General features: G+C 36.5%; 55 protein-coding genes (1 of these 55 running past the window's edge). 33 read left to right on the plus strand and 22 right to left on the minus strand.

Going from position 1 to position 57,671, the window contains the following annotated elements; genetic code table 11:
- Window positions 1-475: hypothetical protein (locus tag CTN01_RS22830; RefSeq protein WP_211317086.1), on the plus strand; the 475-nt coding region annotated here is incomplete at its 5' end.
- Window positions 476-1,103: 628 nt separating this feature from the next.
- Here the strand turns inward: CTN01_RS22830 and CTN01_RS20530 are convergent.
- From CTN01_RS20530 to fliB, 9 genes are all read right to left on the minus strand, one after another.
- Entirely contained in the window at window positions 1,104-1,535 is a 432-nt protein-coding gene (locus CTN01_RS20530) for a hypothetical protein (protein WP_045147290.1), read from the minus strand.
- Window positions 1,525-1,926 (minus strand): hypothetical protein, encoded by a 402-nt coding sequence (locus tag CTN01_RS20535; RefSeq protein WP_045147288.1) that lies wholly within the window; start codon window positions 1,924-1,926, stop codon window positions 1,525-1,527. Before CTN01_RS20535 ends, CTN01_RS20530 begins: the two co-directional genes overlap by 11 nt.
- A 253-nt stretch (window positions 1,927-2,179) precedes the next feature.
- Window positions 2,180-2,395 carry a hypothetical protein gene (locus tag CTN01_RS22700; RefSeq protein ID WP_146150436.1) on the minus strand — a complete coding sequence of 72 codons (216 nt, stop codon included), beginning with the start codon at window positions 2,393-2,395 and terminating at the stop codon, window positions 2,180-2,182.
- Between the two features lie 228 nt (window positions 2,396-2,623).
- A complete protein-coding gene (locus CTN01_RS20540; protein ID WP_045147285.1) occupies window positions 2,624-3,193 on the minus strand; it encodes an outer membrane beta-barrel protein in 570 nt (189 codons plus the stop codon).
- Window positions 3,194-3,496: 303 nt separating this feature from the next.
- Window positions 3,497-4,825 (minus strand): MATE family efflux transporter, encoded by a 1,329-nt coding sequence (locus tag CTN01_RS20545; RefSeq protein WP_045147283.1) that lies wholly within the window; start codon window positions 4,823-4,825, stop codon window positions 3,497-3,499.
- 112 nt (window positions 4,826-4,937) lie between these two features.
- Entirely contained in the window at window positions 4,938-5,579 is a 642-nt protein-coding gene (locus tag CTN01_RS20550) for a hypothetical protein (RefSeq protein ID WP_244155944.1), read from the minus strand.
- A 190-nt stretch (window positions 5,580-5,769) separates the two neighbouring features.
- Window positions 5,770-6,435 carry a protein-methionine-sulfoxide reductase heme-binding subunit MsrQ gene (gene msrQ, locus CTN01_RS20555; protein WP_045147281.1) on the minus strand — a complete coding sequence of 222 codons (666 nt, stop codon included), beginning with the start codon at window positions 6,433-6,435 and terminating at the stop codon, window positions 5,770-5,772.
- Between the two features lie 2 nt (window positions 6,436-6,437).
- Window positions 6,438-7,451: a protein-methionine-sulfoxide reductase catalytic subunit MsrP gene (gene msrP / locus CTN01_RS20560; protein ID WP_045147279.1), complete on the minus strand. Its 1,014-nt coding sequence runs from the start codon at window positions 7,449-7,451 to the stop codon at window positions 6,438-6,440.
- 104 nt (window positions 7,452-7,555) lie between these two features.
- The gene (fliB, locus tag CTN01_RS20565; RefSeq protein ID WP_244155961.1) at window positions 7,556-8,419 is read right to left on the minus strand and encodes a flagellin lysine-N-methylase; all 864 of its coding nucleotides are present in this window, start codon (window positions 8,417-8,419) and stop codon (window positions 7,556-7,558) included.
- A 525-nt stretch (window positions 8,420-8,944) separates the two neighbouring features.
- Here fliB and CTN01_RS20570 point away from each other — a divergent pair.
- From CTN01_RS20570 to CTN01_RS20580, 3 genes are all read left to right on the plus strand, one after another.
- Window positions 8,945-9,421: a hypothetical protein gene (locus tag CTN01_RS20570; RefSeq protein ID WP_045147277.1), complete on the plus strand. Its 477-nt coding sequence runs from the start codon at window positions 8,945-8,947 to the stop codon at window positions 9,419-9,421.
- A 92-nt stretch (window positions 9,422-9,513) separates the two neighbouring features.
- Window positions 9,514-10,647 (plus strand): acyl-CoA desaturase, encoded by a 1,134-nt coding sequence (locus CTN01_RS20575; protein WP_045147275.1) that lies wholly within the window; start codon window positions 9,514-9,516, stop codon window positions 10,645-10,647.
- Window positions 10,648-10,973: 326 nt separating this feature from the next.
- On the plus strand, window positions 10,974-11,876 hold the full coding sequence (locus tag CTN01_RS20580; RefSeq protein WP_045147273.1) for a L,D-transpeptidase family protein: 903 nt from the start codon (window positions 10,974-10,976) through the stop codon (window positions 11,874-11,876).
- Window positions 11,877-12,327: 451 nt separating this feature from the next.
- Here CTN01_RS20580 and CTN01_RS20585 read toward each other — a convergent pair whose 3' ends face one another.
- The 5 genes from CTN01_RS20585 to CTN01_RS20605 form a co-directional block, all read right to left on the minus strand.
- Window positions 12,328-12,588 (minus strand): Lpp/OprI family alanine-zipper lipoprotein, encoded by a 261-nt coding sequence (locus CTN01_RS20585; protein WP_005365039.1) that lies wholly within the window; start codon window positions 12,586-12,588, stop codon window positions 12,328-12,330.
- 449 nt (window positions 12,589-13,037) lie between these two features.
- Window positions 13,038-13,634 (minus strand): SCO family protein, encoded by a 597-nt coding sequence (locus tag CTN01_RS20590; protein ID WP_045147272.1) that lies wholly within the window; start codon window positions 13,632-13,634, stop codon window positions 13,038-13,040.
- A gap of 171 nt (window positions 13,635-13,805) precedes the next feature.
- Window positions 13,806-14,726, minus strand: coding sequence for a polyprenyl-phosphate transporter (locus CTN01_RS20595; RefSeq protein ID WP_045147271.1), 921 nt, complete (start codon window positions 14,724-14,726; stop codon window positions 13,806-13,808).
- Between the two features lie 159 nt (window positions 14,727-14,885).
- Window positions 14,886-15,551 carry a hypothetical protein gene (locus tag CTN01_RS20600; RefSeq protein WP_045147269.1) on the minus strand — a complete coding sequence of 222 codons (666 nt, stop codon included), beginning with the start codon at window positions 15,549-15,551 and terminating at the stop codon, window positions 14,886-14,888.
- A 487-nt stretch (window positions 15,552-16,038) separates the two neighbouring features.
- A complete protein-coding gene (locus tag CTN01_RS20605) occupies window positions 16,039-16,992 on the minus strand; it encodes a chemotaxis protein CheV (protein WP_045147266.1) in 954 nt (317 codons plus the stop codon).
- A gap of 631 nt (window positions 16,993-17,623) precedes the next feature.
- Between CTN01_RS20605 and CTN01_RS20610 the strand changes: the two genes are divergently transcribed.
- Complete coding sequence (locus tag CTN01_RS20610; protein ID WP_045147264.1) at window positions 17,624-18,052, plus strand: hypothetical protein; 429 nt, start codon at window positions 17,624-17,626, stop codon at window positions 18,050-18,052.
- A 205-nt stretch (window positions 18,053-18,257) separates the two neighbouring features.
- On the opposite strand, the gene nagA is transcribed toward CTN01_RS20610, so the two are convergent.
- Window positions 18,258-19,391, minus strand: a complete 1,134-nt coding sequence (gene nagA, locus CTN01_RS20615) for an N-acetylglucosamine-6-phosphate deacetylase (protein WP_045147262.1) — start codon at window positions 19,389-19,391, stop codon at window positions 18,258-18,260.
- A 379-nt stretch (window positions 19,392-19,770) separates the two neighbouring features.
- Between nagA and CTN01_RS20620 the strand changes: the two genes are divergently transcribed.
- Window positions 19,771-21,120, plus strand: a complete 1,350-nt coding sequence (locus CTN01_RS20620; protein ID WP_045147261.1) for an MDR family MFS transporter — start codon at window positions 19,771-19,773, stop codon at window positions 21,118-21,120.
- 165 nt (window positions 21,121-21,285) lie between these two features.
- Complete coding sequence (locus CTN01_RS20625; protein ID WP_045147258.1) at window positions 21,286-22,044, plus strand: hypothetical protein; 759 nt, start codon at window positions 21,286-21,288, stop codon at window positions 22,042-22,044.
- A gap of 123 nt (window positions 22,045-22,167) precedes the next feature.
- Here CTN01_RS20625 and CTN01_RS20630 read toward each other — a convergent pair whose 3' ends face one another.
- On the minus strand, window positions 22,168-22,713 hold the full coding sequence (locus CTN01_RS20630; protein WP_045147257.1) for an isochorismatase family protein: 546 nt from the start codon (window positions 22,711-22,713) through the stop codon (window positions 22,168-22,170).
- Between the two features lie 133 nt (window positions 22,714-22,846).
- Between CTN01_RS20630 and CTN01_RS20635 the strand changes: the two genes are divergently transcribed.
- From CTN01_RS20635 to CTN01_RS20650, 4 genes are all read left to right on the plus strand, one after another.
- Window positions 22,847-23,533 (plus strand): VC0807 family protein, encoded by a 687-nt coding sequence (locus tag CTN01_RS20635; RefSeq protein ID WP_045082152.1) that lies wholly within the window; start codon window positions 22,847-22,849, stop codon window positions 23,531-23,533.
- Between the two features lie 161 nt (window positions 23,534-23,694).
- Window positions 23,695-24,186: a hypothetical protein gene (locus tag CTN01_RS20640; protein WP_005365067.1), complete on the plus strand. Its 492-nt coding sequence runs from the start codon at window positions 23,695-23,697 to the stop codon at window positions 24,184-24,186.
- 297 nt (window positions 24,187-24,483) lie between these two features.
- Window positions 24,484-25,398, plus strand: a complete 915-nt coding sequence (locus CTN01_RS20645; RefSeq protein ID WP_045082150.1) for a cation diffusion facilitator family transporter — start codon at window positions 24,484-24,486, stop codon at window positions 25,396-25,398.
- Window positions 25,399-26,168: 770 nt separating this feature from the next.
- Window positions 26,169-27,761, plus strand: coding sequence for an EAL domain-containing protein (locus CTN01_RS20650; RefSeq protein WP_045147255.1), 1,593 nt, complete (start codon window positions 26,169-26,171; stop codon window positions 27,759-27,761).
- Between the two features lie 79 nt (window positions 27,762-27,840).
- On the opposite strand, the gene nagZ is transcribed toward CTN01_RS20650, so the two are convergent.
- Entirely contained in the window at window positions 27,841-28,845 is a 1,005-nt protein-coding gene (nagZ, locus tag CTN01_RS20655) for a beta-N-acetylhexosaminidase (RefSeq protein WP_045147253.1), read from the minus strand.
- Window positions 28,846-29,132: 287 nt separating this feature from the next.
- Between nagZ and CTN01_RS20660 the strand changes: the two genes are divergently transcribed.
- Entirely contained in the window at window positions 29,133-29,630 is a 498-nt protein-coding gene (locus tag CTN01_RS20660) for a DUF1097 domain-containing protein (RefSeq protein ID WP_005365077.1), read from the plus strand.
- A gap of 127 nt (window positions 29,631-29,757) precedes the next feature.
- On the opposite strand, the gene CTN01_RS20665 is transcribed toward CTN01_RS20660, so the two are convergent.
- Both CTN01_RS20665 and CTN01_RS20670 read right to left on the minus strand, forming a co-directional pair.
- Window positions 29,758-30,696: a siroheme synthase gene (locus CTN01_RS20665; protein WP_045147251.1), complete on the minus strand. Its 939-nt coding sequence runs from the start codon at window positions 30,694-30,696 to the stop codon at window positions 29,758-29,760.
- 151 nt (window positions 30,697-30,847) lie between these two features.
- Complete coding sequence (locus CTN01_RS20670) at window positions 30,848-31,981, minus strand: S1 family peptidase (protein WP_045147250.1); 1,134 nt, start codon at window positions 31,979-31,981, stop codon at window positions 30,848-30,850.
- 194 nt (window positions 31,982-32,175) lie between these two features.
- Here CTN01_RS20670 and CTN01_RS20675 point away from each other — a divergent pair, with 194 nt between their 5' ends.
- Window positions 32,176-33,012: a DUF5718 family protein gene (locus CTN01_RS20675; protein ID WP_045147248.1), complete on the plus strand. Its 837-nt coding sequence runs from the start codon at window positions 32,176-32,178 to the stop codon at window positions 33,010-33,012.
- A 44-nt stretch (window positions 33,013-33,056) separates the two neighbouring features.
- The gene (locus tag CTN01_RS20680; protein WP_045147247.1) at window positions 33,057-33,917 is read left to right on the plus strand and encodes a sulfurtransferase; all 861 of its coding nucleotides are present in this window, start codon (window positions 33,057-33,059) and stop codon (window positions 33,915-33,917) included.
- A 108-nt stretch (window positions 33,918-34,025) separates the two neighbouring features.
- On the opposite strand, the gene CTN01_RS20685 is transcribed toward CTN01_RS20680, so the two are convergent.
- On the minus strand, window positions 34,026-34,853 hold the full coding sequence (locus CTN01_RS20685; protein ID WP_045147245.1) for a phosphate ABC transporter substrate-binding protein: 828 nt from the start codon (window positions 34,851-34,853) through the stop codon (window positions 34,026-34,028).
- Between the two features lie 304 nt (window positions 34,854-35,157).
- Here CTN01_RS20685 and CTN01_RS20690 point away from each other — a divergent pair, with 304 nt between their 5' ends.
- Together CTN01_RS20690 and viaA are read left to right on the plus strand one after the other, a co-directional pair.
- Window positions 35,158-36,816 carry an ATPase RavA domain-containing protein gene (locus tag CTN01_RS20690; protein WP_045147243.1) on the plus strand — a complete coding sequence of 553 codons (1,659 nt, stop codon included), beginning with the start codon at window positions 35,158-35,160 and terminating at the stop codon, window positions 36,814-36,816.
- 73 nt (window positions 36,817-36,889) lie between these two features.
- Window positions 36,890-38,347: an ATPase RavA stimulator ViaA gene (gene viaA, locus CTN01_RS20695; protein WP_045147241.1), complete on the plus strand. Its 1,458-nt coding sequence runs from the start codon at window positions 36,890-36,892 to the stop codon at window positions 38,345-38,347.
- A 79-nt stretch (window positions 38,348-38,426) separates the two neighbouring features.
- Here viaA and CTN01_RS20700 read toward each other — a convergent pair whose 3' ends face one another.
- On the minus strand, window positions 38,427-39,653 hold the full coding sequence (locus CTN01_RS20700; protein WP_045147239.1) for a transporter substrate-binding domain-containing protein: 1,227 nt from the start codon (window positions 39,651-39,653) through the stop codon (window positions 38,427-38,429).
- A gap of 204 nt (window positions 39,654-39,857) precedes the next feature.
- Between CTN01_RS20700 and CTN01_RS20705 the strand changes: the two genes are divergently transcribed.
- From CTN01_RS20705 to CTN01_RS20785, 17 genes are all read left to right on the plus strand, one after another.
- Window positions 39,858-41,246: an NfeD family protein gene (locus tag CTN01_RS20705; protein WP_045147237.1), complete on the plus strand. Its 1,389-nt coding sequence runs from the start codon at window positions 39,858-39,860 to the stop codon at window positions 41,244-41,246.
- Between the two features lie 37 nt (window positions 41,247-41,283).
- Window positions 41,284-42,084, plus strand: a complete 801-nt coding sequence (locus CTN01_RS20710) for a slipin family protein (protein WP_045082139.1) — start codon at window positions 41,284-41,286, stop codon at window positions 42,082-42,084.
- Window positions 42,085-42,238: 154 nt separating this feature from the next.
- Window positions 42,239-43,261, plus strand: a complete 1,023-nt coding sequence (gene rlmF, locus CTN01_RS20715; protein ID WP_045147235.1) for a 23S rRNA (adenine(1618)-N(6))-methyltransferase RlmF — start codon at window positions 42,239-42,241, stop codon at window positions 43,259-43,261.
- Between the two features lie 531 nt (window positions 43,262-43,792).
- Entirely contained in the window at window positions 43,793-44,740 is a 948-nt protein-coding gene (locus CTN01_RS20720; protein WP_045184247.1) for a YbgA family protein, read from the plus strand.
- Window positions 44,741-44,763: 23 nt separating this feature from the next.
- Entirely contained in the window at window positions 44,764-44,979 is a 216-nt protein-coding gene (locus CTN01_RS20725) for a TIGR02450 family Trp-rich protein (protein ID WP_005365110.1), read from the plus strand.
- 129 nt (window positions 44,980-45,108) lie between these two features.
- Window positions 45,109-46,062 carry a YbgA family protein gene (locus tag CTN01_RS20730; protein WP_045147233.1) on the plus strand — a complete coding sequence of 318 codons (954 nt, stop codon included), beginning with the start codon at window positions 45,109-45,111 and terminating at the stop codon, window positions 46,060-46,062.
- A gap of 129 nt (window positions 46,063-46,191) precedes the next feature.
- Complete coding sequence (locus CTN01_RS20735; protein WP_107188303.1) at window positions 46,192-47,460, plus strand: O-acetylhomoserine aminocarboxypropyltransferase/cysteine synthase family protein; 1,269 nt, start codon at window positions 46,192-46,194, stop codon at window positions 47,458-47,460.
- A 235-nt stretch (window positions 47,461-47,695) separates the two neighbouring features.
- Complete coding sequence (locus tag CTN01_RS20740) at window positions 47,696-48,487, plus strand: MerR family transcriptional regulator (RefSeq protein WP_045147230.1); 792 nt, start codon at window positions 47,696-47,698, stop codon at window positions 48,485-48,487.
- 57 nt (window positions 48,488-48,544) lie between these two features.
- Window positions 48,545-50,014, plus strand: coding sequence for a deoxyribodipyrimidine photo-lyase (gene phrB / locus CTN01_RS20745; protein WP_045147227.1), 1,470 nt, complete (start codon window positions 48,545-48,547; stop codon window positions 50,012-50,014).
- A gap of 20 nt (window positions 50,015-50,034) precedes the next feature.
- Window positions 50,035-50,472 carry a nuclear transport factor 2 family protein gene (locus tag CTN01_RS20750; RefSeq protein ID WP_005365123.1) on the plus strand — a complete coding sequence of 146 codons (438 nt, stop codon included), beginning with the start codon at window positions 50,035-50,037 and terminating at the stop codon, window positions 50,470-50,472.
- The gene (locus CTN01_RS20755; protein WP_045147226.1) at window positions 50,469-51,197 is read left to right on the plus strand and encodes an SDR family NAD(P)-dependent oxidoreductase; all 729 of its coding nucleotides are present in this window, start codon (window positions 50,469-50,471) and stop codon (window positions 51,195-51,197) included. The genes CTN01_RS20750 and CTN01_RS20755 overlap by 4 nt, the downstream gene beginning before the upstream one ends.
- Window positions 51,197-52,540, plus strand: coding sequence for an NAD(P)/FAD-dependent oxidoreductase (locus tag CTN01_RS20760; protein WP_045147224.1), 1,344 nt, complete (start codon window positions 51,197-51,199; stop codon window positions 52,538-52,540). The genes CTN01_RS20755 and CTN01_RS20760 overlap by 1 nt, the downstream gene beginning before the upstream one ends.
- A 1-nt stretch (window position 52,541) precedes the next feature.
- Window positions 52,542-53,396, plus strand: coding sequence for a DUF1365 domain-containing protein (locus CTN01_RS20765; RefSeq protein WP_045147222.1), 855 nt, complete (start codon window positions 52,542-52,544; stop codon window positions 53,394-53,396).
- On the plus strand, window positions 53,389-54,630 hold the full coding sequence (locus tag CTN01_RS20770; RefSeq protein WP_045147220.1) for an SAM-dependent methyltransferase: 1,242 nt from the start codon (window positions 53,389-53,391) through the stop codon (window positions 54,628-54,630). The genes CTN01_RS20765 and CTN01_RS20770 overlap by 8 nt, the downstream gene beginning before the upstream one ends.
- A 5-nt stretch (window positions 54,631-54,635) precedes the next feature.
- Window positions 54,636-55,190 (plus strand): DUF2878 domain-containing protein, encoded by a 555-nt coding sequence (locus CTN01_RS20775; RefSeq protein WP_244155943.1) that lies wholly within the window; start codon window positions 54,636-54,638, stop codon window positions 55,188-55,190.
- Entirely contained in the window at window positions 55,191-55,751 is a 561-nt protein-coding gene (locus CTN01_RS20780; RefSeq protein WP_045147215.1) for a chalcone isomerase family protein, read from the plus strand. It abuts the gene before it with no gap.
- Window positions 55,752-55,812: 61 nt separating this feature from the next.
- Window positions 55,813-56,337, plus strand: a complete 525-nt coding sequence (locus CTN01_RS20785) for a DUF3833 domain-containing protein (RefSeq protein ID WP_045147214.1) — start codon at window positions 55,813-55,815, stop codon at window positions 56,335-56,337.
- A gap of 315 nt (window positions 56,338-56,652) precedes the next feature.
- On the opposite strand, the gene CTN01_RS20790 is transcribed toward CTN01_RS20785, so the two are convergent.
- A protein-coding gene (locus CTN01_RS20790; RefSeq protein ID WP_045129999.1) for a DUF2813 domain-containing protein crosses the window boundary here: on the minus strand, window positions 56,653-57,671 show its 3' portion. 640 nt of this gene lie beyond the right edge of the window; the window shows 1,019 of its 1,659 coding nt (coding positions 641-1,659); its start codon lies beyond the right edge, outside the window — the gene reads right to left on this strand; it ends in the stop codon at window positions 56,653-56,655.

Consider the following 57,671-nt stretch of genomic DNA (forward strand, 5'->3'; position numbering starts at 1 on the left):
GAGATATAGTTTGAAAACAATAACTTTTTTTATTTTTTCTGTTTGTGTTTTTTTCTACTCAAATTATGTGACCTTAGACCATTATGGTAAAGATGGTGTGTTTATATCTAAACTTCATGTCCACTCACAATCAAAAGGTTTATGGAATTCATTAATCAAATTGACTTTTGATCATGGTAATTACACGTCAGATGTTTACTTAGAGGGAAGCGGTATAGATGAAATGGCTATATTCCGTGATAAAGGTAAAATTTTAAACTATGAGAATGGGTATTATACTCTTTACTCTGACGTAGAAATATTGCAACAGGCTAAAGTTATTAACTTAAAAGAAGCAGAGTTATATACAAGACTGCTTTTTTCTTCAAAGCAAAACTTTAGTTATAAAAGTAAAATTATTTATGAAGATAGAAATATTTTTATACTTGAAATAGGTAAAAACAAACATATTCACATGTTTATTAGGCAAGAGTAGATTTTCCTTTAATCAACTTATCTTTAAAACATTACTCATTAGTGTGTATAAATATTGATTTGTAGCCTTATTTCATGTGAAGTAAAAATTAAACGATATCTCATTTTTAATAACTATATATTATTCAGTGTGAGGTGTTTAATAGCAATTACCTTAGCAACGACTAAAAGAAAAAAAGGATAATTTTAGGTTCTGTCACAATCTTTAAGTTATTAAGTTAAGGTTTACTTAATTTCTATTAACAATACCGAACGTTAAACTTTACAGGCTGCTACTTTCCTTTTGAAGTTATTCTTTAAACCATAGGTTATTAACTCACCTATAAACTATGTCATTATGAAATTGATAGATTTAGAGTTTAGCGTGGTGTAGTTGAGGATCACGCAACCATTTATCGTTAGGTTATCAAATTTACCCCGTATTAGAGTAAAAAGCGCGATTTAGAAAGGAGCATATATCTGGTTCGTGACCACTGGATGAAACTTAAATGAATAAGAAATATGGACAATGTTGAAGCGAGAGCTGATAGGTGTAGAAGGTCAGACTACTTTTGAATGATCTTATGCTCTCGCAGAATAATTATATCTGGAGTATTGTCTGTTACACCTATAGTTTTTTTGCTATAGAACTAACCATCGACGTTGTCTTCGGTTCGCTTTTTAGCCGAGTTTTCTGAAGTATACAAAGTTACGCCTATTCCCATAAATATAGCCATAACAGCAAACCCAGAAATGTAGTCTCTAAAAATGTCTAAATTGCTAATATTTAATACATCTAACAGTTTAGGCGAACCTTTAACAGAGAGTATTGAGATAACAAGCATTATATTAATTGTACATCCTATGAAAAGAGTAATAGCAGAAGAAACCTTCCAGTTAGAACCTCTATAAAATGCTAAGCCAATTAAATGAAAGATAAATAAAGGAATACTAAGGATTCCTAACATAATAAACTTATTAATTTCAATGACAGGAAAATCAAAAAAGGCTATAAAACCTAATATAAATACAAAAAATCCAGATACGATAAAGAAAATTATTCCTATCCCATTACGAATCATAGATTAGTCTCTCGTGACCATTAGAAAAAAATTCATTTGCTTTTCGTCTAAATAGAAATAAAGTAACTATTAAAAAGAAGACCAAGCTTGGAATCATTAGTGCTTTTGCGGGAGCAGTTGATAGCCCAATAATTAGTGATATGATTGACCATCCAACATACATTGTTCTTCCTCTTTTTTTTGCTTTTAGCATTAGAACAGCAGAAAGTAAGGTGATTAAGTGGCCTAGAATCATGAATATATATTGCAAGATCAGAGGCATGCTGCTTAACTCCATCACTTTAATTACTTCTGGGTTATCATAACTTAATGTAGTAGACGTTATAGCTATCAGGTTTATAATAATTAGAAAAAAACTGATAATAGTTATAGACTTTGGACGGCTTTTCATTTCTTCTCCTTTGAGCCAATACAGCGCTTTAGTACAAACTAATCCCTAGGTTTGTTCAAGCCGTATCTTATTAAAAATAAATGTCTTCTTCCGCTAATTAATAGATTCTAAACGTATGGCACGAAAAAAGATTAAACAATAATAAAAGGCAATATTAATTGCCTTTATTTATAATACCTAAATATCAATATATTATTTAACTTTTTTCGTTTTGCAGTGACCATGACGACACATGGTCTTTTTCAAAACCTTATTACCAAATTACTTTTTCTTTTTTTGTTGTTTTACAGTGACCATGATAGCACTTAGTCTTTTTCACAACCTTATTACCCCAACGATTATATTTAACTACTTTTCTTACATGCCCGTGATGTGAAATTTCTACTCTTTTATATGGTCTAGCACTTGAAAGTGGAGCACAACCCATTAAAGAAATTGAAAAAATAGCTAATATTAATGTCTTTTTCATATATATACTAAGTCATATTTTATAAATTTAACTTTGATTATTTTGATTTTTACAACAAATCAAAGCAGGTAAATGAGCCTGTTGCTCTCTTAGTATTACTAGAAATAAATACGAAATATTAGAGCTCATGTTAACGACCCATTTCGTCAAAGAGGCTACGATTTATTTAGAGGAAAAGCCATTAGGTTCCTTTCTAATGGCTTTTGAGAGCTGACTCGTTATATATTTTTAGAAGTGGTAGGATACACTTGTTAAGAAGGTTGCTTCACCATCCATCTTAGCTTCTGAATAATCATCCTTAGCTTTTTGATCTTTCCATGAGTAAGCTAACTGAGTGCCAAGTGTCCAGTTATCAATATTATACTCAAGTCCTGTCTGTAAACCATACAGCATACCGTTAAGGTCATCACCATCTTTATACCACTGGTAACCTGCATGAGCACCACCAGTAAGATTAATATTATTTGTTAATCCATAAACATAATCATATTGTGCCTGTAAAGTATCAACGTCAGTCTTAGCATCATCACTATCATCTCCTTTAGCTTGAATTTCGCCGTGAGTGTAGCCCATTGTTAAACGATGATGATCGTTGATAGTTGCACCACCATGAACGCCATAAACAGCATTGGTTTTAAAATCAGTTGTATATTTTGTGGTTTCGGTTACTTTTGCTTTTCCTCCAAAATTAACACCAGCATCTACACCAGCAAAATAATCAACCTTTGCTTCTGCGTGGGCAGCTGTTACTGCAAATGCTGATACTAGGATTGCTACAGGGGTTAGAATTTTTTTCATTCTTGTTCACTCATAATTATTTAAATTTAATGCGCTCCAAATGCAGAGGTTACTGTAAAGGATTCGGAAAAGTAACGCGTGCCTTTGGAACGAGAGACAGAATAATACGGAATAATTGGAATGCTAAGTGAATAGGGGTGATAAGTAGGGATGAAATATAAAGCTTTAGTATTCATATGGTTGTGTTGTTTTTTTTATTTATTTTTGTTTTTATTTTAGTTTTTTTCCTTGCTACTATGCGGCGGTAATCATCTTGCAATAGAAAGCGGTAGTGATGTTAAATAAAAACTACCGTGCTAACGGTTAAATCTTCCTGATTTTAATAATCATCCAACTGGTTAGAAGTAAACTACAAAAAGGTAATGCGACCCATACACCGTCAACGCCAAAAATGTGCGCGAAGGTAAAGATAAAAATAGAGATCAGGATTAACTTACCACCCGTCAATATAGATGCTTCTTTTGCCATATTAATTGATTGGAAGTAGGTCGCACCAATAAGTAATAACCCTTCGAAAGGTAACCCCCAGAAATAAAGATGCACACCGTTTATAGCAACTGGTTGAAGCAGTTGATTATCACCTGCAAATAAATACACGACATAATCGGGTAAACTATAGAGGGTTGTGACGCCAATAAGTGCGACAGTAAGAATAACGGCAAAAGCAAGGTTTCGTGCTTTGATCACACGATTTTTTAAACCAGCACCTGTATTAAAACTGGTGATCGGTTGTGTGCCTAATGCAATGCCTTCGAAAATTAAATAGAAGAAAGCCTCCGTGTAGCTCACGATGCCGTAGGCTGCGACATGAATCGGTTTACCGACCATTAAGAAAGCTTTGTTGTGCAAAATCAGTACGACAGAAAGGTACATGTACATGAGTAAACTTGATGTTCCGAGTTTTAATATTTGTAAACAGGTATCAAGTTTAAGTTTTAGGCTGTCCCAATGAATTCGTAGTGTCGATTTATCGCTAAAGAAATGTTGTAAACATAATATGCTGGTGGCGGCTTGAGATAGCATTGTGGCAATGGCTGCGCCTGTTAATCCCCAGGGGATCACCACAATAAATAGCCAGTCTAAGAAGATATTCAGCAGGCCACCGAAAATCATGATGTACGTTACACGTTTCGGTTGTCCATCATTACGTAATAGTGATGAAAATGCCATTGAGATGATGGCAAAGAAACCCATACTGAAGTACCAGAAGAGGTAATCTTCAGCCATTGATAGGATTTTTCCCTCAGCGCCAACCCATTGCAGTATATCAGTGCCTAATGTGACTCCTAATCCACAAATAATCATTGCAGCAATTAGGCATAAGCTGAATGCATTACCAACAATTTTTCTCGCTTCGTCTGTTTTATCTTCCCCTAGTTTTATCGAAACTAATGCCGATGCACCCATACCAATAAGAGCACCTATGGCGTAAAGAATGGAGCCAATCGGATAGCCAAGCATTATTGCTGCAAGCCCGTCTTCACCAATAAAGTGACCAACAAACATACCATCGACAGCCACATAAATGCCTGTGACCAACATGGCAGCGATTGTTGGGAGTGTATAACGCCAAAATAAACGAAAAATAGAATCATCACGTAATGATAACGGTTGAGAGGAAGAGACTGACATAAGAACATTCCGTGTATGGTGATAGAAGATATCACACTAAAAACCGATTAAGTTACATCATAGTTATTCGGTTAAATTAAAATTTTGGCGCATTTTTAATCGGAATGGTGAGTTAGTCAATCTTATAAATTGCAGTTAAGAAGATATAACGTAAAACAGGGGATTGGTTATCATGACGAACAAAAGGATGTTTAATAGACATACTGCCATTTATTAAATGAAAGCGTTGTTTTACCGATTCTGTAAAACTGCTCTCACTGTATTGAAGCTTGATTCCTGTTGCAGCATATTCAAGATGATTTTCAGGTAATTTACCAAGCCACCAAGCGGGGAGTTCCTTACTTGCTTTACTGCGATCAAACCAGTGATCTGCAATCACCATTAGGTAGTGTTCACCATTAGTAGAAAAGTTACGTTGTACTTGCTCAATGGTACTAAGTAATGCATCTCTACGGGCTTTATTGGCACTAATGAAGTGATGAGCAATCACCCAGATATAAGACTGTTCGTGCTGTAGGCAATAGATAACTTGCGATGTATGTTGGCTTTTGTCTATGTGGATAATTTTGACGGGTGTATTTTGTTGTGCAAAATCAGTTGCAATACGGCGGCAAAGCGCTTTAGCTAAATGATCTTCTTGCATGCCTCGGCTATGAATCGTTGGGTAGTGTTGCTCACATAACAACATGCAATCATGAGCAAATTCTTCAACGCTCGTTGTTAAAATATCACTAAACAAATGAATGGCCTTCATGAAATAACATATACAACAACTAAAGATGTAAGAATTTTATCGTAGCATAAAACTCTGCAATGTCATGTAATACTTGAAGTTTTAATGATATATATAAAGTAGATAAAAAAAGACCTGTACCAATTGGGATTTAGGTACAGGTTACTAGACAGTGAAAAGCATTCACTAAAATTAATAGGTGTTGTGTGGATTAATTTGATGTCGTCGTTTTCTGACCTCTGTTGACACCAATGTGAGCTAATCCACGTTTAAATTTGTCTCTGCGACTTAATAAAAGAAAGCTTGCAATAAAGATATAGATGACCGGCTCGGTAATGCCAGATTTGACAGACCATAAATAATGAATTGGGCTCAATATTAAAGCAAGGTATACCCAGTTATGAAATTTTTGCCAGCGTGCTCCCAATATACGTTGTAACTTCTGAGTAGAAGTCAAGGTCAATAATAATAAAATTAGCCAGCTAATTGCGCCAATAGCTAAATACGGACGTTGAGTGATTTCTTCACCGACTAAAGCCCAATCAAAACCCAGGTCAAGCGAGACATAAACACTCAAGTGTAGCAATGCCCAAAAAAAGCTATATAAACCCAATACTCTCCGTGTTTTTACCAAAACCCCTTGTTTTAAGAACATAGCAATAGGGCTAATAAGTAATGTTATAAATAGTGTATTCAAGGCCGCTTTTCCGGTGAAATGTTCAATGTCCTTAACTGGATCGGCACCAAAACCACCATTGAATGTTTGCAAAACTAATACAATAAGAAAGAATAAGCTAACGGCATGAATTATTACTTTAAGCCAAGTAATATGTTTAGGTTTTAGCTTTAAAAAACGCTTCTTTCTTTGAGATTTCATTATTAGTAGTTCCTTTTTAGATCCATGCCGTTATACAAACTCGCAACAGCATCCGCATAACCGTTAAACATAGTGGTAGGCTGACGTCGACTACTGAATATATTACCTTCTCCAATAAAGCGTTCACTGGCTTGACTCCAACGAGGATGATCGACTGTTGGGTTTACATTGGCATAAAAGCCATATTCATCAGGCGCTAACATGTTCCATGTTGTTGGTGGCTGTTTGCCCGTTAAAGTAATGCGAACAATCGATTTAATGCTTTTGAAGCCATATTTCCAAGGTACGACTAAACGGAGTGGAGCGCCATTCTGTGGTGGGAGAGTTTTACCATATAATCCAACAGATATTAGTGTAAGAGGGGGTAGCGCTTCATCAAGCCGTAACCCTTCTACGTAAGGATAATCTATGCTGCCACCTAATGAGCGAGACGCTTGTCCAGGCATTTGCTTTGGATCATAGAGGGTCTGAAATGCGACATATTTCGCGCGACTAGTAGGATCGGCACGTTTAATAATATCGCTTAAGCTAAACCCAATCCACGGAACATTCATAGACCATGCTTCAACACAACGTAATCTGTAAATTCGCTCTTCTAATGGAAATAAAGAAAATAAGTCATCATAGTTGAGCGTTAAAGGCTTATTAACAAGGCCGTCAATATTTATTTGCCAAGTATTGGTAACGAACTTTTCAGCCCGAATAGCTGGTGATGATTTATCCGTACCAAACTCATAAAAATTATTATATTGAGTGATCTTATTTTCCGGTGTGAGTGACAGACTCGGATCAGATAACGGTGATTTTACAGTAGAAAGTGGACGACGGTTATCAATGGTTTTCTGATCGTCATTTGAGAACACATCAAATATACCTGCCGTTGCATTTGAGGCTAACGGAAGACTTGTTGCTGCAATACCTAACTTTTTTAAAATATCGCGGCGTTGATGATAAATGGACTCTGGTGTGACATCATTTTCACTTAAATCCCATTTGTTTGTTCTCTTAATTAGCATAACGTTCCTATTATAATAATGTGTATAGGTAAGTAGACCTACCTATATCCAATTATCTTTCACAGACTCGTTAAAATTTTCAAATTAAATGTAAAAAACGATAATTATTGTGTTTTGATTAGCATTAGTGAAAATAGAGACTCATCTGTATTTGCTTGATTTCTTATATTTTTGATGTTTTTGACGAAATCTTTGTTGTGGCTACGAATACGATGATAGGTCTGTACTACAAGGATCACATCGTCATCATTCAGTGGACGCATAGAAGCAAGGGCTGATAAAGCACACCTTATGATAAAAATATCAGTAATTAAATCATTAAAAACATCTTGCATTGACTCTGCTGGGAAGTCATTTAGATAAAACACATAGATAATATAGTTAATCCATACATGACTATTTTTTTCAAAGTAATCACGGTAATGGGTGTTAAAACCATGTTGTAGGATAGTATTTTGTTTATCACTGTCACCGTTGGCTAAGCTTAATGCTTCAATTAATTGTTGATGCAAAGAATTAAAACGGTTGTAAGCTACTTTAAAGCTACGTGTTGACTCTAGGTTTACACGGAAATTAAAAAACTGAATCAGTAAACCTGCATATATATCTGCAGATGTACGTTGTTCTAAGAAGAGTTTTTCAAAATTATTGTTGTTAATCTTTTCACAACATAATAGAAGGCGTTTATGTAACTCCTCCATATTGTTTTTATGAGGCTCAAGTAGTCGTAATGTCATTCCAATATAGAAAAGACGCTGCTCTAAGCTGATATTATTAATAAATAGGATATCAACGACAAATTGCTGCACCTCTGAGTACCAATTTGGACGAGTATAGTTATTAGCTTTAAATGCATCATCTGTGGTGTTTTCTTGATGAAATTGCATTGATGCTGGATTTAGGAGTATTTGTCTTGCTGCCTCAGGGCATGAGAGCGATAAATTATGCTCTTTTTTGTTACCACGAATAGTAGAGGTACGTGGGTATGATTAACATGTCTGCGATAGACGCTTATGCCCATGTTCTTTATGAACTTCGCATAAACCCGTTTCTTCTCTGAAAGGGCATACACCATCGTTATTTAGTTTGATTTTGCATAATAAGGCGAAGTATCACCTTTTGTCCTCATGATTGCATCTGCAGATTTAACCTTTAGCGCACTTTTTTGTGTCATAAATTGATAGGTTTATCTATCAATAGATATATCCCAACTGTGACAGCAGTGATCTTCGCATTTATCAGCAATGCACGAAAAGTTATTGATGTATTCTGGGGTGATTATCGCTCTCATAATGTTTATTGAAATCAAATAAGATAAGTATCGATCATGTTATTGGCAATTCACGTTGATGCAATAACTAATCGCTTATAATGATACTATTTTCACAGATAAAAAAAATAGTTCCAAAGGTTATCATTTTCAACTAACAACTTTTTAATTCGTTACGATGTAAAATGATGTAAATAAATCATTTTGAATAGAGTACTTAAACATGAGTCGCCAATTTAATGCTGATCTTGAACTACAGCATATCTATATTGAAGTGCATGCTGAACGTTATCATCACCTAAAAGCATTTATAGAAGCGTATTACTGTTTTACTAATGGTGCCGTCACTAGGCAAGATAAACCTGATTGGCAAGCAATTTTAGATATAGGTATTCGAACAACAAATGCAGCTAAGATCATGGATCGTAAATTGCTTATTAGAGATATGTTAGTGCCGTTATCTGTAATAATTGGCTATATGAAAGCAATGGTAAGAGATGATGTTTTGACTATTGAAGGCTTGCGTAATCTATTAAATGAGCAATTGCAGTATGTAGTAATGACACGTGAAGAATATGCTTATTTATCAAAGCAAGGGCTACGAGATGCAATGCCGATAAGCTTTTACCAGCGAGAGCATAAACACTATAAGCAGATTTCAGCGCGTTATGATGTGGCAGGTATCACATTAGTCGAGTAGGTCGTATGAAAATGCAGCGTATCTATTGATAGTCGTAAATAGCGCATATATTCTGGCTTACATGTGTACGCTGAATGTAGAGTGATTATAGGATGACAACTCAACAGCAAAAACCCCCTGTACTTTGGTTAAATGTCGCAGTGTTTAGTGTGACGTTACTGGTTGCGATAATTGGTGTTCCGCTTTATGCGTACCAATATGGTTTCGATTGGACACAAATATTAATGTTGGTTGTAGCATTTAGCTTTTGTGGTATGTCCATAACTGCGGGATATCACCGTTTATGGTCACATAAAACTTATCAAGCTAATGCATTGCTCCGCTTCATTTTTGCAATTGGCGGTGCATTTGCTTTGCAAAATAGTATTTTGCATTGGTCTTCAGATCATCGTATTCATCACCGCCATGTTGATAATAATGATAAAGATCCTTATTCGGCGAAAAAAGGTTTCTTTTATAGTCATATTGGCTGGATGTTACGTGATTACCAAGCGAGTCGATACCATGACTACGACAATTGCCGTGATTTACAAAAAGATAGAATAGTAATGTGGCAGCATAAATATTATTTATTGTTGGCGATTGGTACTAATTTCGGTATTCCATTAGCTTTTGGGTTGATTCATGGTGATATTTGGGGGGCATTATTGCTTGTTGGTTTTCTTCGATTAGTACTAAGCCACCATACGACGTTTTTCATCAATTCATTGGCACATATTTGGGGTTCTCAGCCTTATACTGATAGAAATACCGCCCGTGATAACGGATTTTTGGCTTTTTTGACTTTTGGTGAGGGCTATCATAACTATCACCATATTTTTGAAAACGACTATAGAAATGGTATTTGCTGGTGGCAATTTGACCCAACTAAATGGTTGATTAAGGTATGTTCGTGGATAGGTTGGACAAGAAATTTGAAAGTTACGCCAGCTGACCGAATTGAAAAAACCAAAGCAAAAATGCAATTTAAACGAATTCAACAACAGTTGAGTAAGATGCCGAACAATGTTGCAAGGCTAACGCAGCTTCAACAAGAGTATGAAGCTTTGATTGCTAAAATTTCAGATTATTATCAAGCAAAAAAGTATTTACTTGATATGGAGAAGCAAAAGATAGCCGATAGCTATGATAATTTTGAATTTATTCAGCAATATAAATCAATGCAAATCAGACTAGAGCAACAACGGCGTGCATGGAAAGGTTTGATGCAGCAATATACCACGTAGCTTGCCAAGCCCTGTAGTATTGAAACTGTAATTAAAGAGTTGTTAAGTTTACCGTAACCTAACAGCTCTTTTTTTGTATTAACGGTATAGTAGTATAGATATAATTGATTTTACTATTATTCGCATAGTTAAGTTATGTAACTGATTGATTAAAATAATTTGCTTAATCTAAAACATAATGCTCGCTAGTAGAAATTGCTTATATAAAGTACTATGGATTGTAGAGATTTGTTTATAGTTTGTATTAGAAATTAATACTGACTATGCAACAAAATGTTTGGGTTTGTTGCAAATAGACTCAGGAATTTATTAACGGAGACGTCGTTTTGTACCGCGCATTGCTTCTTTCACTTACTTGTTTGGTATCTTCTGCTGTAAATGCAATTGAATATCAATTACCAACCGATGGTAGTAATATCGTTGGCACACCTAACTATTATGAAGTACAAAAAGGGGATAGTCTTTCTGACATTGCCAATAAGTATAACGTTGGTTTTTTAGGCATGATGGCTGCGAATAAAGGTATTGATCCTTTTCTTCCTGCTCCTGGACGTTTGCTTCAGGTGCCAACCAAGGTTGTATTACCAGATGTTGCCCATAAGGGGATAGTGGTCAACCTTGCGGAACTTCGTTTGTATTACTTTCCAAAAGACGATGCATCAAAAGTTTATATCTTCCCTATTGGTATCGGTCGAGTTGGACGTGAAACCCCAAGTATGACAACAAGTATCAATGAAAAAGTGAAGAATCCAACGTGGACACCTCCAGCTTCTATTCGTAAAGAACATGCTGCAAGGGGAGATATTCTTCCTGCAGTTGTACCTGCTGGTCCTGATAATCCATTAGGTGACTATAAAATGCGTTTAGCTTATGGTCATGGAGAATATCTAATTCACGGTACTAACAAAGATTTTGGTATTGGTATGCGCGTTAGTGGTGGCTGTATTCGTATGAACCCATGGGATGTTGAGTGGTTATTCCCACACGTTGCGTTAGGCACACAAGTTCGCATTATTAATCAACCAGTAAAGTATTCAGTTGAACCTAACGGACAGATCGTTGTTGAAGTTCATGCGCCATTATCGAAAGATGAATCACAAATGGGTGAAAAGAAAGTGGTAACAGCGCCAGCAAAACTGATTGATGATTTGAATTACAACAATGATGCTTATCAGGTACTCACCAAGGCATTAGATAATCAAACTGGTATTCCTGTTGTTTTAAATTAATTATATTTGAAATGATATTAAACGAGAGCCTATGCTCTCGTTTTTTTTATCTAAATATTGTGTGTAATAACGTTGGTAATGGATTTGATGGTTTGTATGAATATTTGTATTAATAGCTGGAATAAAGTGCTATAGAAGCTTTAAAAGCCTTATTATTTGATAAAGTATATTTATATAAGTATTCGAATTAAGTGTATTTAAAATTAACTTATCAACCGTAAGCTCGTCTCTATCTACTCAAATTGAAGTTAATAAATGGTAAGGTGAAATTGTCAAAAGGGGATTTTTCTAATTTCAGAATAGGGAATTGAATGCTTGATAGAGGCAATTATCGGTAATTATTAAAAGAGGTGTGATTGATGCTGTGAATGAATCTATTGGTCTTTATTTTGATAAAAAAAGAGATGGCTTATAAAAAGCCATCTCCTTAAAGTATTTAAGCTAAGACAAATTACTTAGTGTAAGAACCAGCAATGTTGTCGATACGCTTGTTAGCACGCATAGCTTCTTGGTAAGCCGCGTCTGATGCTGCACGAGAGTCGTTTACAGCGCTAACGATTTGGTCTTGTTGACCTTGTAGTGCACTTACTTGCTCAGCTAAAGTGTCTACTTTGTTAGTAAGAGTTTGCATTTGGTCTGCGTCAGTGCTTGAACAACCTACTAGAGATGCAGATAGTAGAAGACCAGCTAAGATAGTTACAGTACGTTTCATTTTTTATAAATCTCCATATTGATTTTGCCACTACAACTGAGTGTGAAAGTTTGAGTTGGCAAATTCATTATGGCATAACTTCTTAAAATTGCTCATTAATTTTTTTCGCACAGTTCAAAAAAATCACGTTAATATCGAGTTTTTGGTTAAAAAATAAACAATTATGACATTAAATTTTCATACCGTTTTAGTGACTAACTATGCGTAATCCCGCTTGTAATAAGGGCTGGCGCTATATTTATGACTTCAAATAAACTAATAGGTCAGGTTTATGTAAAAAAATTTTATTAACAAAAAATGGAATACAACAGACGAATAAATGAACGAAAATGCAAATAAAAAATGAGAGTAGCTTCACATGTTTTTTTGATTATCGATTTCGTATATTAGTATTTAAATATCACCTGATAAGTGCTTTGTTGCATATTTTACTGAGAAGTTTATCATTATTATGCATTGGGCACACTTTTAATGATGTCTGGAATTATTGAAATCAGTGGCGCAGGGTTGTGCAGGTGTGGCACTTTTTCGATAAGCTCACCGTTAGGTAATAAGATGTAAAAGTAAGAGTTGTGATCGATCACGTATTCAAGGGCTGAATCATTTAAATCTGTCCGTATGTAAAGTACACCGTATTTCTCAGCGAGTTCTTTTGTTTGTTCTTGTGTTCCTGTCATACCCGAAATAGATGAGTGGAAGTGTTTTGCATAGTTAGCCGTTTTTACTGCAGTATCTCGCTCTGGATCTAAAGTAATAAATATTGGCCAGATTTTTTTGAGTTGCTCTGCAGGAATTTGTTTCAAGGCTGCAGACATAACTGCTAATGATGTTGGACATACATCAGGGCATTGAGTGAAGCCAAAATAAACTAAACGTATTCTTGGATCTTCGGGATTATAGAGGTCAACGGCCTGGTTGCCTGATTCTAGAATATTAAGAGGGTAATGAGGCTCTATAGCGAGTGATGGGTCGCGGCTATCAAGTATATAGCTTGTTGTTAGTCCTGCGATTAATGCGATGGCTAGAATAACCCATTGGTATTTCATTTGTTTATCCTTAAACAAGTTAATCGTACAACTGTGATTATGCTTTTAGCTATCTTATAAGTGTAGGTATGTTTAATACTTTTGTGAGGTAAGTTTATGCCTGTTCTAGATATGCTATTAATAAAAAAGGCAACCAAATGGCTGCCTTCTTCAATGAGCTTTACGGATAAATTATTTTTGCTCAGTTGCTGCAAACTTTTCTAATCCCCAAACAACCAGAATACCTAGAACCATTGCACCAATAGCGTATCCGATCAGTGCGGGTTGCCCAGTAACTTGCTCGAAATTTAATGGTGATAAGTTATGTTCAAGTAATGGTACTTGTTCACCATGTGAATTTACACGCCAGCTCACCACTTCTTTCCAAGGCCAGATCTTGCTTAATGTGCCGATCATTAAACCAGTTAAGAACGTTAGTGCAATATCACGGTAGTTACGAAGAACCCATGATAAGAAGTGTGAAAAAGATAATAGCCCTACAACACAACCTATTGCGAAAAGACCAAGCGTAACAACATCAATAGATTTAGCAGCCGCAAGGATCGGTGCATACATGCCTAGTAGGAGTAATATGAAGCTTCCAGATATTCCTGGTAAAATCATGGCACAAATTGCAATAGCACCTGCAATGAGGACGTTGATAGGTGTTGGCTCCATTGCGACAGGGTGAAGGACGGTAATCCCATAAGCAAATACAGCGCCGATAACAATGGCAATAAATCTATTAATCGACCATTTTTCCACTTGTTTGAACATATGAATCACAGAGATAATAATCAAACCAAAGAAAAATGACCATAATGGAATTGGATGGGTTTCTAGCATCCAAGTAATTAGTTTAGCGAAGGTAAAAATACTGGTTAAAATACCGGCAAATAAACAGATCAAAAAAGTACCGTTGATATGTTCAAATGCTCCTTTAAGCCCTTCTTTCCGAATGATGCCAATAAGCGATGGGTTAATACGACGGATGCTCTCAAGTAACGTGTCGTAAATACCAGTGATAAAGGCGATAGTGCCACCAGAAACCCCAGGGACAACATCTGCAGCCCCCATAGCCATGCCTTTTAGAAAGGTGAAAAGTTTAGTCATTAGATTATGTATCTCTATGATAGCCAAAAACATTTGGTGCATTATATAAGTAATGAGAAAGATACTACCATAAATCTTGCTTTTAATATCTTGGGATATTTGTAACAAAAGCATGATTGATAGTAATAAATATAGTGACGTGAAATTTTTGATTAGTTGTTATAAAGCAGCAAGTTTGCCTTTCTTTACACTCTTAGCGAAATCAGCAAAGCGTTCACATGGTTTCTGATGGAAGGTGAAATTTGCTTGATTATTACCAATAATATCAAGCAATAAGAGTTCTGCTTGATATTTTGCATCTAATAGTTGATCATTATTAAAATAACTAAGTACAGGTGAAATAAGACTTTTATCTACTTTTTGTAAAGAATAATAGCATTGGTTTATTGCGATATTATCGTTAAATAACTCCAAAGCTTGAAAGCTAGTTTTGATTTGCTCTTGTGAGTGTAATAACCGTAGGAGTTTATCCCAGCGTTCTGCAGCTAAAATTCCCATTGCTACATACTCTGAACGTTGGTAGCTTTTTAAAAGCATACGCTCATAGTCATCTCTAATACCATTAGCATTAATATCTGAACCGAATAATTCACCATGGACGGCTGTGTCTGGCATTGTATAAGGACGAGGCACTTGATGGCTGCTGACATTTTTTTCAGCTAAGATTTCAAGTGATCTAAATTGGTTAAGAGGCAGATCAACATTATGTTGTGTGATTTTTTCAAGAGATAATTTTATTACTCGAGGTATATCTTCGTCTGCTTTTGCAGTCGAGGCAGAAAAATATGAAAAAAATAATAAAGACATAGTGAATATTTTTTTCATATGATGGTTCTTTGTTTCCATTCATTGTATATATAATTAATCATTACGCTATTTTATATGAAGAGCAAATTTATCTTAATGAAAATGAGATCGTAAGATAATAAAAGAATGGTAGTTGTAATCATTACTATTAAAATTCACGCTTCCGGTCACATTCCTCTATAAATCACTTTAAAAACATGATTCTACGATGACATGAAAAGACAGCTCTTATGTTCAGCTTCGATTTAGTTTTGAACTCTATACTGTATCTAGAAATTAAGAGTAGATAATCATCAAATTATCTAATTAAAGATATTTATTCATATAGTATCGTAATATAGGAATGATATGCCAGAGCACATATTCGAAGTGTTATTAGTTATAGCTGCAATAGTTATTGCATTAAGTGTATTTTTAATAGCTGTTACAAATTATGCTTAGCTCTCTATTAAAAAGTAATAACACAAAACAATGTGTTAAAAAGGTTGATAGAGAGTCTAAACAATTACGGGTTTTGCTCTGCTAGTTTTTCCATCATTCGGTTATGTACAACTTCAACAATCAAATCGGGTTGGAACTTTGAGATAAATTTATTGCATCCTACTTTCACTGTCATTGCTTCATTGAAACTTCCACTCAATGAGGTATTGAGTGTAATGTATAAGTTTGACATGCGAGGATCGTGACGAATTTTATGAGTAAGTCGATAGCCATCCATCTCAGGCATTTCTGCATCAGTAAACATCATCAATATTTCATCGGTTACGGTTTTACCTTCATTGCACCATTGATCTAGTAAGTTATAGGCTTGCTGGCCATTGTTTGCTTCAAATACTTCGATGCCAATTTGAGCGAGTGTTGACTTAATTTGATTACGTGCAGTAGGGGAGTCATCAACAATGAGAATTTTATGCCCTTGTAGGTGTTGACTTATATCTCTGTTCAATAATTCGTCAGAAATTTTAATATTGTAATCAATAATATTCGCGAGTACCTTTTCAACATCTATAATACCGACAAGTTGTTTTTGGTTATCACGATGTATTTCACAAATAGCTGTAAGGTAATTATTCTTGCCTACTTGATCGGGTGGTGGCTGAATATCTTTCCATGTCATGTTGACGATATTCATTACTTGTCCGACTAAAAAAGCCTGCACCGAACCATTATATTCAGTCACTATTAGGTTACTAAGTTCATTAATACCGGTTTCTTTCATACCTATTGAGGTTCGAAGATCGATAACAGGGATTGATACGCCACGAATAGATGCCACCCCTTTAACATTTATATGAGATCCAGGGAGGGAATTAAGGTGAGGCACTTTAACAACTTCACGGACTTTGAATACGTTGATAGCAAATAGTTGTTGGCTTTTCAGCCTAAAGATAAGTAGCTCGAGCCTGTTTTCTCCAACTAATTGGGTTCGCTGATTAACACTGTCAAGAATTGTTGCCATGTTTAACCGTCCTTAGTTAGAGTGATTGGCTTACTGACTAATTAAAGTCTATCGACAGATAAAAAGATTTATTGAATGAAATAAAGAGTAAGGAATGAAGTTTAATGTTAAACAGTGAGCTAACTCTTAATTTTATGATTGTTAGTTGAGGGTGTGACAGTATTAATTTGCTTATGATGATCATACTGCTCGTTGCTTGAACGCGATGTAGATTAAAGTTACAACAAAAACAGCAACAAAAAGGGTTAAAATTAACCATTTATTTATATTGATAAAAACTAAGCTCTATTTTTAAAACTTTGGATGATTAAGCTCATATTCTGTGATGTTAGACCTATTGCAATAGTGTTTTCATCTAACTATCAACTCATTTCCTGTAAGATCCTCTAAATATAGAGTTGAAATAAGAATTTTACTTATTTATCAATAAATTAACAATTGATAACTGTATTAGTATAGTCCCCTTTATTTTCAAAGCGTTAAGTGCTTATTGTTTGTTATTTAACAATTAATATATAGGTCTTTCAAAAATGAAATCTTTCAATTCATATATACATGTTGCGTTTAAAATGAGAAAATATACCCAGTAGCAATATTTATGATTTTTCGCTTCACAATTGGATAGGCAAATATGAAACTAGCATTGATTTTTTTACTGTCATCTATCGGTGGTGTTTTATCTGGTGACCATTTTCATTCATTTGCTGCCGGCTTTGGTATTGCAGCCGTTTCTGTGGGAACAGCATATTGGTTAGCATTTCGTTCAACGCGCTACCCGCAATTAGCATTATTATTGTTGTTAGTGGGAATGATGGCTAAATTAGCCATTACGATTGCAGGCGTTATGTGGGGATTAAAAGCTGAAGTTATTAACTCACCGTTTGTGTTCTCGTTATCTTACTTATTCTTCTCTATTGTCGTTACATATGGCTATTTCAAACTAAGAGAGTTTCAAATGTCTATTGCTGCGAAGCGTGTTGTTCTCAATACTCAGCAGGTAGAAATAGTTGAAAATAACAATAAATCGTCAAGACACTTATCTCAACTCTCTCCTAATTAATTATAAAGTTTAGATAGTGCGATAATTGCTCAATAAAAAGGCCAAGTCAGAGAATGACTTGGCCTTTTTATTTTCAAGCAGCTTACAGATACGTATTCAACCAATAGCTACAGATTACCGTTAGATAGAAGTAACAAAAAATCCAACTGTATGATTACAGTTGGATTTTAATCAGATACTAATTTAACTATTTTACAAGGCTAAGTTAGAAAACGTGTTTACCCATTTGGAATACGTGTTTAACTTGGTTGTCGTCAGAAAGCAACGTGATGTTGGCTTTGTAGCCTGCTTTTAACATACCGTACTCGTTTTCGATCTTAATCGCTTTAGCTGGGTATAGTGTAGCCATACGTAATGCTTCTTCACGAGATAGGCCAACGTGATTAATCAAGTTGTTTAAGCCTTGAATCATCGTAACTGCAGCACCAGCAATTGTGCCATCAGCGTAGAAACACTTACCATCTTTAACGTAAGCTTTAAGACCAGCCATATCGAACTCAGTCATGTCTGTACCTGCAGGTGCAACAGCATCTGTTACCATGAATAGTTGTTCACCCATGATCTCATGTGCAATACGGACAGAAGGGTATGAAGCGTGAATGCCATCAACGATAATACCTGCATGTGGCTTTTTATCGAAAATGTAACCAACAACGCCAGGTTCTCGAGAGCCAAGAGGTGTCATTGCGTTATATAGGTGAGTTGCCATGTCTAGGCCCGATTTCTCATTAACTTGATCGTAAGTGGCGTTAGTGTGGCCAAGAGAAACAGTAATGCCTGATTCACGAACAATATCGATCACTTTTTGCGATGTATTTTCAGGAGCAACGGTTAAGACACAGATTTTATCTGCGTTATCAGCTAGGTATTGCGCTGTTTCTTCGTCAAGCTCACGAATGAATTCTTCGCGGTGTGCACCTTTTTTCTCTACGCTGATAAAAGGACCTTCAATGTGAAGACCTAAAACACCTTGTTGTTCTGGTTGCTCTGTGGATTCAACCATTTCAAGCACTTCAACTAATGAAGCAGCGTCACTTGTAATAAATGTCGGTAAGAACTGGGTAGTACCACTTTTTAAGTTGGTATCGTTCATAATCTCAAGTGTTTCAGTACTGATTGCCGTATTAAGTAGTACGCCACCACAGCCATTAATCTGAAGATCAATAAAGCCAGCAGATGCTAAGTAGCCTTTACCATCAACCACTGTATCAGGAAGTTCTGATTGGTTTACATCAGCCATTGGAATGATACGTTGAATAACATCATCTTTAACAAAAATTGCTTGATTGTTTAGAGTCGTTTGTCCATCAAATACATTAACGTTGATAATTGCGATCATGGGTATCTCACTTGTAAATTGGTACTGCTAACAACAAGTGTCACAGTAAATACATCATCTTTATACAATGCCTCGTCAATTGAACTTAAAAGGCAACGACACATCGATTGAAAGCATTAAAATAATCTTATTTTTCTATGTGAATTAAGATACCTGTTTAGTTGATGATTCGTCAAATCCTTTCATTAAATAAACAACAAAAGTAACCATGATTGGCCTTTAATTATTCATTGAAAGCATTATAAAAAATGATTTTTTTATTAGACAATAAGTTGATTATTCTTATTTGTGTCGTAATTGTATAGTAATTGATTTATATATCATCACTTTATTTTAAGGTATGTCAGTATGCGGTATCTTGTAGGGGAAGGAGAATTATATGACATCCCCTAAGACAATTTTTGGCAGTGTAGCGTTAGTTATTGCGCTAGGATCATTAGAAAAAAGCATAGTTACAACACCTTTACCCATGATAGGGCAAGAATTACATGCGGGAGAGTTATTGACATGGGTTGTTACAGCCTATCTTTTAGCTTCTACTGCGGTACTTCCTTTATATGGGAAATTGAGCGATATATTTGGACGAGTTCGTATGCTAAATATTAGCATTACTTTGTTTGTCATTGGTGCTATCGCATGTGGTTTATCTCAAGATATTAATACCTTAATTGCATCACGTGTATTACAGGGAATTGGAGGTGGTGGTTTAATTGCATTAGCTTTTACTGTGATTGCCGATTCTATACCAGCTAAAGAAGTGGGTAAGTACCAAGGTTATATCTCTGCTGTTTATGCTGTTTCAAGTATTGCAGGGCCACTGCTCGGCGGTTTTTTTACTGAGCATTTAACATGGCGTTGGGTTTTTTGGATAAATATACCACTTGGAATATTGGCAGTATGGCTGATCAATAAAAATTTAAATCATTTAAGTGTTTGCCGTAAGAGTCGTTTTGATTGGGGGGGCGCGCTACTCTTAATGGTAGCGACAACGTTATTGTTATTGATTATCTCGCCAGAGGCTAATTTATCGAAAAGCTTACTCGTAGGATTATTTCTTTTCGTAATCGGTATGCTCATCGTGGTTGAACGAGCCGTATCTGATCCCATTTTACCGCGTAAGTTATTTCAATTATCAGGCTATATAACAAGTGTATTTTTGATCTTGTGCTCACAGTTATTAATGTTTGCTATGTTGGTATATTTACCATTACAAATGCAGTGGCAACAAGGGATGACTGCATCGAAAAGTGGCATGATCATGGTAGTTTTCATGTTTAGTATTACCACTGGCGCTTATTTTGCTGGTAAGTATATTGCTAAAACGGGGTTCTATAAGCGTGTCGTTGTTATTGGCTTTATTTTAACAACATGCGCACTCGTGCAATTGTATTTATCTTTTTATGTACATATATCATTGGCATTTGCGGGCTTAGGGCTTGGATTTACCTTGCCTGCGCTAAGTGTTGTTGTTCAGCATATTTTACCCGCTCAAGATCGCGGTATTGGGATGTCAATGTTTAGCTTTGGGCGGGAACTTGGCGGTGCTATTGGTGTTGCCGTTTGTTCAGCTATCTTTCATAGCCAAGTAACTTCTACGGATATTACAGATATCGTTGATCCACAGATCTTACAACATGGTTTTAGTTTAACTTATTTAGCCATGGCAGTTATTGCATTTATTGCCACCATGCTGACGTTATTTATGCTAAAAACACGCCCACTTGATTAATAAATCACGCTTTTTGCTTACAAACAAAAAGGGATAACCAAGAAGTTATCCCTTTTCTTTTTGCACTTATGTAGGCATTTGGGCAAAATAGCGCCTTCACAATATTAGTACCGTTAAAACGCTTATTAAAGCGTTAGTTGCTATCCATACTGTATAGGAGTTGTCATGCAGTGGACTGACTGGCCATTTTTACTGTCTCAGGTGTTATCACAATTTTCCATCGGCGCATTTATTATTATTGGTGTGATTATGCTATCGGGGAAATTATGTTTTGGACAATCTGATAGGGTACTTAAAAACTTTCCCCTGATCTGGTTATTGTTAATTACTGCAATGTTATTGCGAGAAGGCAGATTAATGCTATCGCAAATCCATAGTCAATCAAGTTTTGGTCTTGAAACATTTTTCTGCTTAACTATTTTGATCTCGACTATGGCTTATTGGTTATGTGAAAAGCACTTAATTGGCAGTGACAAATGGCGAAAGTCGTTTTTATTCTTGGTTGTGGTTTGGAGTGGTCTGTACTTTATTGAAGGGGTGGTTAATCATGGTATTAGTTACTCGCTAGCCATACAATTTATTGCCAATGTTATTGTAGGTGGAAGCCTAGTAGCACATTGTATGTTAGTAAAGTCTGAGCATAAATTAACAAAACTTAATACCTTTTTACCTGTGTGTGGTTTAGTGCTTGGTGTTGTGGCAATACTATCGAATATGCAGGGTATGAGCTTATTGGTACAACAGGCTGAACTCGGTGGCTTAACTGGCTTTGTCGTTCGAATTTCAAGTATTGGTTTGATGGTTTTAGCATTAAGTTTATGGTTAATGCCGATTATTACAAAGAGTAAACCCGTTACAGTGATGCTCGTTATCAGTAGCGTTATTATGGCTGTTGCCAGCTTCCTTACGGCTCTATCAATGTAGTAACTATTTCAACAACAGCACTACTATTATCGACAGATTAAAGGCATAGAGTTCTTAAATAATGCTATGCCTTTCTATTATACCTTCAGCCAAAGAAGTTAGCGCTCCTTACTTTAACAACGTTCACTTAATTAAATTTAGTAAGGCTTTGAATCTATCACCATTGGCGACCCGCTGTAATTCGAACAATACCATTTCTGTTGTACTGACTTGTGCACCTGCACGTTGCATTTTATTAATTGCAATCTGTTTGTTTTCCTCTGTCCGTGAACTTATTGCATCACTTACTACAGTTACTTGGTAGCCTTCAGCGATAAGATCAATAACGGTTTGATAAACACAAATATGTGCTTCAATACCAATGATAATGATCGACTTACGTTGTTTTAGTTGTAGTTGCTCTAGAAAACTAATATTTTGAACGGCACTAAAGCTTTCTTTCGCAATGGGAGTTAATCCTTGCAGAGTAAGAGGGTGTGCTATTTGAGGAATGGTTGCGCCAAGTTTATCGGGTAACTGCTCAAGCCATAATGTTGGCAGATCAAATAGTTCTGCGCCTTTTACCATAATTTCAGCTTGACGAAAAAAGTGATCCTTTTTATGCATTAGTTGCGCGAGGTTGCCTTGTATGTCAATCACAACCAATATTGAATGGTGGATATCAAGCATTGCGCGATTCCTTATGTCTATTGAAAAAGTAATGGTTTGTAACCATATTGCTCTTTACAGTGTTGTTTAGAAACGGAACAATGCAAAGTGACTAAAGTAAAATAAATGTAAACAAAGGAAGTATTGTCAGACTATGGCTGAGAGAAAATCAAACCCGTTAAGTGAAATTGTTTTTAACGTTATTATACCGTCAGTGATCCTGATGAAGTTTAGTGGCGATGATCAACTCGGTGCGGTAGGCGGATTACTAGCAGCATTGGCATTCCCTGTTATTTTTGGCGGCTATGAGCTTATTCGTTATAAGAAATATAACTTTATAGCCTTGTTAGGTATTGTCAGCGTTCTTCTAACAGGCGGTATAGGTTTACTTGAACTCGATACCAAGTGGTTAGCGATTAAAGAAGCTTTAATCCCTGGGCTTATCGGTATTGTTGTTTTTGGCTCAACATTCACCAAGTTTCCGGTTGTACGCAAATTAGTGTTAAATGACAGCGTGCTTAATTTAGGACTTATCAATGAGCGTCTAAAAGAAAAGAATAATGAGCATTTATTTGATCGCTGTTTAACGCAGTCTAATTACATGTTTGCTAGTACGTTTCTTTTTTCATCTGTGATGAACTATATTCTGGCGACAGTTATTGTAACCAGTAAGTCAGGAACTGAAGCATTTAATGAAGAATTGGGACGTTTAACATTGTTAAGTTACCCGATGATAGCAATTCCATCTATGTTGATGATGATGGGGATATTCTACTTTGTTTGGCGTCAAATACGTCGTATGACACAGCTAGAAACGGCTGAGATATTTAAGTCTCAGTAATGTTATTTATCATCAAAATGTAAGCAGTGAATGATTCACTGCTTTTTTTTGTATCAAATATGGTGTCTTACCGTCTTATCTCTAAGATAATCCTTACAGGGAAAACATAATTCGAACTTTTGAGTAATAATTTAGGCATGTAGTTTAAAAACGGACATGTCATGAAGCTAACCTCAATAATATTCATATCGTTATTAATAACTGCTTGCTCAACGATTGAAGTTGCTAATTCTTCAGATAAAGAAGGAGTGCAGTTTGTTGATAAACATTGCGGTAACCACCAATCCCAACGTGGTTCTCATTTCTTTAGCTCATTTCTAGATTCTCAATATCAAAAAATTACAGAGCTTAAAGGTTTTATTAGTGATCAAAATTACAAACAACTCCATATTGCTTTGTCACAATTTAACGAACATTGGGAAATGCTCAACCAGCAAAGTTACGAAGCATGTGAAAAGTTAGCTCGTTGCGAATTTATAAAAGAGCAGTACATAGCGTCATTTAATAAACAGCAAAGAAACAGAATGAAACTTGATGCTGATAAGCAAAATATGTGTGATAAGAGTAGTTTTGAATTTGATTTGAGCCGAGTAAAAATGGTTTCTTTTTATAGTGATGTTGAACGTTTAGAACTTGTCCGTGAAGAGCAATAAGCAATATATGTAACACTCGAAGCTCTGTTTAACCTAATGTATACGGCGAAATTATATTCTTATAAGTTACTAAATTATTGTAGTTTTTTGTGTTTAAACCTCTAAACCTGCATGGCTTAAGCTATCTGTTTTTATGACTTTTTAATACTTAACAAATATCAAAAATTCCCCTAAAAGCACTTTTAATGATATTGTATTTGACACTATATTATTAAATATAGAGATGTTTTTAATTCAAGTTTTATAGTCGTAACGGGTAGTTACGTTATCTTTTATCATTAATACTAGGGGGATATTATGGCTACAAGCCGTAAAATTAGTAAAGAGAGAATGGCACTGAAAGTATCATTAGCAGGAACAATTTTTGTTGCTACGCTTGGTATTGGATACGGTCTGTACGTTGGTTCTAATGCTATTTTATTAGATGGTATGTTCTCTTTTTTAAGTATGGGGATGACAGGACTTAGTCTTTATACAGCATACTTAGTTTCAAAACCTGATGATGAACAGTTTCAATTTGGTTATGCCCATTTTGAACCTCTTATCAACGTGGTAAATGGTTTATTAATTTTAGTAACATGTTTATTTGCCTTTGTGACCGGCATACAAACAATATTGCAAGGTGGTCACGACATTATTTTGGGAGATGCGATTGTCTATGCTGTTCTCTCAACTGTCAGTTGTTTTTCGATTTACTTTTTTGAAACCTCTATCGCACGAAGTGTCGACTCCGAATTAGTTCGAGTTGATTCGCAAGAATGGTTAGTTGACGCGATCTTAAGTGCTGCAATATTGGTTGGTTTTATCTTAGTTATAATATTTGATGCAATGGGTTACTCTAAGTGGAATGCCTATGTCGATCCCATTCTAGTTACAACATTATCTATCGCAGCATCAGTATTACCGATAAAAGTATTAAGACGAAATTTAAAAGAAGTATTGCTTGTAGCACCACAAGACAGTGTTCAAGAGCACGTCGATCAAGTTATTGCAGAGCTTTCTGAAAAGTATGACTTCGATGATTATACTCATCATTTTGCTAAAATCGGTCGTCAGTATGATTTAGAAATTAACATCTTAGTAAAAGATGAAAAAAGATGGACGACAAAACAACAAGATAATATTCGTCAAATCATATGGGATAAGTTGGAAGCTGATCTTGGTGAAACATGGCTATCTGTTAGTTTCACAGGTCAAGAGCGTTGGTTGTAATTTAGTGTAAACAGAGTTGATGTTTAATGTTAGGATAATTCACTATGAAGTAGGGATTATCCTAACTAACATTTTGTAATAATACTTTTTCGAATCATTTATTTTGAATTTTACAAAATGATAACCACCATGATGAAATAGATATGGGATTCTTGTATCATTTCTTCGTTCTAAAAATTATCTTTGTTTAGTTAAATATAAAATAAGAGTTAATTTTTAGCCAATATTGAAAATTATTTTTATTACAGGTGAATCATGGACACTGCTTTAGTTATAGCATTCATTGTAGGTGCATTTTATATTATTCTTAAAGAAAAAAAATGTACTAAGAATATTGATTATAGCAAGGACAGCTTATAATCTTTATTTAAACTAAAAGAAATGAAAAAAGCGCTATTATTAGCGCTTTTTTCTGTCTAAAAACTGCAATTTTTATTGTGTGATATAAATCCATTTTTAATGAAATAAAAATAAATTAAAGTTTAATATGAATACCCATGATTATTTTATTATTAAGGCTGAATGGTATCTTATTATTCTAATAAGGAATTAATTTATATTGAATGTGATTGCGTTATATCATTTTTATAAATTAGAGTGCCGAGCTTAAGTTGAAATGAATATTTTATAACATGTGATCTCTGCTGTTATTTAATCTTCTCTATTACTTGTCTAATAATGCTTTAGGTTTTAACTTTATTATAAGTAATTATTTTCATAGAGGTCTACATGGATGGTAGATTTCAATAATAACAATGATGGTTTATTCAATGTTTAAGAAAGAGCGATTAACCAAAACGATTAATGATATTTTATTGATGCGATTTTCAGGTCATATCGGTATTGGTTTAATGTTTTTTGTTATCTTAGTCGGATTTGGCTTTACGACTCTCGCCCCATATTTTGCAACTAAGCAGTTATCAACAAAAATTCAAACGGATACTGATGAACTGGTACAAACCCACATTGAAAATATATATGATTATCAAGAGCTTATATTAAATCTTGGTCGTAATTTTGATTTTACGTGTAGTGAGAAAGAGCAGGAGCAATTAAGACGTATTGCTTATAGTAATTATCTTATCCGTAAGATTTCGTTAACACCCTCAGGTAAAAGTACTTGCTCGAGTTTTTACGAAAAAAATCATGAACAACATGTTGAATCTCGTAAAATTAAAAATTATAGCAATATGATGTCGTTATGGTTATCTTCTGAAAGAAATAGTCTACAACGTATTTTTGAAGTTCATTGGCAAGGTGAAAAGGGAAGTTTGGTTCTATCCTTAGAGCCAATAGTTGAAGAAATCTTACGAAATAAATACTGTGAAGGTTGCGTCTTAACATCTATATCAGCAGATAATGAAATTAATCGCTTAGGTTGGCAAGGTGATAATAAATCATATACGGATAAACCTATATATGAAGTTTTAATGCCTAATGGTTTGAAATTTTCTAATTACATTAAACTGGAATTATTAGAGAAAGAATCACAATTATTAAGAATGCCCCTCTTTTTAGCTGGAGCATTTATTGCTGGGTTTTTAATTTTATTACGACGTTTATTAATTAGACGACGATTATCGTTACATGCATTAGTACAGCGAGGGATAGTTAAACGAGAGTTTATACCCTATTACCAACCTATTATTAATTTAAAGACGAAAGAACTTTATGGTTGTGAAGTACTTGCTAGATGGAAGAAAAAAGGGGTTGGATTAATATCACCAATGGAATTTATTCCTTATGTTGAGAAAAGCGGACAAATTATCCCTATTACTAATCTATTAATCGAGAAGACTATTAAAGATTTGAGCACTATCAACTGGCAGTTAACCGATAGAGTGATTAGTATTAATCTGGTACCGCAGCAATTAGAAAATTTACAAATAATGAATGAGTCATTAGCTTTATTCAGCAATTCAAAGATTCCTGTTAAACAGGTAGCTTTTGAAATTACAGAGCGTAAACAATTTGAAGATCTTACGATTGCCTCTGAGGTTATCCAATATCTTAAAGCTCAGGGTATTGATATTAAGTTAGATGATGCAGGCACAGGGTATGGTGGGTTCAGTTATATTCAAGAATTGAACTTGCGAAGTTTAAAAATCGATAAGATGTTCGTCGAAAATATCGGTACGACTGATATAAAACTTTCTCTGCTTGATTCTATCATAGCCTTCGGCAAACAGGCTGGAATGGAAATGATAGCAGAAGGTGTCGAGACGAAAGAGCAGTCTGATTATCTTGTTGAGCGTGATGTTTATCTTCAGCAGGGGTATTACTTTGGTATGCCTATGAATGCTGAAGAGTTTTCGATTTATAACATTGAGATTAAAAATAAGAATAAGCTTTTAGCTATTTAGCCAATAGAGCGATTTATGATTAGAGAAAAGCCGACATTATGCCGGCTTTCTTGTCCGTAATGATTTCCGAAACCGCGTGTTACATGTTTTTCTCTTTCCACTCTTGTGTTAGGCGAGAAACTGCATCTTGGGTTTCTTTCCACATACGGGTATTGATTAAATCTCTATATTCGGCAGTAGGCTTCTTCAATAATGTATCCAAAATTGGCACTTGAACTTGAGGTAAACCATCAAGAGCCTGTACAGCACCCTCACGGTTATTACATAACATAACCATGTCACAACCTGCTTCTTGTGAAGCAATGGCTCGTTCACTGTAACTGCCTAATACGTCAGCTCCTTTCATATTAAGATCATCAGAGAAGATCACGCCTTTAAAACCTAGCTCTTTACGTAATACCTGTTTTAACCAATATTCTGAACCACTTGCAGGTTTTTCATCATAAGCATCAAATACAACGTGTGCTGGCATGATACCTTGCAGCAGGTTATTTTCGATTAGGTGCTTAAATACGGTCATATCATGTTGCTTAATATTATCTCGTGAATCGTAAGGCGTTTCTAAGTGAGAGTCGGCAATCACACCACCATGACCAGGGAAGTGTTTACCGGTTGCAGCCATACCAGCCTGCGCCATACCAGTTATAAACTGGCTTGCATAACGGATAATGTCTTGTGGGGAATTTGAGAAAGCGCGATCACCGATCGCTTTACAGTCATAACCAAGATCAAGTACAGGTGCAAAACTGATATCAATATCCATCGCTAGTAGTTCAGCAGCCATTAGCCAGCCGCCTTGCTTAGCAAGCACTTCTCCATTTTCAGAAGCTGCAAAAGCGCGAGCAGGTGGTAGTTGGGTAAATTCTTCGCGGAAACGTTGAACACGTCCACCTTCTTGATCGACACCAATCAGTAAAGGGCGTTTAGCTGTTTTTCGAATGTCTTTAACTAACGCTCGAAGTTGTTCACGGTTGTCATAATTTCGGGCGAAAAAGATGATACCGCCTACTGTAGGGTGTTGAATAATTTCGCGTTCTTCTGCATCAAGTTCATAACTTGATACATCAAGCATTAAAGGTCCCATGACGGCACTCCGAGTAACATTATATTAGGCGATAAATTACCATAGTCAGTTTTATCCGCAATTTTTAATGCGAATTTAGGCATGATGATAATGGAATTTTTCTAGAGGATGAACATGGTTTAATCATTTCTAATATCAGTATTAAATTAAACGCACTTTAGTGATCATTGTTGGTTATTTTGTGAAATGAAATGTAATGCTTTCTGCTATGTGTGATCTTTATTGCTTAATTGGTGAAGATCTTAGGTTACACTAAATACAATTCTGTCATCTTAAAAGAGTGAGTCATGTCGGTACTTATAGCAATCGCATTAACAACAGGAATTTTATCTGGGATTTGGGGTTGGGTAGCAGTATCTCTGGGCCTATTAAGCTGGGGGGGATTTCTTGGATGCACGACATATTTTGCTCTTCAACGAGATGGTATTAAAGGCGTTGGGTTAAGCATTGCAACAAACTTAAGCGGTGTTTTTTGGGCGATGGTGATCATTAAGTTATCATCTTTAGTTAACCTTGAAATTATTGGTTACGTTGTCACAGCTCTAGTTGCTTTTATGATGTGTGCACAAGCAAAGAAATCATGGTTATCTTTTATACCTGGCACCTTTATAGGTTCATGCGCAACGTTTGCTGCAAATGGTAATTGGCAATTGGTTATACCATCATTGGTTGTAGGCGTGGTATTTGGCTATTTAATGAAGAGCTCTGGTTTATGGTTACACGCAAAACTTGCAGAAAAAAAAACGGCTCACGCTGAAACAGAGTTACCCATCACGCAGGACTAAGTAAATAATTTTAAAAATTGTTCTTATCGTTATTAAAAATGCCGCTAGATTTATGCTTAAACATGCGATAAATCAGCGGCATTGTTATATATAATGATAAATTTATATTTGTTCTATCTACGATGTATTAGCTATGGCTAGGCACAAAAATACCATTACGATCGACACACAGCTTTTTTAATGCTGGTCGGTGTTGATCTTTAGACGCTAATATACAAACTCGCATGCCCTCATCTAGCAATTGTTTCGCACGAGTGATGACGTTCTCGTGTTCGTAACTTTCACGATCAGCATCTCGACGGCAAAGGTCGACAAAAATATCATTCTTCCCATCAGGGTAGAGAACAAACTCTGATTGTTGCATCAAACGTAATGCTTTCAGTGTTAATAACTCAGGGTCGTTACCTGTTTCAATTAAATACAAGTTAGCGCCTGTATCTTGGTATGATGTTAATAATCCACTAAAAGCCTGTTCTAACTCTTGCTCTGTTGTTGCTGTTTCAACCGCAGGTAGACGGAAGAATGTCTCCCAAAACTTTCGACGTTCATCAACGGTTTTATAATGTTGTTTTATTCGAGTACGCTGCTTACCTGAGTAATCAGCCAATAAGCTTAAGTTTTGTGGTAATTGTGTTTCGAAACGTTCTCGTAAATAACGGACTAGCACAGGTGACGCCCCGCCACTTGAAATGGCAACTTGCATTGGTGAACGATCAATCATGGATGGCGTTATAAAATCACAGTATGCAGGGTCATCAACAACATTCGTCCATATCTTTAATGCATTCGCATCATGATAAACTTGGTGGTTGAGTTCACGAGAATCGGTTGTCGCCCAAACTTGGTCAAATTGTGTAAGAAGTGACTTTTCATAACGCGCTTTTAGATATTCAAATTTACCTTCATCGAGTAGTGATACAAGATGAGGGTGAAGCTCTGGCGAGACAAGCGTAATATTAGCTTGCGCTTTAAGTAATAGATCTACTTTGCGGCAGGCGACTTCACCACCACCCACGACTAGTACTTTTTTATGGGTTAACTTTAGAAAAACAGGGAAAAAATCCATTTTGTATATCCGTTAAATCGCTCATTTTTATTTTGATCTGTGCAACAAGCTAATGTTTACTAAGAAATCAATTACTTCATAAAGGTTACTAATTTAGTACCATGAAAAGATTATTAAGAGCAAGTTTAACATTGTAATCATTTTTCTGTTTTTAACTTAGTTGGTTTCGACGATAGTAAAGTATGAGAAGAGTAAGCAGGAGGCTATAAAAGGTTATTGTGCCGCCACTTTCTGTTTGTTCTGCTGCAGCAGTTACAACAATTTTGGTATTTTCTCTATTACTTGAAGCATCTTTTATTACGGCAAAAGGATCGATATTCAGCGTTGGTTGTAATGAGGAATCATTAAGTGTGAATGTTGAATTATCATAATATTGTATTTGTTGTTCTATCCAATCTCGATGGGTAGAAACCTGAGTATATTGCCCTGTGAGCTGATTATATTGGTTTTCTGGGTTGTCATTTCGACTTGCACATTTTGCCCCGTTACTGGTTAAACCGATTAATCGAATGCCTTTATCACTATCAGATATTGCTTGATGGTTTTGCCAGATAAGCGGGCCGCCAGAATCACCGCTACATACATCTTTAATTAAGCCATTAATGTTTGAATCTGCGCAGACAATATATTCATTACCGATATTGAGCCCAACGCATTGGCTATCAGGAACCCCCGCTAAACTAATGACTTGTAATGCCGTTGGATAGCCTTTTCTAAGAGTGTCTCCCCAACCAGAAGCAATAGCAGTGACAGGAGAATCCATGTTTGTCACCCAAGAATTACTGAATGTAATATCAGCCATAATTTGTTCATTAGGAGTAGCAAGTTTAATTGCCTGGGCTACATCATACATTGAACGATTTACGCGAAAAAGCGCTATATCATTGATAAAGTTGTCTTCATTATAATAAGGGTGGCTGATTTTCTGTACGATTTTAAAAAAATGCTTACTATCAAGATTAGTAAAATTACCATCTTCAATCAGACTAGTACCCACAATGGCAATATCACCAATGTTTGATGAGTCGCAGTGTGCTGCTGTTAATAACCAATACTCACTTATCACAACAGCGCCACAACTGACACTATCAAACCCTTTTTGTTTTAGTGCTGCTTGCCAAGGGATCAATTGTGAATCATAAAGGGTAGCATCGGTACCATTAATGGCTTTTGCTATTGCTTGTGTATTAACTGTTGTATGCGCTAACACAAGGGATTGGTAACTAAAAACAATGAAAATACCGACTAAGTACGTTATTTTCTTTACCCATAAATGCAATGTCATGTGCAGCTCCGCCTTGAACTGTTGTTTATTAAAGCGTAGCTATAACGATTCAAAAAATTACCAATAATGTGTCATTAATCGCAAAAAAATGAGTTTGTATTAATTTAGATACACAATATTGATAACTGAACTCCAGAAAAGTTGTGTGGAGGAATTTAGAATAAGCATTATGTTTTCATTATCTAGATTGAGTTATGTTTAAATCATGTATTGGTTTTGGTGTTGCAGGTAACTTTGCAGGACATTTAGAACAAGCGGGTGAAGCGAGTGATTTTTTTAATGTCGAAGTAAAAGAAGAAGTTCAACCCAAAGGCATTTTTCCATTTTATGTACCTTCTAATACAAATTCATTCCTGAACGTATACCCACTTTCATCTACGCGTATTACGCCACCAAACAATGCTGATAATTTACAGATTGAGCCTGAAGTTGCGCTTATTTGTGATATTGAATATCAACAAAGAAGTAATGGTGAAATTAATGTTGTTGGTTTTATTCCACGTCAGTTTGCAGCGTATAACGATTGTTCTATTAGAAAGCCTGATGCGAATAAAATTAGTGAGAAAAAGAATTGGGGAGCAAACAGTAAAGGGATTTCAGAAACCTTGATTGATATCGACCATTTCCAAATCGGTGGGATATTAGATCGTTTCCGTATCGCAAGTTTTCATCGATCTAATGGTCAACTTCATTGTTATGGTGAAGATAGCCCAGTAGTTGGATATAGCTACTTTCACCAAAAGCTGCTTGATTGGGTAATTGAACGAATGAATCACCAGCAGGATGTAGGACCAACTGAAAATATTAATGCGCTGTTAAATCAAGCCGATCATCCAAAGCAAGCCATTATTAGTATTGGTGCAACTCGTTATACGCCATACGGAGAAACACATTTCTTGCATTCAGGCGATACCAGTATTGTGGTTGTTTATGATGGCATTTTATATAGCAGCAATGATGTACTTCACATGGCTGAAAACAATGATTGGCAAAGTGATGGGCTATCAGTATTAGTACAAACTGTTGATTAAGTAGTAAAATCACTGGGGTTAATAGCTTAAACAAAGGATCCGTCATGACTACATCAGTACAACATCAAGACTTAGTTTCAGTGCAATGGTTACATCAAGCATTAGCGAATAATGCACAGGACAATCTTGTAGTATTAGATGCTACGTCTTTTATGCCTGGTGTTGATCGCTCTCCAGAGCAAGAGCTGATTGAACAACGTATTCCACGTGCACGCTTTTTTGATTTCAATAACAAGCTAGCAGCTCCAGATACCGATTTACCACATATGTTACCGTCGGCTGAGCAGTTCTCACTCGAGGTAAGTAAACTAGGTATTAGTAATGATACTCATGTTGTGATTTACGATAGCTTAGGTATGTTTTCTGCCCCACGCGGCTGGTGGATGTTTAAAACGATGGGACACAATAATGTTTCTGTTTTAGATGGTGGATTACCTGCATGGATAGAAGCTGGGCTTGAACTTGAGTCAGGTGAGTTAGAAAGTATTGTCCCAGTGGTTTTTAACGCCCAACTACAATCAGAATGGGTGATAGATGCTGAACACCTTAATGAGTTACTCACTGATAATAATGTTGCTGTGATTGATGCAAGACCACGCGCGCGTTTCTTGGGCTCGGTGAAAGAGCCGCGTAAGGGTATTCGAAGTGGTCATATGCCAAACGCAAAAAATCTACCGTTTGGTGACTTACTCGATAATGGTCACTTTATTGCACTATCAGAAATAAAAGCAAAGTTTGATGCGTTATCTGCACCAGAACAGCGTTTAATTTTTAGCTGTGGCTCAGGTGTTACAGCATGCATTCTAGCTTTAGCTGCAAATTTGATTGATCGTAAAGTACTTACTGTTTATGACGGCTCTTGGACAGAATGGGGTGCAACTGAGTGTTACCCCGTTGTTAAATAAAGACAGTTATAAAAGAAATATAAAGGCAAGCAGTGTAACAGCAAAATAGTTAACACTGCCGCCTTTATTTGTATCGGTTATTAATATGAGGTATTTAACTTGTAACGATCAGGCTTTTTTATCAATAGCCACATAGCCTTTATCTTTGATAATACTTTGCGCTTGGTTAGAAAGGACAAATTTAATAAATTGTTGCGCATCATTTGCTAAGCCTTTTTGTTTAAACATCAACAAAAACGGACGAGCAATTTTATATTCGCCAGATTCAATATTGGCAGCGGTCGGTAAAACATTATCGTACGATAGGGCTTTAACTGAATCATCAACAGAGCCAAGAGATACATAGCCTATTGCATGCTCATTACGTGAAACTAAACTTTTCACCATGCCATTGGTACTTACCACCAGCACGCGTGGGCTGATATTAGAAACAGTAAAACCTGAAACTTGTTTGGTTAGCCCCATAAAGTGTTCAAATGAAAAGCGAGAGCCTGATGCATTTTCACGGCTCACGACTGCCATATCTAAATCTTTACCGTTAATTGATTTCCAGTTAGTGATTTTACCTTGGTAAATACCAATAAGTTGTTCGCGCGTAAGATTTGTTACAGGATTCGCTTTATTTACTACAAGCGCAATACCGTCATGGGCAATAGTGATGGCTTTATAGTTACCATCTAATTCAGCACTAGAAATTACACGAGAACTCATGCCTATCTCAGCGGCACCTTGCTTAACAGCATTAATACCTGCGGTTGAACCGATACCTTGAACTTCAATTGTGGTGTCTTTATGCGTTGACGAGTAGGTATCTGCAAGTACATCCATAATATGGCTTACCGATGTAGATCCAACAACGGTCACTGTTTCTTTTGCTTGTACACTGAATGATATACATACGCCTAATGCTAATAAGCGAATTAATGTTTTAAGCATTTTTTACTCCATGAGCTTAGTTATTTCGAGCGTATGTTATTACGATTGTGTGACAGGAGTGTGAATCTCATAGCGAAAACTTATGTTTTAGCGAGTGAATAGTCACTAGAAATAGTCACTGCGAAACGTTAATACTATGAGAGTATATGGTTAATATCATTGCAAATATAAGATAAAATTTTGAATCAACTTAGTAAAATGCTAAAGTCGATTAACAGATATAACATTAAGTGTAAGGAATTTACTCTTAATGATTTAACTATGCGTCGTACAGTGTTAGTGGGAAATACACAAGGTTGGTTATATGCTTAAAATGGCAACAACAGCAACATCACCGAATAAAGCTATTTTATCTGAACGGATTCAAAAATTGATTAAAGGGCTTTCTAATGGCGTCTATGAACGTGAGGAAGTGATTAAGCTGTGTTTGCTTGCGGCATTAGCGGGAGAGAGTGTTTTTCTTTTAGGACCTCCAGGGATCGCAAAAAGTTTAATTGCAAAACGATTAATTCAAGCCTTTGACGATAGCAAATTTTTTGATTACTTGATGACACGTTTTTCAACGCCTGAAGAGGTGTTTGGACCTTTATCTATTCAAGAGTTAAAAGATAACGGTAAATACGTCCGTTTAATTGACGGTTACTTACCGACAGCGCAAGTGGTTTTTCTTGATGAAATTTGGAAAGCTGGCCCTGCTATTCTAAATACGTTATTAACAGTGGTTAATGAACGTACTTTCAAAAATGGTCAAGATGTTCAGCCTGTACCTATGCGCTTGTTGATCACAGCATCTAACGAATTACCTGATGAAGATAGTGGCCTTGATGCTTTATATGACCGAATGCTCGTTCGTGTATTCGTTAATCGTATTCAAGAGAAAAAGAACTTTAAAGCTCTATTGATGGGTGAAGGGCCAACACTACAAGAAATTGATCCTAGTCTCACTATTAAAGATGAAGAGTATGTTAACTGGCAGCAGCATATTGATGAGATCCAATTAAGTGAAGAGACCTTTGAACAAATCTTTAAGCTTAAATCAATGGTTGAAGATCATGTTAATCAAACCGATGTGATTGATAGTGACAGTGAGCTGTATATATCTGACCGACGCTGGAAAAAGTCTGTACGCCTATTAAAAGCCAGCGCGTTTTTTAATGGTCGTAGTGAAATCAACCCACTTGATTTATTACTGCTGCAAGACTGCTTATGGCATAGCCCAGAATCGCGTAATGTTATCTGTAATATCATTAATACATTCGCGTCAGAACATGCCTTTAATCAGACTCAATCAAGTTTAGACGCTAATGAAGCGGAAACTATCATTAATACGATTAACGATGATGTCGTTGATAAATTGGTTGTGTCTTTCACAAAAGAAAGCACTATGCGTAAAGAATGGTTTAAATATAACTTTGCGACAGCAGCAAGATTTAACGTTAACAACAACCCTCGTATGATCAAATTGGTGATGCTACAGCAAAATCCATCAGTCTCGGAACAAGAGCCGGGTGATAGCCGATGGGTATACGTAGACGGCGATGAGTTTGATAAGAAAATTAGGACGGGTAAATGTGATATTTATGGTTTTGTAAATAAGAACACGCATTTGTGTCGATTACAATTTGAAATTGACGCGCAAAACCGCCTAACCATTAAAGATATTGCTAATCGCTCGGTATTAGTTGGCATTGCAGGTAATAAAGGTATCACTGAAACTCAGCAACAAACATGGCAAGACGGTGTTGATGGTGCCATGGCAAAAATAGTTGATGCAGAGCATAACATTAAAAAGTCACGTGCAAGTTTCCACGGAGTATTACCACATAACTTTATCAATGACGCTTTTCCTGCACTTATTGAACAAAGTTTGTGTGATGTCGGTGATAAAGTTGCAGAGCTTAAAGGACTTGTCGAAAAGAGTGCATTCCGAATTACCCACCTTTCTGAATATTTTGCCAAATAATGCTTGTTGTTAAGCAGTCTATCGTTGGGTGTAATCAACACCTAACGGTAGGCACGAAAAAGGAGAATCGCGTATGCCAGTCTCTGAAGGATTAAACTTCGCATTGATGCTTGCTGAATCAGGCGTTATTGATAGTGCTGTTCATGAAGTCATGGTACGTCCGCAGTTATTAATGGCGGCAGAATCTAGCCCTGGTGTTAAAACAGCGATGAAAAACCAAGTCATGAAATGGCGAGGACAAATGATCCGTCAAACCGCTAAAGGGACGGTAGTAGAACGGTTTCATGATGAAATAGAGCTTTATCAACAAGTCTGTAAATGGGATCAAGATTATTTTATCGAGCATGCTGATGAAGTCGTAAAAAAATTGGAAGGGCAGTCTTCGTTTTATTTCAAAGCAAAAAATCTTGTTGCTAAAGAACATCAGAAACATAACCCGATGTTTCAACGCTTCTTTTGTGACAAATGGTATGAGTATATTGCTTATGCCTTAAAAGAAGCGCAAGAATCTGAAATTGAAGAAAATAAAGAAGAGCTGTTGAAAGACTTGTATCAACGTATTGAAACGTTAAAGCAAGTGGAAGAGGTAACAGAAGCTGGCGATGAGAAAAAGGCTGGCCGTTTATGGGATATGGCAAAAGCGAAATTGACACAGACTGATGTCGATGTCATGAAGAAAATTGCAAAGTTTTTGAAAAACAATAATGGCTTACAAGATATCGCTGAGAAGTTAGGGCGTATGGCAAGTGAAGTCGATGATCCTAATAAAGAGCGCGTAAAAGCAGAAGAACTTAAGCTGGTGGAAGAGAAAAGTGACAATGTCACCGATGATGTTGTCGGGATCCATGAAAGTGACGATCTCGCCAAGCTTTTACCTAATGAAGCAATGTTTCTAGCTTATCCTGAATTGGAAGTGGTGTTCTATAAACACTTAGTCGATAAACGCTTAATGAATTACCGTATGCAAGGTACGCAGCGTAAACTACGCAAGGTAAAAGCGTATAAGCGACAAACCAAACAGGTAGATCAAGATAAAGGTCCATTTATTGTTTGTATTGATGCCTCAGGTTCTATGTCGGGTTTCCCTGAAAATTGTGCTAAAGCACTGGCTTATGGCTTGATGCAAATAGCGCTTGCTGATGAGCGTGATTGTTATGTCATTATGTTTTCAACTCAACAGATTACGTACGAGTTGACTAAGCAAGATGGGTTAAGCGAAGTGGTTAACTTTTTATCTTATTCATTCCATGGTGGAACGGATCTTGGTCCTGTATTAGAGCAATCAATTGATTTAATGAGCGACGGTAAATATAAAAACGCTGATCTCGTGGTGTTATCTGACTTTATTGCACCCAGCCAGCCTGAGGCTATGCTGAGTCGAGTAGAAAAACTGAAAGCCCAGAAGAACCGTTTTCATGCCGTTAACCTGTCAAAATACGGTAATCCAGAACTTTTAGAGATGTTCGATCAGTGTTGGTCTTACCATCCATCTAAATTGAGTCAACTAGGTAAATTATTCCGTATTCGTTAATAGCTACATTATTCGCGCTATAGTTTAATCCTGTAACGCTATAGCGTGAATAACTTTTTTATTCTTTGTATGTTTAGCACTATTTGATTTTAAAATACTCAAGTAATGCATTACGCCATTCATTACTCTGCCTAAATTGTAATAATTCTCGGTTTACTGATTCTTCATAAGGGCTTTGTTCTATTAACGCGATACCATAATTTTGCTTTTCAAATTGATAAGGTAAGACGGTTAATTTTTCATATTTACCGTTTTGTTGCGCTGTCTTTATTTCATACTTTACGATTGCATCATCATTGACAGCAGCATCTATTTCTCCACGCTCTAAAGCATCCAACATTTCAACGACTGTGTCGTATTGACGATGAGCAATACTGTGACGAGTTAAAAATTGCGATGAAGTTGAAGCGGTCTTTGCACCAGTACTAACATTCGCTAAATCGTTGGGGCTTTTTATATCGCTATTAATTAATCCGATAGTAAATGTACTCGCCAAAACTGCGGTTATGCTGGCAATAAATAGCGTAGTGAAAACCGCAAGTCCAACCGTTAACACTCGTCCTGTTAATGTTTTAAATTCGTAATAATTGAAAGGGCCTTTAGTTATAAATAATAAGCCTAAAATAAATCCTTCTATTAACTGTGCGGGTCTTGAGCGCATCGAGTAAAGCTTGTCATTAACACGGTGCTCTAATAAATAATATAAACCGCCTACTATTGCCGCAGCTGTGACGAAAATAGCAATAATTGTTAAGAGATGTCTGTTAGTTATAATACTTTTAAATGTATCGAAATGACTTGAAGATTTAACGACAATTGCAAGGTGTGTTTCATAGAATGAGTGCGAAAAATCAATGATTTGTTCTCGCTCTGGTGTAATCGATAAACACGACAATCCAATGTCGATTTCTTTCGCTGCAACTGCTTTTAATAGATCTTTCAAAGGGTAATTTTTGAAGGTGTAGGGTAGCTCTAATTTTTCTGCTATTTGTTGCCACAGTAAAATACTTAATCCTGTATATTCACCAAATTGATCCTGCATAACAAAAGGTGGGCAAATATAAGTGCCGATGACCAGTTCTTTGCTACTGGGTGAGGATGAGAACGATGGCAGATTTCGCGATGTATCAACAGCTTGATGGTTTATCTTTGAGGTACCTGTTATTGCTGTTATTTGTGTATTTGCGATGGCGTTATGTGAATAACTTCCTGCAAAAATAATGATAAATTGAATGAGTAAAAGTAGGTGATGATATATAGTAAGGCGTGGAGAACAGTAAATAACAAGAGTATTTGCTTGCGGCATTATTAACTATCCTTTTGTTGTTTTTATTCTTAAGTATAAATCCTTTCTCTTGTTTTGAGGGGCTGCCTTGTGACACTCATAAGGTAAGGCTTCAATTTTAAGAAAACTAATTCCTTTTGTTACACGTATAGTTAATTGACCAACTGTTTATTATATCAGTCTCAATCGTTAGAGCTTTTGTTCATTTATTTGTGGGTGAAGCGTATGAAAACGTTTATTCAATACTTACTGCTAAGCCTTATTATTTTCTGTTCACCAGTACTAGCCCAAGATGTGTGGGTGATAAATATAAAAGGAGGGATAGGACCTGCTACAAGCGATTACGTGACGCGTGAAATATCCGAAGCACAAAAAAATAACGCAGCGATGATCATCTTACAAGTTGATACTCCCGGTGGTTTAGACTCTTCCATGCGGCAAATTATTCAGGCTATTACGGTTTCTCCAGTACCCGTTGCAACATGGGTGGGTCCATCAGGATCTCGAGCTGCAAGTGCCGGTACTTACATATTATTGGCAAGCCATATTGCATCTATGGCAAATGGTACAAATTTAGGTGCTGCAACACCAGTATCCATCGGTGGTGGAAACGCAGGTGAGACGCCGTTTAATGGTGAAAAAAGAAAAGAGAAAGCTAAAAGTGAAGATGAAGTAAAGAGTAGTGAGGGATCAGAACAAACGTCCAAAGAACCAGCTGCGATTAAAAGTGGTTCTGCTATGGAAAATAAAGTGATGAACGATGCCGCCGCTTATATCGAAAGCTTGGCCAAATTACATAATCGTAATGCTGAATGGGCAGTTAAAGCAGTAACAGAATCTGCAAGCATTAGCGCAGAAACTGCATTGCAGAAGAACGTGATTGATTTCATTGCTCAAGATGTAGCAAAGGTAGTAGAAGAATCCAATGGTAGGATGGTGAAACTAAATGGCGTAGAAACACCAATTGAGCTAAGTAATGTACGTTTTATTGAACGAGAGCAAGATTGGCGTTTCAAGTTGTTATCTGTGCTAACAAATCCGAATGTTGCTTATATTTTAATGCTGATCGGCATGTATGGGCTATTACTGGAGTTTTATAACCCCGGAGTCGGATTACCTGGGGTGCTTGGTGGGATCTGTTTTGTGCTGGCGATGTATTCGCTTCAAATGCTACCAATTAGCTATGCAGGCTTAGCACTGATTATTCTAGGTGTCATGCTAATGGTTGCTGAAGCATTTAGTCCCAGTTTCGGTATATTGGGCTTAGGGGGCATAGTATCGTTTGCACTAGGTTCGGTTATGTTAATGGATACCGATCTTCCTGGTTATCAAATTGCAGTCCCACTGATCATTGGTTTTACCGCGGTATCTGCAGCCTTCTTCTTTATTATTCTTACCATGTTGGTTAAATCACGCAAAAAGCCTGTAACTACAGGGGTCACTACATTGATCGGTCAGCAAGCGACAGTGATGTATGTGGACAATGAAGCGGGTAAATATCGAGTATTGGTTGAAGGTGAAATATGGCAGGCAACCAGTACAGGCGTTTTTCATAAAGGGGATACGGTAATTGTAACTGCAATTCGTGGGTTATGGCTTGAAATTGATCCTTAAGTAATTGACTAATAAAAGACATTGTAAGGAGAGTACTATGGTTACTTATTCCATTGCGATTATTGTTGTGTTGGTGGTTATATTAATTATCAGCATGTTTAAGGTCTTACGAGAGTATGAAAGGGCTGTTGTATTTCTCCTTGGGCGTTTCTATGACGTAAAAGGGCCAGGTTTAGTCATTATTGTGCCGTTTGTACAACAAATGGTGCGAGTTGATTTACGTACTATTGTGCTTGATGTGCCCACTCAAGATTTAATAACCCGTGATAATGTATCAGTACATGTAAATGCAGTTGTTTATTTTAAAGTGGTTGATCCAAAAATGGCGATCAACAATGTAGAAAATTATTTAGAAGCGACCAGTCAACTGTCACAAACAACGCTTCGTTCCGTACTTGGTCAACATGAATTGGACGAGCTACTGTCGGCACGAGAAGAATTAAATCGTGGGCTACAAGGCATCCTTGATCAACATACTGATAATTGGGGAATAAAAATCGCCAATGTTGAAATAAAGCATGTTGATTTAGATGACAGTATGGTAAGAGCCTTAGCAAGACAAGCAGAAGCAGAGCGTTCGCGTCGAGCAAAAGTCATCCATGCGACAGGTGAGTTAGAAGCATCGGTAAAATTACAGCAAGCTGCTAATGAGTTAAATAAATCACCAAACGCTATTCAATTACGCTATTTTCAAACCCTAACAGAAGTTGCTAATGAACGTACATCTACCATCGTCTTCCCGCTACCAATTAATTTAATTGATAAGTTATCGGCAGATGATATATCAGAGATGGCTAGGATTAAAATGCAAGACTTAGATAACAATAAAGAAGATTGAAGAGAGTATTGTGTTTATTAAGTGTTGATAAGGTGACAAATAAATAGACAATTTGGGAATTATTCAATTATTAGGCGCTTAAACGCTAAGTTTATCATCGATAAGCATGTACAATGCTGCGCTTTGATAAGATCCAATTCTGCGAGAAGCAAAGATGACCCAAAAGAAAAACGCACAGCCTAAGCAAGGCTTACACCCACGTAACCCACATCGTGCGCGTTATGATTTTGCGACACTAATTAATGCAACCCCAGAGTTAGATCAGCATGTTAGCGAAAATGCTTATGGTGATCTCTCTGTAAACTTCTCCGATCCACTCGCAGTTAAAACATTAAACAAAGCGTTATTAAAGCATTTTTATCAAGTGGATCATTGGGATATTCCTGCTGGTTTTTTATGTCCACCGATTCCTGGTCGTGCCGACTATTTGCATTACATTGCTGATTTATTAGCGCAATCTAACGAAGGGGCGATTCCACAAGGTAAAGGAATTCGTGGTTTAGATATTGGTATCGGTGCAAACTGCGTCTACCCAATTATTGGACATCGTGTTTATGGCTGGCAATTTGTTGGTTCAGAGATCGATCCTCTTGCTGTGAAATCAGCGAAATTCATTGCAGGTAACAATCCACGTTTAAAAGGCGCTATTCAAATTCGTCTACAAAAGAATGCTGATAATATCTTTACAGATATGATCAATGATGAAGAAGTGTTTGATTTTACGTTATGTAATCCGCCATTCCATAGCTCTGAAGAAGAAGCTATGGCAGGTTCTGAACGAAAAGTTCGTAACCTTGCAGCCAATGCGAATAAGAAACAACAAGCTCGTTCTCGCGGTAAAGTATCACCTGCTTTTAATAATGCGAAGTCATCAACAACACCTGTATTAAACTTTGGTGGTCAAAAAGCTGAATTGTGGTGCAAAGGCGGTGAAGTTGGTTTTATCAAAAAGATGATCAACCAAAGCGCTACTAAGTCAACACAGTGCTTCTGGTTTACAACCTTAGTATCGAAGAAAGAAAACTTAGGCGTACTTTATAAGCAACTAGAGAAAGTAGGGGCGGTTTCGGTAAAAACTATTGAAATGTCACAAGGTCAAAAGCTCTCACGTCTTATTGCTTGGACTTTTTTAAACGAAGAGCAGCAGCAAGAATGGCGTCAAGAGCGCTGGAGTTAATTTAACTTTGGCATAGATAAGCGATGTATTTATTAATACATCGCTTTGTGAATGGTTTTCATTAATATCAAAAGTTTACACAGTATTAGAATCATAGAACATAAACTATGTTAATTTAATGTTGCTTCCTCTAGCAGTCCAATAATCTCACTCTCTGTTTCCGGTATTCTTGCCAATTCTAATAGAGGAGAATCACCTCATTTCAGCATATAAGCCGTATTTGTATAGTGAATATGATGAAACTATTTTTCGTTTATACAAAGTTCGGTATAGCATCTTTTATCTTTTCTTAATTCCATAACTCCTCCATTTTACAATAATTCAACAATATTATTATTTCGTTGTTAACATAATAACCCAAATAAAGTTAATCAATTGTTAATCAATCACTAACCGGTGAGTACGCCGTGTGAGCCGTGCATTTCATTACTCAGCATTAAAACTTATACAATAAAAAAACTTGTACAAGGTGATCCATTTGTCTACATTAACTGTACAAGAATTAATAACTGTATAAGTTTGGAGGCGGGTATGGGTATCCCTGTAGGAATAAGTTCATGTGTATTAGGCGAGAAGGTACGTTTTGATGGCGGTCATAAACGTAATCGTTTTGTAGCGGAAGACTTAGCTGAATACTTTAGCTTTAGAGCAGTATGTCCTGAAATGGCTATTGGGATGTCTACGCCGCGTCCGGTGATCCGCTTACAAGACAATGGCATTGAAGTACGTCTAGTTGATAGTAAAGATAACACTATCGATCATACTGATAAAATGAAGGCTTTTGCCGATGAAATTATACCAAGTTTTGAATGGTTACGTGGCTATGTGGTGTGCGCTAAATCACCGTCTTGTGGTATGGAGCGAGTTAAGCTGTATTTAGAAAATGGTAACTCAGTGCCAGGCGGTTCTGTGGGTATTTATACCAAACGTCTGATGGAAACAATGCCATGGTTACCTATTGAAGAAGATGGCCGTCTATGTGACCCAGTATTACGAGAGAACTTTATCTTCCGAGTTTATGCGCTTGATGATTTATATCGTAGTGTTGACGGTGGTATTACGCGAGGAAAAATTATTAAGTTTCATTCTCGTTACAAACTTTGCTTAATGGCACATCATCAAGCGTCTTATCGTTCGCTTGGACGCTTGGTATCGAAAATTCATGAGTGGGACGATTTAAGCGAGTTTTTCTTAACATATCGTCAGCAATTTATGGATGCTATAAAAAACCGAGCAAGCCGTAAAAACAACACCAATGTGTTAATGCATATTCAGGGTTACTTTAAGCGTGACTTAGACAAAGATCAAAAAGCAGAGTTACGTGATGTAATTATGCGCTATCGTGAGGGAAATATTCCTTTAATTGCCCCGCTAACACTTATTAATCATCACTTAACAGTAAACCCTGATGAATATCTTGCAATGCAAGCATATTTATCTCCTTACCCTGAAAAACTAAAGCTTCGTTTCTCATTGTAATATTGAAATTAAGAGTAAATATAGTGAATCAATTCAACCCTAAAAAGTTGTTAAACAGTAAGTGGACTGCTGCAGTCCCTAAAAATAAAGAAAAACATTTTATTATTACTGAACTTGAAATTAATGAGGAAGGTAAGGTACTGCATTGCACGATGGAAGCAGTAATGTCTAAACGTGAATTTATAATTAATTGGCAAGACTTAAGAAATACTTCGTTGTGGCATCAAGGGTGGAAATAATGTGAGCAATGTTATTAAGAGAAAAGATGTAACTAATCATTACAGTATTATTACATTCAATATTATTTTATAGCAATATTACCCTTAATATTTTTGTGGTTTATATAATTAAGCGTCAACGGAGTATTTATGGCGATTATAGTAGGAATAAGTGGTTGCCTTTTAGGACAACAAGTACGTTTTGACGGTGGTCATAAGCGTTTTAAATTCGCAGACGAAGAGTTAAGTGATTATTTTGAGTTCAAGCCTGTTTGTCCAGAAGTCGGCATTGGCATGACGATCCCGCGTCCAGTTATTCGTTTATTGGATAACAGCATTGATATTCGTTTAGTTGATAGTAAAGATACTACTCTTGATTACACGGATAAAATGAACGCATTTACTGATAATGTTTTACCTTCATTAGAAACATTATGTGGTTACATTGTATGTGCTAAATCGCCTTCTTGCGGTATGGAGAGAGTGAAACTTTACCTTGATAATGGTCACTCAGTTCCTGGCGGCTCTGTGGGTATTTATACAAAACGACTTATGCAGAAAATGCCTTGGTTACCGATTGAAGAGGACGGCCGTTTATGCGATCCCGTATTAAGAGAAAACTTTGTTTTTCGGGTTTATGCACTTAATGATTTATATGAGAGTGTAAAAGGTGAAGACGGAATTACTCGCAATAAATTAATGAACTTTCATGCTCGATATAAATTAGCCTTGATGGCAAACCATCCAGCAACGTACCGTAAGCTTGGTCAGTTATTAGCTAAAAGTCATCAATGGAGCGATATTAATGCGTTCTTTGTAGAGTATCGTCAATTATTAATGGACGGTCTTAAGCATCGTTCAAATTGCAAAACGAATACGAATGTATTGCTACATATTCAAGGTTACTTTAAACGTGATTTAGATAAACAACAAAAAGCAGAACTACGCGATGTTATTATGCGTTATCGTGAAGGTAACCTGCCATTAATTGCGCCGTTAACACTCATTAATCATCATTTATCATTAAATCCTAATGAGTATTTATCAAAGCAAGCTTATTTAGCGCCATATCCTGAAGCGTTGAAGTTACGTTATTCACTTTAAATTTAGCATTGTGGAGTTTATGGGATATAACGCCGTTTATTGAACTAATATAACCTTTAGGCTATATCAATATATTATTAAATGTAGTTTTTATATTTATTATTCTTTTCAATTATTCAAGGTAGAAAAATGAAAGACGAAACGCTATCCATTCATAGTGGTTATGAAACCGATCCGACAACCAAATCAGTCGCAACGCCGATTTATCAAACGGTTGCCTATGAGTTTGATGATGCACAACACGGCGCAGATCTTTTTAATCTTGAAGTGCCGGGAAATATTTACACTCGTATCATGAACCCAACCAATGACGTATTAGAAAAACGCATGGCCGCGCTTGAAGGAGGTATTGCAGGTTTAGTGGTGAGTGCTGGAAGCGCTGCGATTCACTATGCGATTTTAACCTTAGCTCAAGCTGGGGATAATATCGTATCAACACCACAACTCTATGGCGGAACTTATACGCTATTTGCTCATATGCTACCAAGCCAAGGAATTGAAGTTCGGTTTGCAAAAGATGATAAGCCAGAATCTATGGCTGCGTTAATCGATGAAAATACCAAAGCGGTCTATTGTGAAAGTATTGGTAATCCTAGTGGTAATATCATTGATATAGAAAGGGTATCTCAACTAGCACATGATAAAGGTGTACCTGTTATTGTAGACAACACGGTTGCAACTCCTGTGCTATGCAAACCTATTGAATTTGGAGCAGATATTGTTGTGCACTCATTGACAAAGTATGTGGGTGGACATGGGACAACATTAGGTGGTGTTATTGTTGATTCAGGGAAATTTCCATGGGCACAGTATAAAGATCGATTTCCTGTATTTAGCCAACCAGAGCCGTCTTATCATGGTGTTGTATATAATGAGGCCTTTGGTGAAGCGGCATTTATTGGTAGAGCACGAACTGTGCCACTAAGAAATACAGGTGCTGCGCTGTCTCCTATGAATGCGTTTATGCTGATACAAGGTTTGGAAACTTTACCATTACGAATGGAGAGACATACAGAAAATGCTCTTAAAGTTGCACAATATCTCGCTAACCATGACCAAGTGAGTTGGGTTAACTATGCTGGTCTTCCTGATTCAGATTATTACGAGTTATCACAAAAATATACCAAGGGTAAACCTTCTGCGATCTTGTCGTTTGGATTGAAAGATGGTTATGAAGCAGGTGTTCGTTTTTATGATGAGCTCGGTTTATTTAAACGCTTGGTGAATATTGGTGATGCTAAATCACTGGCTTGTCATCCTGCCTCAACCACGCATCGACAAATGACACCAGAAGAGCAGTGCCAAGCTGGTGTTTATCCTGAAATGATCAGACTATCTATCGGCATTGAACATATTGATGACATTATTGCTGATTTAGAACAAGCTCTTAACGCATAATTTCTTTCGCGGTGGCAATCATTATTTTGATTGCCACAATACTTAGCTTGTTTCAAATTGCTACTCATTTCCTCTTTTTTTGATGTGATACAACTCTAATTTCAATCTTGTACAAAGTTAAAGTATTGTACAAGTTGGAGATTTAACACTATAGTTATACATGAAGAGGTAATTGTACAAGTTTGTATTTTTATGTTCTTAAGCTAATTATGTAATAACGAATAAAGGTAATAATTTGAACGTTGAAATTAAGTTATATTCAATTAGTGAAGTATCTGAAGTAACGGGGGTTAACTCTGTAACTTTACGTGCATGGCAGCGTAGATATGGTTTATTAGTACCTCAACGAACCCCAAAAGGTCATCGCCTTTATACCGATAGCGACATTACTAAAATCCATGAAATTTTAACTTGGTTAGCGAAAGGAGTTTCAATTGGTAAGGTTAAACCTTTATTAGAAGGTACTGCTGAACATCATGAATTAAATGTTGAAAAAATAGAAATGGTTGACGAAACCATCTATTTAATTGAGCAGGGTAAAGTACAACAAATAGAAAAACGTGTACGTGAAGCACTAAAACTTTATCCATTTATTGTTTTAGAAGAGCAGTTTTTAAAGCCAATTGAACAATATATAACACGTAGTGATAATCCATTAAAAACATTACAAAAAAGTGTGTGGAACTCAGCACTAACGCAATGCTTTATTACCGTATTAGCGAAAGTTAATTCAGATAAAAACACCCCAAGTCTCGTACTGAGTTATTCATCATCTGATAATCATTTGGTATGGCAACAAGCTTTAAAACTAGCGTATGAAGGTTATTACGCGGTTGTTTTATCTGACTTATTAGGAAAAATCACGGGATTATCAGCATTTATAACAGAGCATGATATTAAGAGTGTCTATATCGTTGGAGAAAACAAGCTTGATAATAAACAGTTAGCTGACATTGAAATAATAGAAAAAGAAAGCAATGTTCAAGTTTCTTTTATTGGAAGTATAAAAATGATCCACCAGCAGTAGCAGTTAAAATATCTAACAGCTTATTTATTTTAATAAGCTAATAGAATAGGAGTGATGATGACAAATAAGACAGTAACTGAGCAACACGTTGTTATTTGGTTTCGTTCAGATTTACGTGTTGTTGATAATACAGCATTAAATCATGCAATCGATAGTGGGCTTCCTATTATCGCACTCTTTATTGCAACGCCTATGCAGTGGCACCAACATAATATGGCGGCAGTTCAAGTAGACTTTATTCATCGTCGGTTACAAGTATTAAAGCAACAGTTGGCTAAACGCAATATTCCTTTGCAAGTGATTGAAGTTAATGACTTCGCTGAATCAGTTCATGTTATTGATCAGGTTTGTTTTGATTATAATGCTGTGCATGTTTTTGCGAATAAACAATATCCAATTAATGAGCAACAACGTGATAACTTTGTAGGCGAACTTATTGCAAAAAAAGGTATAAAATTCAGTATCTTTGATGATAATTATATTTTGCAACCTGAAACGGTTTTAACGCGTGATGGGGAGTTATTCAAAGTATTCACGCCTTTTAGAAACGCATGGATAAAACGTTTTACGTTATCCCCTAGTTACCCTGTAACAAAAAAAAGTGACATTGTAACTAGCGATGCGGTGTTCAAATTGCTGTCTGTAAGTAATCCAATCAAAGCATTCAATTATCCCATCATTGATAGCGTGTTATGGCCTGTAGATGAAGAAACTATTGCACAAAGGCTAGAAACGTTCTTTGAAACAAAAGCAGAAACATATCACCAGAACAGAGATTTTCCTGCTATTGATGGTACGAGTTGTTTATCTCCTTATCTAGCAATTGGTGCGCTATCAGCTAGGCAGTGTTTGTATCAGCTATTACAGCACTTTCCAAATGCATTAGAAATTAATAAGGATGATGGCGCTTTTACATGGTTAAACGAGATTGTATGGCGTGAGTTTTATGGTCATTTACTTCATCGTTACCCTGAATTAAGTCAACATCAGCCATTTCAAAAGTTTACTCGGTTTGTGCAATGGAAAGATGACGCAGTATTACTTAAAGCATGGCAAGAAGGAAAAACAGGGTTCCCAATTGTCGATGCCGCTATGAGGCAATTGAGATCAACAGGTTGGATGCATAACCGTTTACGTATGATCACGGCAAGTTTTCTAACGAAAGATCTGTTATGTGATTGGCGTGTAGGTGAGCAGTGGTTTATGCAACACCTCATTGATGGTGATTTCGCATCCAATAACGGAGGTTGGCAGTGGGCCGCATCAACAGGTACTGATGCACAACCTTATTTCAGAGTATTTAACCCAACACTACAAGGGCAACGATTTGATCCAAAAGGTGATTTCATCCGTACATGGGTTAAGGAATTAGAACATGTTCCGGATAAATACATACACACGCCGCATCAATGGGCGAGTGCAGAATCACTGAATTATCCATTGCCGATTGTCGATCATAAGGAAGCTCGTCTAATCGCAATTGAGTCTTTTAAACAAGCAAAGGCTTATATGGATATTCATCAATAACCCCGGTGGAGGAATAAATAATGGACGCAGTGATAAACCCTGCATTAATTAAGTTTTTTAATGTATATGGACAACTAGGAAAGGACAACCTCTCTCAATTGTCTGACGTTTATCATCACTTAGTTATTTTTGAAGATCCTGCACATAAAATTGAAGGTTTTAGTGCTTTAGAAGCTTACTTTTTTAACCTTTATCAAAATATAAACAGCTGTCGATTTGTTATTAATAGCTACGTAGAAGATGATCATGAAGCATTTGTTCAATGGACAATGCACTTTTCACATCCTCGATTACAAAATGGTAAAGAACGCACTTTAGAAGGCTGTACTCAGCTGAAATTTGAACAAGATAAAGTGATTTATCATCGTGATTATTTCGATATGGGAGAAATGATTTATGAAGGTCTACCCATGTTTGGACGCATTATTCGACACATCAAATCAAGGTTAGGGCAATGAATCAGGTATTGATCACAGGTGCTAGTTCAGGGATTGGCAAACAGCTTGCATGTGATTATGCAGATAACGGATGGCGTGTTATTGCTTGTGGTCAAAATGCGCAGCGTCTAGATAAATTACAAGAAGAGCATCAAACAATTGAAACATTACGTTTTGATGTGACAGATTTTGAAAACACACGATTGGCGCTTACATCTTTAGAGACACTACCAGAGTTAATTATTTTAAATGCGGGTACGTGTGAGTACATTAATGAAGGAAAGATTGATACAGCATTAGTTAAACGTGTTTTCGATGTCAATGTGTACGGGGTTCTACATTGCATAGAAGCTTTACAAGCGCGATTTAACCAAAAAACGCATTTAGTCATTATTAGTTCTTCTGCCAGCTTTGTCGCTTTACCACGTGCAGAAGCCTATGGCGCCTCTAAGGCTGCAATGAGCTATATCACTCAAGCACTTGCTGTTGATCTTGCTTTTTTGAATATGAAAATTACGTTAGTGAATCCTGGTTTTGTAAAAACGCCACTAACAGATAAAAACGATTTTACGATGCCAATGTTAGTATCACCCGAATATGCATCAAAAAAAATAAGATCAGGTATTGCTGCTGGAAAAAAAGAAATTAGTTTTCCAGCTACTTTTACACTGTTTCTTAAATCTATTGCGCTTTTGCCAATTACACTTCGATTGGCTGTGATTAAACTAATGACGGGGAAATCATAATGAAAATAGCCATTATAGGTTCCGGTATTTCAGGCTTGACGTCCGCTTGGTATTTACATCAAGAACACGAAGTTACTGTTTACGAGGCAAACAGTTATGTCGGTGGGCATACTGCAACGGTTGATGTCACTGTAGATAGCGGTGATTATGCCATCGATACTGGGTTTATTGTTTTTAATGATCGTACTTATCCAAACTTTGAAAATTTGCTTGAACAGCTTGAAATAGCAGGGAAGCCAAGCGAAATGAGCTTTAGTGTTCATAATGAACGTACGGGGCTTGAATATAATGGGCATACTATTTCATCACTATTTGCTCAGAAACGTAATTTATTGAATCCCGCCTTTTATCGTTTTTTGTATGAAATCACTCAGTTTAATAAGCTTGCTAAAAAGGTTGTTGGTGATAGTGAGTCAATGAATCAAACACTTGGTGATTTTTTAATTCAGCATCAGTTTAGTGATTACTTTGCCGAAAATTATATCTTACCGATGGGGGCTGCCATTTGGTCTTCAACGTTATCAGATATGAGACGTTTTCCCTTAGCTTTCTTTTTACGCTTTTTCTTAAACCATGGTTTGTTAGATATTACTAATCGTCCACAGTGGCGTGTAATACCAGGTGGTTCACGTGAATATGTTCGGAAAATGATGTCTTATATCGGGGATTGTATTCATTTAAATAGCCCAGTATCTTCAGTTAAGCGCAATAAAGGTAAGGTAATTGTTACGGTTAATACTAAGCAAGAAGAATTCGATCAAGTCATTTTTGCTTGTCATAGTGATCAAGCGTTAAAAATGCTGTCTGATGCAACATCAGAAGAAAACTACGTGTTATCAGATATTCATTATCAAGAAAACGAAGTTGTTCTTCATACCGATACATCTTTATTACCTAAACGTCATACTGCATGGGCATCTTGGAATTATTCGTTACCTAAATCTCGTGATGCTCGAGAACGTAATTTAGCGTCACTGACTTATAACATGAATATACTTCAAGGCATTCTAGCACCTGAAACGTTTTGTGTAACCCTTAACCAAACTGAGTCAATAGATAAAGACAAAATATTGCGTAAATTTGTTTATTCTCATCCTGTTTTCAATTCTAAAAGTATTGCGGCTCAGCAAAAGCGTCATCTGATAAATGGACAAAATCAAACATGGTTCTGTGGTGCGTATTGGTATAACGGTTTTCATGAAGACGGGGTACGTAGCGCGTTAGATGTTGTTGAAGCAATAAAAATGCAATCATTGACACAATCAGAAGTTGAAGATGATACAGCGCAATCTCTGAATGTTTCTCTTGAACCATCGTACAATAGTGTCATACGAAGTTATTAGTATGGGTAAAGATAACCAGCTTAGAAGCGGTATTTTTCAAGGATGGGTTAGGCATCGACGTTTTACTCCAGTGGATCATAGATTCACCTATTCTATGTTTATGCCCCATATCCACTTAAACGAATTAGATCAGTTGGATAAACAAGTGAAAGGTTTTGGATTATCACTGTTTAATTTCGCTCGATTTCGACGTGATGATTACGTAAAAGGGGATCCTGATTTAGCTCAAGCCGTAAAAGATAAGGTCTATGCGCTAACAGGGAAAATGATTGATGGCAATGTCACTATGTTATGCCACTTACGTTACTGCGGATTGTATTTTAGCCCACTTAATTTGTATTACCTCCATGATAATGAAGGTCAATGGCAATATATGTTAGCCGAAGTAAGTAATACACCTTGGAACGAGCGCCATTACTATGCGATACCGGCACCGCAATATTGGCAGGGACGTGAATATAGCCATGATAAGGCATTTCATGTTTCACCGTTTAACCCTATACATCAACAGTATCATTGGCGAGTAACAGAGCCTGATAGCAATTTACTGGTTAATTTAGCTGTTAGTCGATATAAAGATTGCATCTCTCCGAGCGAGTATTCGAATGATTTGAAAAATAGCCATCAAAAAGTCTTTGATGCCACCATGCAGATGCGTAAACAAAACTTCACATCTGCAATACTTATTAAGCAATTACTGCTTACACCGATTATGACAATAAAGGTTGTTATAGGTATTTATTGGCAAGCGCTTAAATTATTTATTAAAGGCGTACCAATTTATGATCACCCAAATAACACACCGTATGAAAAAGTAAATAAACATAAGATTAAACGAGGGAATGACAATGCTTAGAAGCGATGTACAACAATCATCATCAGTTAATGTATCAGCCTCTGATCATGCATCTCGGCATATTTTATTTAAAGTATTAAAACACCTTTCTAATGCGGGCTTAAGTGTTTCTGATTCAACGGAAGGCACCGTCTTCTTTGGTGACAAACAAGCACCGCTACAAGCGAGTATTAATGTCCATAACCCGCTTTTTTATAAACGCTTACTGACGGATGGCAGCATTGGTGCAGGGGAAGCGTATATGGAAGGCTGGTGGGATTCACCAAACTTAACCAATGTAGTACGGGTTTTGGCTAAGAACCTGACAACCTTAGATAAGCTAGAAGCAAAAATGGGTTGGATGAGTCGAATCTCCGAACAGATTGGGCACTTGCTGCGTAAAAATACCATTAAGAATGCGCGCAAAAACATATCAGCACATTACGATCTTGGTAACGATCTTTATCGTCACTTTCTTGATCCTAATATGCTCTATTCTTCAGCAATTTACCTCAATAAAAATGACACGTTGGATCAAGCACAATGGAATAAAATGGATCGTTTGTGTCAGAAATTAAAATTGACTGAAGACGATCATTTACTAGAAATTGGTACCGGTTGGGGCGGTATGGCGATTCATGCAGCGAAATACTACGGTTGCCGTGTCACCACTACCACGATTTCTGAACAACAATATTTATGGGCTAAAGAGCGAGTTGAAAAAGAAGGCTTATCCGATCGTATTACCTTACTCATGGACGATTACCGTGATTTAACGGGGCAATACGATAAGTTAGTATCGGTTGAAATGATAGAAGCCGTCGGTAAGCAATACCTTAAAACCTATATTGAAAAGTGTCAGTCATTATTAAAACCAACTGGCTTAATGGCGATTCAAGCAATCACAATTGCCGACCAACGTTATGATAGTTACAGCCGTGGTGTCGACTTTATTCAAAAACATATATTCCCTGGCGGTTTCTTACCTTCAATTACCGTATTGCTTGAAAATCTAACACAGCACAGTGATTTCGTGATGCGAGATATAAAAGACATTGGTTTAGATTATGCGAAAACTCTTGAAGATTGGCATCAGCAGTTTAATGAGAATGCCGTAGCATTAGAGAAATATGGCTACGACGAAAGATTTATGAGGATGTGGCGTTTTTACTTTGCTTATTGCGAAGGTGGTTTCTTAGAGCGCACCATTAGTACTATTCAATTTGTAGCAAGTCGCCCGCAATGGAGAGAGTAAATCTATTGGGAAACAAACTAAAAGTGTTATTGGCCGGTATGGTGTTTAACTTCTATTGGTTAGTCGCTGTATGGGGTCAATATCGTTTTACTTATATCTTGGTTTTCATACTAATAGCCACATGGTTTATGGAATCTAAGGCGTGGCGTTTCTCTGTATTAGCATCGATACCCGGAATAATCATTGATTCAATGCTTAGACATTGGCAGATGTTTGATTTCCCAATACCTAATCGAACGCCACTTTTCTTTAATGTCGAAATTATTGGGCTGATACCAACTTGGCTAATATTGCTTTGGTTGGGTTTCACAACCTTTGTTTGGGTTCTACGATCATCAATTAATGGCTTTGCCACACATTGGTTGCTGGTGGCTGGCAGTCTTGGCGGTGCTTTGAGTTATTGGTCTGGAATGAAATTAGGTGCGGTAATTTGGCAACTTGAAACGTTAGATACATTCTTTGTGTTAATAGTGATCTGGTTTGCTGTAACGGCGTATCTTTTATGGTTACTGCGTGTTTTAAATAAAGAGCCAAATAATCCGACAGCAAAGGAGCAATAAATGCGATCACTCGTTATCTTTTTTGGTTTATTGATGTGCTCCAATGTTGCTAAAGCAGAAACGGGCAATAGCAGTAAACAGATACAAAGTAACGCCTCTCCACAGTTACAGACACTCAGTGATATATACCCTTGGTATCAGTGGAAAAAAGTGGGTGAAGCAACACTTGAGTGGGGAATATGGGATATTTACAACTCAGAGCTAAAAACGCCAACAGGACGTTACAAAGGCACGGAAGATGATTTAGCTTTAATTATTAATTATTTACGTAATATCGATAAAGATGCCTTGTTGGATGCGACCGAAGAACAATGGCAAGATTTAGGTTTTAGCAGCCAACAGATAACACCATGGATAAAAACGTTATCAACAATATGGCCAGACGTTAAAAAGGAAGACAGATTAACTTTCGTTCTCCGTAATGGTGAAGGGCAGTTTTATCAGCAAGGTAAACCACTAGGGAAAGTTCTATCACCATCGTTATCACAAAGCTTTATTGCTATTTGGTTATCACCAAAGACATCGTACCCAGAATTACGTCAGCAGTTAATTGGAAAATAGCGATATTCAAACACTCTGTATGTTAATTATAGAAAGTTAGACAAAGGAATAGGGTCATAACATGAAAAAAATAACCTCAATATTATTAGCATTAATGTTGCTTTTGACAGGGTGTACAGCGTCTATTTCTGATTATAAATCTTCACAACCCAAGTTTGATTTATTTGGTTACTTTGCTGGTAAAACAACAGCATGGGGAATGTTGCAAGATTATAAAGGTAAACAAACGCGCCGATTTACAGTTGATATTGTTGGTACAGTAAAAAATAGTACCTTAACCCTTGTCGAAGACTTTGTTTTTGATGACGGTGAAACCCAACAGCGTATTTGGACGATAGAAAAACAAGCTGATGGACGATATACCGGAACTGCAGGCGATGTTATTGGTGAAGCGCAAGGGGTTGAGATAGGTAATGCGCTGCAATGGCAATATACCTTAGCGATCCCTGTAGATGATTCCGTTTATAATATTAAGTTTAATGACTGGATGTATCGGCAGGATGAAAAGCACATGTTCAATGTTGCAACTATGACCAAATTTGGCTTTGAAGTGGGTAAAGTGACGTTGTTTTTCCAAAAAAGATGAGTAATTTAAATTTGTAATACCACATTTTCTCTATCTATTTATATCGCAATAATAAGCCAGTTTGATTGACTGGCTTTTTTGTGCGAATAATCACGTGGTAACCTATATATTATTTTAAATCAATACTTTGGAATCTAGTTACTACTTTGGATGGATATTTGCTGAAATTCGATATCAAAATGTGATAAAGAAACAGAAAGAAGAAAACGGTAACCATTAAATACGAGAGATCGTTCTCTTCTAGCACATCTTTAATCAAAAGATTAAAAGCCTACATTAAAGCAGGCTTTGATTTAACTAACTTGATGTTGGCTATCACCCAAAACCACGCGACATTGCAACGATACGTTTTAATACCCAACGGATAAGTAAAGGTGTACGGTTGTTTTTCTCATCGCGAGTGTATTTAACGATTGCCAACGCCATATCGGGTTTCGCTGTTTTTCTTAATACCTTATGAATGATTTTACGCATCGGTATTTTAGTATCCGTGATGTTTGCCAAGTCACGAAACAAAGGTTCATAGCCATTCTTATATAAGAAATGCTCAATATCTCTTGCTGGTAATACAGTTAATCGTTCACGCTCGGGATCATCACCAAGCATATTACGCACTTTTTCAGCGTATTTTTTACCTGCGGGATCGCCATCTGCCACTAAATGCCATTCAATACCGAGTATCTTTGCTAACTTGATCAATGGCTTTAATCCACTTTGCGCAAACTCAATGATTTGAATCCCTTCTGCGGCAAGGTTATAACCATTTAGGTGCGCCATTTCATTAAATAGCCATACTTCCGTTTCTCCTTCAACCAGCAGCCATACTCTTGCAAAGAAAGCACTTGGGCGATGCATTCGTACGTGAAAGGTGACTTTGCGCGTATCATCTTTACTTAATTCCCCATTGTCTACGCCATAAACTTCTGTTTTATGTGGCTGACGGATCAATTTCTTAATCGCAGTTAATGGTGCAGACGTTAATAGCTCGGGGCTGTTAGTGGTTAAGATCTTTTGCATCGGCATGTTTTGAATAAACGCCCACGCCTGATGGAGCATGATTGGATGCAAACGACCTTCTGGATCTTCTAAGATCATGATAGGTCGTGAAATACGTTTTAACTCGACAGGACCTCTTGCTCGAATATATTCATTCAATAATCCCATTAACAATAAACGCGCCTGCTTTGTCATGTGAGGTTGAATGAGTTGATCAAACGGATTCGCATATAAACCATGCGTATTGCTCTGTTGTAATGAAGAGTAGTGCGGCGACAAGGCTTTACTTCGCTGGTGGGGCGCAAAGGCAAAGTAATGATCTACTAATGATCGTAACG

The organism is Photobacterium angustum, assembly GCF_003026365.1.
In the GTDB taxonomy this organism is placed as follows: Bacteria; Pseudomonadota; Gammaproteobacteria; order Enterobacterales; family Vibrionaceae; genus Photobacterium; species Photobacterium angustum.

Bases quoted from the DNA above. Each gene is read 5' to 3' on its own strand.
- CTN01_RS20530 (WP_045147290.1), bottom strand. From the start codon at position 1,535: ATGATTCGTAATGGGATAGGAATAATTTTCTTTATCGTATCTGGATTT.
- CTN01_RS20535 (WP_045147288.1), bottom strand. From the start codon at position 1,926: ATGAAAAGCCGTCCAAAGTCTATAACTATTATCAGTTTTTTTCTAATT.
- CTN01_RS22700 (WP_146150436.1), bottom strand. From the start codon at position 2,395: ATGAAAAAGACATTAATATTAGCTATTTTTTCAATTTCTTTAATGGGT.
- CTN01_RS20540 (WP_045147285.1), bottom strand. From the start codon at position 3,193: ATGAAAAAAATTCTAACCCCTGTAGCAATCCTAGTATCAGCATTTGCA.
- CTN01_RS20545 (WP_045147283.1), bottom strand. From the start codon at position 4,825: ATGTCAGTCTCTTCCTCTCAACCGTTATCATTACGTGATGATTCTATT.
- CTN01_RS20550 (WP_244155944.1), bottom strand. From the start codon at position 5,579: ATGAAGGCCATTCATTTGTTTAGTGATATTTTAACAACGAGCGTTGAA.
- msrQ (WP_045147281.1), bottom strand. From the start codon at position 6,435: ATGAAATCTCAAAGAAAGAAGCGTTTTTTAAAGCTAAAACCTAAACAT.
- msrP (WP_045147279.1), bottom strand. From the start codon at position 7,451: ATGCTAATTAAGAGAACAAACAAATGGGATTTAAGTGAAAATGATGTC.
- CTN01_RS20570 (WP_045147277.1), top strand. From the start codon at position 8,945: ATGAGTCGCCAATTTAATGCTGATCTTGAACTACAGCATATCTATATT.
- CTN01_RS20575 (WP_045147275.1), top strand. From the start codon at position 9,514: ATGACAACTCAACAGCAAAAACCCCCTGTACTTTGGTTAAATGTCGCA.
- CTN01_RS20585 (WP_005365039.1), bottom strand. From the start codon at position 12,588: ATGAAACGTACTGTAACTATCTTAGCTGGTCTTCTACTATCTGCATCT.
- CTN01_RS20590 (WP_045147272.1), bottom strand. From the start codon at position 13,634: ATGAAATACCAATGGGTTATTCTAGCCATCGCATTAATCGCAGGACTA.
- CTN01_RS20595 (WP_045147271.1), bottom strand. From the start codon at position 14,726: ATGACTAAACTTTTCACCTTTCTAAAAGGCATGGCTATGGGGGCTGCA.
- CTN01_RS20600 (WP_045147269.1), bottom strand. From the start codon at position 15,551: ATGAAAAAAATATTCACTATGTCTTTATTATTTTTTTCATATTTTTCT.
- CTN01_RS20605 (WP_045147266.1), bottom strand. From the start codon at position 16,992: ATGGCAACAATTCTTGACAGTGTTAATCAGCGAACCCAATTAGTTGGA.
- CTN01_RS20610 (WP_045147264.1), top strand. From the start codon at position 17,624: ATGAAACTAGCATTGATTTTTTTACTGTCATCTATCGGTGGTGTTTTA.
- nagA (WP_045147262.1), bottom strand. From the start codon at position 19,391: ATGATCGCAATTATCAACGTTAATGTATTTGATGGACAAACGACTCTA.
- CTN01_RS20620 (WP_045147261.1), top strand. From the start codon at position 19,771: ATGACATCCCCTAAGACAATTTTTGGCAGTGTAGCGTTAGTTATTGCG.
- CTN01_RS20625 (WP_045147258.1), top strand. From the start codon at position 21,286: ATGCAGTGGACTGACTGGCCATTTTTACTGTCTCAGGTGTTATCACAA.
- CTN01_RS20630 (WP_045147257.1), bottom strand. From the start codon at position 22,713: ATGCTTGATATCCACCATTCAATATTGGTTGTGATTGACATACAAGGC.
- CTN01_RS20635 (WP_045082152.1), top strand. From the start codon at position 22,847: ATGGCTGAGAGAAAATCAAACCCGTTAAGTGAAATTGTTTTTAACGTT.
- CTN01_RS20640 (WP_005365067.1), top strand. From the start codon at position 23,695: ATGAAGCTAACCTCAATAATATTCATATCGTTATTAATAACTGCTTGC.
- CTN01_RS20645 (WP_045082150.1), top strand. From the start codon at position 24,484: ATGGCTACAAGCCGTAAAATTAGTAAAGAGAGAATGGCACTGAAAGTA.
- CTN01_RS20650 (WP_045147255.1), top strand. From the start codon at position 26,169: ATGTTTAAGAAAGAGCGATTAACCAAAACGATTAATGATATTTTATTG.
- nagZ (WP_045147253.1), bottom strand. From the start codon at position 28,845: ATGGGACCTTTAATGCTTGATGTATCAAGTTATGAACTTGATGCAGAA.
- CTN01_RS20660 (WP_005365077.1), top strand. From the start codon at position 29,133: ATGTCGGTACTTATAGCAATCGCATTAACAACAGGAATTTTATCTGGG.
- CTN01_RS20665 (WP_045147251.1), bottom strand. From the start codon at position 30,696: ATGGATTTTTTCCCTGTTTTTCTAAAGTTAACCCATAAAAAAGTACTA.
- CTN01_RS20670 (WP_045147250.1), bottom strand. From the start codon at position 31,981: ATGACATTGCATTTATGGGTAAAGAAAATAACGTACTTAGTCGGTATT.
- CTN01_RS20675 (WP_045147248.1), top strand. From the start codon at position 32,176: ATGTTTAAATCATGTATTGGTTTTGGTGTTGCAGGTAACTTTGCAGGA.
- CTN01_RS20680 (WP_045147247.1), top strand. From the start codon at position 33,057: ATGACTACATCAGTACAACATCAAGACTTAGTTTCAGTGCAATGGTTA.
- CTN01_RS20685 (WP_045147245.1), bottom strand. From the start codon at position 34,853: ATGCTTAAAACATTAATTCGCTTATTAGCATTAGGCGTATGTATATCA.
- CTN01_RS20690 (WP_045147243.1), top strand. From the start codon at position 35,158: ATGCTTAAAATGGCAACAACAGCAACATCACCGAATAAAGCTATTTTA.
- viaA (WP_045147241.1), top strand. From the start codon at position 36,890: ATGCCAGTCTCTGAAGGATTAAACTTCGCATTGATGCTTGCTGAATCA.
- CTN01_RS20700 (WP_045147239.1), bottom strand. From the start codon at position 39,653: ATGCCGCAAGCAAATACTCTTGTTATTTACTGTTCTCCACGCCTTACT.
- CTN01_RS20705 (WP_045147237.1), top strand. From the start codon at position 39,858: ATGAAAACGTTTATTCAATACTTACTGCTAAGCCTTATTATTTTCTGT.
- CTN01_RS20710 (WP_045082139.1), top strand. From the start codon at position 41,284: ATGGTTACTTATTCCATTGCGATTATTGTTGTGTTGGTGGTTATATTA.
- rlmF (WP_045147235.1), top strand. From the start codon at position 42,239: ATGACCCAAAAGAAAAACGCACAGCCTAAGCAAGGCTTACACCCACGT.
- CTN01_RS20720 (WP_045184247.1), top strand. From the start codon at position 43,793: ATGGGTATCCCTGTAGGAATAAGTTCATGTGTATTAGGCGAGAAGGTA.
- CTN01_RS20730 (WP_045147233.1), top strand. From the start codon at position 45,109: ATGGCGATTATAGTAGGAATAAGTGGTTGCCTTTTAGGACAACAAGTA.
- CTN01_RS20735 (WP_107188303.1), top strand. From the start codon at position 46,192: ATGAAAGACGAAACGCTATCCATTCATAGTGGTTATGAAACCGATCCG.
- phrB (WP_045147227.1), top strand. From the start codon at position 48,545: ATGACAAATAAGACAGTAACTGAGCAACACGTTGTTATTTGGTTTCGT.
- CTN01_RS20750 (WP_005365123.1), top strand. From the start codon at position 50,035: ATGGACGCAGTGATAAACCCTGCATTAATTAAGTTTTTTAATGTATAT.
- CTN01_RS20755 (WP_045147226.1), top strand. From the start codon at position 50,469: ATGAATCAGGTATTGATCACAGGTGCTAGTTCAGGGATTGGCAAACAG.
- CTN01_RS20760 (WP_045147224.1), top strand. From the start codon at position 51,197: ATGAAAATAGCCATTATAGGTTCCGGTATTTCAGGCTTGACGTCCGCT.
- CTN01_RS20765 (WP_045147222.1), top strand. From the start codon at position 52,542: ATGGGTAAAGATAACCAGCTTAGAAGCGGTATTTTTCAAGGATGGGTT.
- CTN01_RS20770 (WP_045147220.1), top strand. From the start codon at position 53,389: ATGCTTAGAAGCGATGTACAACAATCATCATCAGTTAATGTATCAGCC.
- CTN01_RS20780 (WP_045147215.1), top strand. From the start codon at position 55,191: ATGCGATCACTCGTTATCTTTTTTGGTTTATTGATGTGCTCCAATGTT.
- CTN01_RS20785 (WP_045147214.1), top strand. From the start codon at position 55,813: ATGAAAAAAATAACCTCAATATTATTAGCATTAATGTTGCTTTTGACA.